The 56071-nt window shown below is 68.3% G+C and carries 49 protein-coding genes, 1 tRNA gene and 1 pseudogene (2 of these 51 cut by a window edge); 34 read left to right on the forward strand and 17 right to left on the reverse strand.

From position 1 onward, the window contains the following. The 3 genes in view from fdhF to J7U46_RS14530 are tightly spaced (at most 7 nt apart) and all read left to right on the forward strand, a layout consistent with a single transcriptional unit that may run on beyond the window. On the forward strand, positions 1–2239 hold the 3' portion of the coding sequence (gene fdhF / locus J7U46_RS14520) for a formate dehydrogenase subunit alpha (protein WP_282827024.1). 632 nt of this gene lie to the left of the window's left edge; 2239 of the gene's 2871 nt are visible here — the last part of the coding sequence; its start codon lies beyond the left edge, outside the window; the stop codon is at positions 2237–2239. Positions 2240–2246: 7 nt separating this feature from the next. After that, the gene (gene fdhD, locus J7U46_RS14525) at positions 2247–3107 is read left to right on the forward strand and encodes a formate dehydrogenase accessory sulfurtransferase FdhD (RefSeq protein WP_282827025.1); all 861 of its coding nucleotides are present in this window, start codon (positions 2247–2249) and stop codon (positions 3105–3107) included. Next, entirely contained in the window at positions 3097–3321 is a 225-nt protein-coding gene (locus tag J7U46_RS14530) for a formate dehydrogenase subunit delta (RefSeq protein ID WP_282827027.1), read from the forward strand. The genes fdhD and J7U46_RS14530 overlap by 11 nt, the downstream gene beginning before the upstream one ends. Positions 3322–3323: 2 nt before the next feature. Here J7U46_RS14530 and J7U46_RS14535 read toward each other — a convergent pair whose 3' ends face one another. The 5 genes from J7U46_RS14535 to J7U46_RS14555 all read right to left on the reverse strand — a co-directional run bounded on the left by J7U46_RS14535 (position 3324) and on the right by J7U46_RS14555 (position 10410). Continuing rightward, a complete protein-coding gene (locus J7U46_RS14535) occupies positions 3324–5156 on the reverse strand; it encodes an Ig-like domain-containing protein (protein ID WP_282827029.1) in 1833 nt (610 codons plus the stop codon). 287 nt (positions 5157–5443) lie between these two features. Beyond that, positions 5444–6454 (reverse strand): serine hydrolase, encoded by a 1011-nt coding sequence (locus J7U46_RS14540; protein WP_282827031.1) that lies wholly within the window; start codon positions 6452–6454, stop codon positions 5444–5446. Positions 6455–6479: 25 nt separating this feature from the next. Then, the gene (locus tag J7U46_RS14545; RefSeq protein ID WP_282827033.1) at positions 6480–7616 is read right to left on the reverse strand and encodes an NAD-dependent epimerase/dehydratase family protein; all 1137 of its coding nucleotides are present in this window, start codon (positions 7614–7616) and stop codon (positions 6480–6482) included. Between the two features lie 76 nt (positions 7617–7692). Beyond that, entirely contained in the window at positions 7693–9693 is a 2001-nt protein-coding gene (locus J7U46_RS14550; protein ID WP_282827034.1) for an oligopeptide transporter, OPT family, read from the reverse strand. Between the two features lie 165 nt (positions 9694–9858). Further along, positions 9859–10410, reverse strand: coding sequence for a hypothetical protein (locus J7U46_RS14555; RefSeq protein ID WP_282827035.1), 552 nt, complete (start codon positions 10408–10410; stop codon positions 9859–9861). A 125-nt stretch (positions 10411–10535) separates the two neighbouring features. Between J7U46_RS14555 and J7U46_RS14560 the strand changes: the two genes are divergently transcribed. After that, positions 10536–10832, forward strand: a complete 297-nt coding sequence (locus J7U46_RS14560; protein WP_282827037.1) for an antibiotic biosynthesis monooxygenase family protein — start codon at positions 10536–10538, stop codon at positions 10830–10832. Between the two features lie 255 nt (positions 10833–11087). Then, positions 11088–11609, forward strand: a complete 522-nt coding sequence (locus J7U46_RS14565; protein WP_282827038.1) for a hypothetical protein — start codon at positions 11088–11090, stop codon at positions 11607–11609. On the opposite strand, the gene J7U46_RS14570 is transcribed toward J7U46_RS14565, so the two are convergent. After that, positions 11606–12436 carry an AraC family transcriptional regulator gene (locus tag J7U46_RS14570; protein ID WP_282827039.1) on the reverse strand — a complete coding sequence of 277 codons (831 nt, stop codon included), beginning with the start codon at positions 12434–12436 and terminating at the stop codon, positions 11606–11608. The genes J7U46_RS14565 and J7U46_RS14570 overlap by 4 nt on opposite strands. Positions 12437–12576: 140 nt before the next feature. Between J7U46_RS14570 and J7U46_RS14575 the strand changes: the two genes are divergently transcribed. From J7U46_RS14575 to J7U46_RS14625, 11 genes are all read left to right on the forward strand, one after another. Next, positions 12577–13689, forward strand: a complete 1113-nt coding sequence (locus tag J7U46_RS14575) for a serine hydrolase (protein ID WP_282827040.1) — start codon at positions 12577–12579, stop codon at positions 13687–13689. A gap of 225 nt (positions 13690–13914) precedes the next feature. Continuing rightward, positions 13915–15189: an efflux RND transporter periplasmic adaptor subunit gene (locus tag J7U46_RS14580; RefSeq protein ID WP_282827041.1), complete on the forward strand. Its 1275-nt coding sequence runs from the start codon at positions 13915–13917 to the stop codon at positions 15187–15189. Between the two features lie 27 nt (positions 15190–15216). Beyond that, positions 15217–15939, forward strand: a complete 723-nt coding sequence (locus J7U46_RS14585) for an ABC transporter ATP-binding protein (protein WP_282827043.1) — start codon at positions 15217–15219, stop codon at positions 15937–15939. Positions 15940–15966: 27 nt separating this feature from the next. Then, on the forward strand, positions 15967–17280 hold the full coding sequence (locus tag J7U46_RS14590; protein WP_282827045.1) for a TolC family outer membrane protein: 1314 nt from the start codon (positions 15967–15969) through the stop codon (positions 17278–17280). Beyond that, a complete protein-coding gene (locus J7U46_RS14595; protein ID WP_282827047.1) occupies positions 17277–18578 on the forward strand; it encodes an ABC transporter permease in 1302 nt (433 codons plus the stop codon). The genes J7U46_RS14590 and J7U46_RS14595 overlap by 4 nt, the downstream gene beginning before the upstream one ends. Positions 18579–18599: 21 nt before the next feature. After that, positions 18600–19826, forward strand: a complete 1227-nt coding sequence (locus J7U46_RS14600; RefSeq protein WP_282827049.1) for an FtsX-like permease family protein — start codon at positions 18600–18602, stop codon at positions 19824–19826. 25 nt (positions 19827–19851) lie between these two features. Beyond that, positions 19852–21153, forward strand: a complete 1302-nt coding sequence (locus J7U46_RS14605; protein WP_282827051.1) for an ABC transporter permease — start codon at positions 19852–19854, stop codon at positions 21151–21153. Positions 21154–21165: 12 nt separating this feature from the next. Then, positions 21166–22386, forward strand: coding sequence for an FtsX-like permease family protein (locus J7U46_RS14610; protein WP_282827053.1), 1221 nt, complete (start codon positions 21166–21168; stop codon positions 22384–22386). A 15-nt stretch (positions 22387–22401) separates the two neighbouring features. Then, positions 22402–23739: a sigma-54 dependent transcriptional regulator gene (locus J7U46_RS14615; protein WP_282827055.1), complete on the forward strand. Its 1338-nt coding sequence runs from the start codon at positions 22402–22404 to the stop codon at positions 23737–23739. 8 nt (positions 23740–23747) lie between these two features. Further along, a complete protein-coding gene (locus J7U46_RS14620) occupies positions 23748–25142 on the forward strand; it encodes a sensor histidine kinase (protein ID WP_282827069.1) in 1395 nt (464 codons plus the stop codon). Positions 25143–25229: 87 nt separating this feature from the next. After that, positions 25230–26054 carry a hypothetical protein gene (locus tag J7U46_RS14625; RefSeq protein WP_282827071.1) on the forward strand — a complete coding sequence of 275 codons (825 nt, stop codon included), beginning with the start codon at positions 25230–25232 and terminating at the stop codon, positions 26052–26054. Here J7U46_RS14625 and J7U46_RS14630 read toward each other — a convergent pair. The 3 genes from J7U46_RS14630 to J7U46_RS14640 all read right to left on the reverse strand — a co-directional run bounded on the left by J7U46_RS14630 (position 26030) and on the right by J7U46_RS14640 (position 29691). Beyond that, positions 26030–27937, reverse strand: coding sequence for a diguanylate cyclase (locus J7U46_RS14630; protein ID WP_282827073.1), 1908 nt, complete (start codon positions 27935–27937; stop codon positions 26030–26032). The two genes, J7U46_RS14625 and J7U46_RS14630, sit on opposite strands and share 25 nt — an antisense overlap. A gap of 232 nt (positions 27938–28169) precedes the next feature. Further along, positions 28170–28254: transfer RNA gene (locus tag J7U46_RS14635), tRNA-Leu, on the reverse strand. A gap of 48 nt (positions 28255–28302) precedes the next feature. Next, on the reverse strand, positions 28303–29691 hold the full coding sequence (locus tag J7U46_RS14640) for a pyridoxal-dependent decarboxylase (RefSeq protein WP_282827074.1): 1389 nt from the start codon (positions 29689–29691) through the stop codon (positions 28303–28305). Positions 29692–29759: 68 nt separating this feature from the next. Between J7U46_RS14640 and J7U46_RS14645 the strand changes: the two genes are divergently transcribed. Beyond that, positions 29760–31199, forward strand: coding sequence for a PLP-dependent aminotransferase family protein (locus J7U46_RS14645; RefSeq protein WP_282827075.1), 1440 nt, complete (start codon positions 29760–29762; stop codon positions 31197–31199). Here the strand turns inward: J7U46_RS14645 and J7U46_RS14650 are convergent. From J7U46_RS14650 to J7U46_RS14665, 4 genes are read right to left on the reverse strand one after another with little or no spacing between them, the layout of a single operon-like run. Further along, the gene (locus J7U46_RS14650; RefSeq protein WP_282827076.1) at positions 31139–32563 is read right to left on the reverse strand and encodes an FAD-binding oxidoreductase; all 1425 of its coding nucleotides are present in this window, start codon (positions 32561–32563) and stop codon (positions 31139–31141) included. The two genes, J7U46_RS14645 and J7U46_RS14650, sit on opposite strands and share 61 nt — an antisense overlap. Continuing rightward, positions 32557–33570 carry a DUF1338 domain-containing protein gene (locus tag J7U46_RS14655; protein ID WP_282827077.1) on the reverse strand — a complete coding sequence of 338 codons (1014 nt, stop codon included), beginning with the start codon at positions 33568–33570 and terminating at the stop codon, positions 32557–32559. The genes J7U46_RS14650 and J7U46_RS14655 overlap by 7 nt, the downstream gene beginning before the upstream one ends. 60 nt (positions 33571–33630) lie before the next feature. Then, entirely contained in the window at positions 33631–35142 is a 1512-nt protein-coding gene (locus J7U46_RS14660; protein ID WP_282827079.1) for an aldehyde dehydrogenase family protein, read from the reverse strand. 16 nt (positions 35143–35158) lie between these two features. Then, entirely contained in the window at positions 35159–36250 is a 1092-nt protein-coding gene (locus tag J7U46_RS14665; protein WP_282827612.1) for a saccharopine dehydrogenase C-terminal domain-containing protein, read from the reverse strand. Between the two features lie 163 nt (positions 36251–36413). Between J7U46_RS14665 and J7U46_RS14670 the strand changes: the two genes are divergently transcribed. The 4 genes from J7U46_RS14670 to J7U46_RS14685 all read left to right on the forward strand — a co-directional run bounded on the left by J7U46_RS14670 (position 36414) and on the right by J7U46_RS14685 (position 39507). After that, positions 36414–36848, forward strand: coding sequence for an Lrp/AsnC family transcriptional regulator (locus tag J7U46_RS14670; protein ID WP_282827081.1), 435 nt, complete (start codon positions 36414–36416; stop codon positions 36846–36848). 98 nt (positions 36849–36946) lie between these two features. Further along, on the forward strand, positions 36947–37093 hold the full coding sequence (locus J7U46_RS14675; protein ID WP_282827083.1) for a hypothetical protein: 147 nt from the start codon (positions 36947–36949) through the stop codon (positions 37091–37093). Positions 37094–37150: 57 nt separating this feature from the next. After that, the gene (locus J7U46_RS14680) at positions 37151–37726 is read left to right on the forward strand and encodes an NnrU family protein (RefSeq protein ID WP_282827085.1); all 576 of its coding nucleotides are present in this window, start codon (positions 37151–37153) and stop codon (positions 37724–37726) included. After that, on the forward strand, positions 37723–39507 hold the full coding sequence (locus J7U46_RS14685) for an ABC transporter ATP-binding protein (protein ID WP_282827086.1): 1785 nt from the start codon (positions 37723–37725) through the stop codon (positions 39505–39507). Before J7U46_RS14680 ends, J7U46_RS14685 begins: the two co-directional genes overlap by 4 nt. On the opposite strand, the gene J7U46_RS14690 is transcribed toward J7U46_RS14685, so the two are convergent. Beyond that, entirely contained in the window at positions 39504–40484 is a 981-nt protein-coding gene (locus J7U46_RS14690; RefSeq protein ID WP_282827088.1) for a 2-dehydropantoate 2-reductase, read from the reverse strand. The genes J7U46_RS14685 and J7U46_RS14690 overlap by 4 nt on opposite strands. 128 nt (positions 40485–40612) lie before the next feature. Here J7U46_RS14690 and J7U46_RS14695 point away from each other — a divergent pair, with 128 nt between their 5' ends. Next, positions 40613–41677 (forward strand): histidine kinase, encoded by a 1065-nt coding sequence (locus J7U46_RS14695; protein WP_282827090.1) that lies wholly within the window; start codon positions 40613–40615, stop codon positions 41675–41677. Then, a complete protein-coding gene (locus J7U46_RS14700) occupies positions 41674–42426 on the forward strand; it encodes a response regulator (RefSeq protein ID WP_282827092.1) in 753 nt (250 codons plus the stop codon). The genes J7U46_RS14695 and J7U46_RS14700 overlap by 4 nt, the downstream gene beginning before the upstream one ends. Positions 42427–42481: 55 nt before the next feature. Here J7U46_RS14700 and J7U46_RS14705 read toward each other — a convergent pair whose 3' ends face one another. After that, the gene (locus tag J7U46_RS14705) at positions 42482–44437 is read right to left on the reverse strand and encodes an SPFH domain-containing protein (protein ID WP_282827094.1); all 1956 of its coding nucleotides are present in this window, start codon (positions 44435–44437) and stop codon (positions 42482–42484) included. A gap of 170 nt (positions 44438–44607) precedes the next feature. On the opposite strand from J7U46_RS14705, the gene J7U46_RS14710 reads away from it, so the two are divergent. The 7 genes and pseudogenes from J7U46_RS14710 to J7U46_RS14740 all read left to right on the forward strand — a co-directional run. Next, entirely contained in the window at positions 44608–45756 is a 1149-nt protein-coding gene (locus tag J7U46_RS14710; RefSeq protein WP_282827096.1) for an acyltransferase family protein, read from the forward strand. A gap of 83 nt (positions 45757–45839) precedes the next feature. After that, positions 45840–46274, forward strand: a complete 435-nt coding sequence (locus J7U46_RS14715) for a VOC family protein (RefSeq protein ID WP_282827098.1) — start codon at positions 45840–45842, stop codon at positions 46272–46274. 134 nt (positions 46275–46408) lie between these two features. Then, the gene (locus tag J7U46_RS14720) at positions 46409–46738 is read left to right on the forward strand and encodes a PspC domain-containing protein (protein WP_282827100.1); all 330 of its coding nucleotides are present in this window, start codon (positions 46409–46411) and stop codon (positions 46736–46738) included. A gap of 90 nt (positions 46739–46828) precedes the next feature. Then, entirely contained in the window at positions 46829–48700 is a 1872-nt protein-coding gene (locus J7U46_RS14725; protein WP_282827102.1) for a radical SAM protein, read from the forward strand. Positions 48701–48798: 98 nt separating this feature from the next. Then, positions 48799–50391, forward strand: a complete 1593-nt coding sequence (locus J7U46_RS14730; RefSeq protein ID WP_282827104.1) for a DUF1800 domain-containing protein — start codon at positions 48799–48801, stop codon at positions 50389–50391. Positions 50392–50402: 11 nt separating this feature from the next. Beyond that, on the forward strand, positions 50403–51680 hold the full coding sequence (locus J7U46_RS14735) for a DUF1501 domain-containing protein (RefSeq protein WP_282827107.1): 1278 nt from the start codon (positions 50403–50405) through the stop codon (positions 51678–51680). Between the two features lie 63 nt (positions 51681–51743). Next, a pseudogene (locus J7U46_RS14740) lies at positions 51744–51921 on the forward strand (VOC family protein); the annotation flags it as partial. A gap of 22 nt (positions 51922–51943) precedes the next feature. On the opposite strand, the gene J7U46_RS14745 reads toward J7U46_RS14740, so the two are convergent. Then, positions 51944–52486, reverse strand: coding sequence for an ankyrin repeat domain-containing protein (locus J7U46_RS14745; RefSeq protein WP_282827109.1), 543 nt, complete (start codon positions 52484–52486; stop codon positions 51944–51946). Positions 52487–52618: 132 nt separating this feature from the next. On the opposite strand from J7U46_RS14745, the gene J7U46_RS14750 reads away from it, so the two are divergent. Continuing rightward, the gene (locus tag J7U46_RS14750) at positions 52619–53578 is read left to right on the forward strand and encodes an AraC family transcriptional regulator (RefSeq protein WP_282827111.1); all 960 of its coding nucleotides are present in this window, start codon (positions 52619–52621) and stop codon (positions 53576–53578) included. A gap of 62 nt (positions 53579–53640) precedes the next feature. Further along, positions 53641–54237, forward strand: coding sequence for a DUF4124 domain-containing protein (locus tag J7U46_RS14755; protein ID WP_282827113.1), 597 nt, complete (start codon positions 53641–53643; stop codon positions 54235–54237). 30 nt (positions 54238–54267) lie between these two features. On the opposite strand, the gene J7U46_RS14760 is transcribed toward J7U46_RS14755, so the two are convergent. Continuing rightward, positions 54268–54657 carry a methylglyoxal synthase gene (locus tag J7U46_RS14760; protein WP_282827115.1) on the reverse strand — a complete coding sequence of 130 codons (390 nt, stop codon included), beginning with the start codon at positions 54655–54657 and terminating at the stop codon, positions 54268–54270. Positions 54658–54719: 62 nt separating this feature from the next. On the opposite strand from J7U46_RS14760, the gene J7U46_RS14765 reads away from it, so the two are divergent. Continuing rightward, entirely contained in the window at positions 54720–55862 is a 1143-nt protein-coding gene (locus J7U46_RS14765) for a DSD1 family PLP-dependent enzyme (RefSeq protein WP_282827117.1), read from the forward strand. A 53-nt stretch (positions 55863–55915) separates the two neighbouring features. Further along, a protein-coding gene (locus J7U46_RS14770; RefSeq protein ID WP_282827119.1) for a DUF2789 family protein crosses the window boundary here: on the forward strand, positions 55916–56071 show its 5' portion. Its footprint extends 78 nt past the window's final position; the window shows 156 of its 234 coding nt (coding positions 1–156); it begins with the start codon at positions 55916–55918; the stop codon falls past the right edge of the window.

A 56071-nucleotide genomic window follows, 5' to 3' on the forward strand; every position in this document is an offset into this window, starting at 1 on the left:
CGAGTGCGTCAGCTGCGGCGCCTGCGTGCAGGCCTGCCCCACGGCCACGCTGCAGGAAAAGTCGGTCATCTGGCTGGGCCAACCCGAGCACAGCGTCATCACCACCTGCGCCTACTGCGGCGTGGGCTGCAGTTTCAAGGCCGAGATGAAGGGCACACAGGTCGTGCGCATGGTGCCCTGGAAGGATGGCAAGGCCAACGAGGGCCACAGCTGCGTCAAGGGCCGCTTCGCCTGGGGCTATGCCACGCACGCTGACCGCATCACCAAGCCGATGATCCGCGCCGCCATCACCGACCCCTGGCAAGAGGTCAGCTGGGAGGTGGCGCTGAACCACGCAGCCAGCGAATTCAAACGCCTGCAAGCCAAGTACGGCAAGGACTCCATCGGCGGCATCACCTCCTCGCGCTGCACGAACGAAGAAACGTATCTCGTGCAGAAGCTGGTGCGCGCCGCCTTTGGCAACAACAACGTCGACACCTGCGCTCGCGTCTGCCACTCGCCGACCGGCTATGGCCTCGGCCAGACGCTCGGCACCTCGGCCGGCACGCAGACCTTCAAGTCGGTGGAGAAGGCTGACGTGATCATGGTCATCGGCGCCAACCCGACCGACGGCCACCCGGTGTTTGCCTCGCGCATGAAGAAGCGGCTGCGCGAAGGCGCCAAGCTCATCGTGGTCGACCCGCGCCGCATCGACATCGTCAAGTCGCCGCACATCCGCGCCGAGCACCACCTGCAGCTCAAGCCCGGCACCAATGTGGCCGTGATCACGGCCATGGCCCATGTGATCGTCACCGAGGGCCTGGTGGCCGAGGCCTATGTGGCCGAGCGTTGCGATCCGAAGTCCTTCGGCGAATGGCGCGAATTCGTGGCACGGCCCGAGAACTCGCCCGAGGCGCTGGAGGCCGCCTCTGGCGTGCCGGCGGCCGAACTGCGCGCTGCGGCTCGCTTGTATGCGACCGGTGGCAACGCCGCCATCTACTACGGCCTGGGCGTGACGGAGCACAGCCAGGGCTCGACCATGGTGATGGGCATCGCCAACCTGGCCATGGCCACCGGCAATGTGGGCCGCGAGGGCGTGGGCGTCAACCCGCTGCGCGGCCAGAACAACGTGCAGGGCAGCTGCGACATGGGCAGCTTCCCGCATGAGTTGCCGGGCTACCGCCACGTGTCCGACAGCACGGTGCGCGCCAGCTTCGAGGCCGCCTGGGGTGTGGAGATCAACCCCGAGCCGGGCCTGCGCATCCCGAACATGTTCGACGCGGCCCTGAGCGGCAGCTTCAAGGGCCTGTACTGCGAGGGCGAGGACATCGTGCAGTCCGACCCCAACACCCAGCATGTGGCCGCCGCCATGATGGCGATGGAATGCGTGGTGGTGCAGGACATCTTCCTGAACGAGACCGCCAAGTACGCTCACGTGTTCCTGCCGGGCTCCTCCTTCCTCGAGAAGGACGGCACCTTCACCAATGCCGAGCGCCGCATCAGCCGCGTGCGCAAGGTGATGCCGCCGCTGGCCGGCTATGCCGATTGGGAGGTCACGGTCAAGCTGGCCGAAGCGCTGGGCTACCCGATGCACTACAGCAAGCCCGAAGACATCATGGCCGAGATCGCGGCGCTGACGCCGACTTTCGCTGGCGTGACCTACGAGAAGATCGAGCGGCTGGGCAGCGTCCAATGGCCTTGCAACAACAGCACCGACGAAGCCGGCACGGCCATCATGCATGTCGACAAGTTCGTGCGCGGCAAGGGCCGTTTCATCATCACCCAGTACGTACCCACCGACGAGAAGGTGACCCGCAAGTTCCCGCTGCTGCTGACCACCGGCCGCATCCTGAGCCAGTACAACGTCGGCGCCCAGACTCGCCGCACCGAGAACAACCAGTGGCACAGCGAAGACCGGCTGGAGATCCATCCGCACGACGCCGAGGAACGCGGCATCAAGACTGACGACTGGGTCGGCATCCAGAGCCGCGCCGGCGAGACCGTGCTGCGCGCCACCATCACCGAGCGCATGCAGCCCGGCGTGGTCTACACGACCTTCCATTTCCCGGAGTCGGGCGCCAACGTCATCACCACCGAGAACTCCGACTGGGCCACCAACTGCCCGGAGTACAAGGTCACGGCGGTGCAGGTGATGCCGGTGATGCAGCCTTCCAGCTGGCAGCAGGAATACAGCCGCTTCAACAAGGTGCAGCTGGACCTGCTGGAGGCCCGTGCGGCGACCAGCGTGCAAGGGAAATGAGCTGACGATGGCCCCGCCCCTCAAGCCGCCCGAGGCGGTGGAATTCTGCGAAGGCGCCCGCTCGCTGCCAGTACGCGGCGTGCGCGCGGGCCAGAACTTCGAAGTGCAGGACTGGGTGGCCGACGAGGTGCCCGTGGCCCTCGAATACAACGGCATCTCGCATGCCGTGATGCTGGCCACGCCGCTGGACCTGGAAGACTTCGCGCTGGGCTTCTCGCTCAGTGAAGGCATCCTGCAAAGCGCTGACCAGCTCTACGCGGTGGAAGAAGAAGCCTCCGAGCTGGGCATCACGCTGCACTGCGAGGTGGCGAGCGAGGCCTTTGCGCGCCTGAAGGAAAGTCGCCGCTCGCTGGCCGGGCGCACCGGCTGCGGCCTGTGCGGCACCGAAAGCCTGGCCCATGTGGCGCGCGACCTGCCCCGGCTGCCGGCGGGCGGCATGCTGGAGCGCCAGGCCATCGCCCATGCCATGGCCCAGTTCTGCGAACGCCAGACCCTGCAGCAGGCCACCGGCGCCGTGCATGCGGCGGCCTGGTGCTCGGCCGACGGCGCGCTGCGCTGGCTGCGCGAGGACGTGGGCCGCCACAACGCCCTGGACAAGCTGATCGGCGCGCTGGCCAGCCATGGCGTGGACGCCAGCACCGGCTTCATCGCCGTCACCAGCCGCGCCAGCTTCGAGATGGTGCAGAAGACCGCCTCGGCCGGCGTGTCGCTGCTGGCCGCCGTCTCCGCCCCTACCTCATTCGCCGTGGCCACGGCCGAACGTGCAGGCATGACCCTGGTCGGCTTCGCACGCGGCGCCGACCTGGTCGTCTACTGCCACCCCGAGCGCCTGGCCCTGACTGGCAACGAGACTCATCATGAACACTGAGAAGCTGGTCACCATGGCCAACCAGATCGGCGGCTTCTTTGCCGCCATGCCCGATCACCAGGAAGCGCTGGAGGGCATCGCCCTGCACATCAAGAAGTTCTGGGCGCCGCCCATGCGCCGCGAGCTGCTGGCACACATTGACGCAAACGCGGATTCAGGCCTGGCACCGCTGGTGCTTGAAGCGATCAAGCACCAGCGTGACCTACTGAACTGAGTTCAGAAACTCAGCCCGGACTTGACGTAGACATTCCCCATCGACGAGGAAGTGCCCTCAACCCAGGCGATGGCGCCCTGACCTTTACGATTGAACTGGATGTTGATGCCGTTGATCAGGGTTCCACGCCGTCCCACATAGACCTGCCGTTCGAACACCCATCCCGAACCGGGCGTGTAACGGCTGAGCGCGAACTGTCCCAGCCCCAGAAAGGGTGATTTCCAGGGCACCAGCGCCCGGCCGTCGTCAAGCAGGAATGGCGTTAGCGGCGTGGCATCACCGAACAGCCCCAGATCCACCGGCGCCATCAGATCAATCGGACTACCCCAGCCCTTGGCGGCGTCGAACAAGGCTGCAGAAACCGAAAAGTCGAAAGAATTGGCCCAGCTCAGCACTGCGTCACCCCTGGCATTCATGCCGAGCTTGGTGATGTTCGGACCTCGCTGAAGGTCCGTTGCCACGGTTCGCCTAGCACCCCATCCGTCGCCGAGCGTGAAGTGGCGCGAGAAGATCTGCTTTGGCATCGGCTTCGGATTGCCATTCGAGTCCAGGCCCCTGGGGTCATCGATCCAGGCCACGGCGATGCTGCCGGCTTCGTTCATGGCGCCAGCGAGGCCAGAGCTCATGATCGTGTTGTCCGGGTTCGATGCCACCAACTCCGGCGTCAGCCAGCCCATACCGGGAAGCCAGCGCAAGGCATAGACACCCTGCTTCTTCTCAACCCCAGGGGCGTCATAACAGTTGAACGACAACCATACCAGGGTAGCCTGGCCGGCGGCGTTCATATAGAACTGTGGCGACGTGATTGTGCAAAGCGTCGGGTCCACGACCGGCACATTGACCGGCGTGGTCCAGCGGCCTGAGGCCGCGCTGTAGCTGCTGCTCTTGAGCACCGTACCGTGCCAGAACACCATTGCATTGCCCTGCGCGTCGATACCGACGGAGAGACGCTCGTTGGGCGAGGCAGGTGATGGAGGATTGATCAGCTGCGGCTCCTGCCAGCCTGTGCCGGGCTTGTACAAGGCTGCGTAGATGCCTTCGAGCTTGCTCCAGGCGGCCACAGCCATTCCACTCGCGTTGCCCGCCGTCGTGGGGGTCTGCCCGATGGTGAACTGGGAGACTGTTCTGATCGGCGCTACCTCAGACCACCCCGTCGATGTCGATGCGGTCGTCGCCCAGAACAGGTCGGGCTTGCCTGCGGTGGCAAAGGTACATCCCCATGTCGTCAGCGCGCGGGCCGCAGCGTCGATCGTCAGGCCACCTAGACCCGGCACACAGGGGTCGGCCTGGCTATATTCAGCCAGCGACTGGATAGCCAGGACTTCCACATTGACACTGGCACTGACCGAACCGCTGGAACTGGTCAGCTTCACCTCCCCCGGCGCCAGGGCCTTAACAAAACCCTTGCTGCCACTGGCATTGCTAGCCGCCAACACGGCGGGATTTGACGAACTCCATTCAACGGCCTCGGTCGCGTCCTTGGATGCGTCCGTGTAATGCCCAGTTGCCGCAAACTGAAGGGTGGCCCCGATACCCAGTCCAATACCCTGGGACGACGACATTTCAAGGCTCTGCAGATAGGTACCGACGCGTATGTGGGCCACCGCACGCACGCCAAGGTAGGTCACGGTGATGTCCGCCTGCCCAACGGAAATTCCCTGCACGAGCCCCGTCGAACCACCCACCGCAGCGACGGCTGGCGCCGAGGACGTCCAGCTACCCATGTGGGTAATCTCATACGAGTTGCCGTCGGACATCTTGGCGTTCGCACGCATAAAGAGCTGGCCGCCCGGCGCCACATCGAAGGTGATGGGTTGGAAAACGATGGAGGACACGGTCGGTGCGCTGCCGACACCGCCACCCGTGCTGCCCGATCCCCCGCTCGCGCCGCCACTTCCACCGCCACCGCAGGCAGCAAGCCCGCACATGACCAAGACCTGCACAAACCAGCGCCACCCACCCATCGAACCTCGAACAGCCTCAGCCACAAGCCCTCCGTTTCATATGTCGGCGCCAGGCAATTGGCGGCACGCGATTCACGAAATCGTCAGTGTACTCAGACCGTTTGCGCTGCGGACCAGTGACAAGCTGCCCTGTGCGGCACGCGGCATTGGGAAAACCCTCAGCGCAACCGCGCCCCATGCACCTGGCGGATCAGCTGAACCAGGTCACCGTCATTGAAGCGATAGCCCTCGCGCTCGGTATCGACGCGGTGCACCATCACCAGCCCATGCTTGGGATAGACGCCGAGCATGTGCACGCCAACGCCGGTGTGGAAAAACGAGGGCCGCTCGTCGCCCGGCTCGGGCACCAGCACATCCCACAGCAGGCCATAGGCCAGGCCCCAGCGCGGCTCGACGAGGGAGATCGGCTGGGTGCTGCGATCCACCCAGCTCGCCGGCACCAATGGCTTGCCCCGCCACTGCCCGCGCTGCAGCCACAGCTGGCCATAGAGCGCCAGGTCATGGGCCGAGAGGCGGAAGTGGTAGGCCGGATAGCGGGAGCGCTCGGGCTCGCGCTGGTAGAAGCCATCGGCCTGCTCGCCGAGGACGCCGCCGTAGTCCAGCATGCCCAGGGGCCGCGCGATGTCGGTCAGGAAGGCGTTGTAGATCGTGCGCCCGCTGGCCTGCTCGAACAGATGGCCGGCGAGGTTGAAATCCCAGTTGTTGTAGTAATAGCGCTCACCGGGCGCAGCGCTGTGGCGAGGTGGCCGTGCCGCCGCCATGCCGGCGGACTCGGCCGCAGCTGGCAGGTAGACGCCGGAGCGCGAGGCCAGCACATCGACGACGCGCGCCTGCTTCTCGCGCTCCGTGAGCGGCGTGTCGTCGTCAATGCCCAACTGGGCCAGCGTCGCCTCGAGCCGGATCTGGCCGCGCGCCTCGGCCTGGCCCACGAGGCTGCTCAGCAAGGCCTTGCGCATCGAGTGCACGAGGCGCTTCTGGCGGATGTCGCCCCACTCGAAGAAGACCTTGCCGTCGTGCAACAGCAGCAGGGACTCGGAACCCGCCTGCTGTAGGAAGGCGGCCAGGGCAGCGAGCTTCTCGCTCGAATAGCCGGCGGCCTCGGGCCCGATGCGCTCGAAGGCGTCGGCCGCCGCGAACGCGGGCGAGACCAGCAGCGGCCATGCGCCCAACGTCGCCTGCCGCCGGTTGATCACCTCAGCCTCCCAACTTGGCCAGCAGCTCCGCCTCGCGCTCGGGTTTGAGGCCGGCGCGCAGCGGCGCGCTGCGGCGCTTCTCGTCAAGCGTGGCCCACCAGGCGAGAAAGTCGGTCGTCGTCTGGTCCACGCTGCGGAACGTGAGGCCCGCTTTCACAGCGCGTGCATTGCTGCGCCGGTGGAAGCCGGCGGTTTCGCCGCTGCCGGGCACCCACACAGGCAGGTCCATCCAGGCACCGACCTTGTTCTCGTCGAGGAACTTCTCGCTGGCCTCGACGAACTGCGCCTTGTTGCCGGTGGCCTCGTTGATCTGCTTCAGCATCGCGCCCATCGTCAGTTCGCCGGCTGGGCCGAAGGCATTGAAGTCACCGAACGTGCGCTGTTCCGCCATGCGGATGGCCCATTCGGCGATATCGCGGCCGTCGATGAACTTGACCGGGTCCTGCAGCGGCGGCACCAGGGTCTTGCCACCGCGCTGCAGGCGCAGCGGCCAGTAGCTGAAGCGGTCGGTCTCATCACCGGGGCCGACGATCAGGCCGGGGCGTATCACCGTGGTCATTCCAGCGAAATGCTTGTGCGCTTCGTCCTCGCTCAGCGCCTTCAGGGGGCCATAGAGCGCCATGTTCTTGCGCAGGTCGGCCGTGGTTTCCTTCATCGCGTCAGCGCCCTTGTAGACGGCACGCGCGCCGGTCTCGTCTTCGCCGGGCTTGCCGTTGCTTTCGTAGACCGAGACCGTGGAGATGAAGATGTAGTGCTTGATGTTGCCCTTGAGCACCGCCGCGGCATCACGCACCCAGGAGGGCACGCTGGTCGGGTTGTCGATGCAGACATCCCACTGCCGGCCCTTCAGCGACTCATAGTCGTTGACGTCGCGGTCGCCGGTCAGCTCTTCCACCGCCGCCGGCCATTCCTTGGGACGGCGGCCGCGGTTGAACAAGGTGACTTTGTGGCCGCGTGACAGCGCATAGCGCACCTGGTGCGGGCCGGTGAAGCCGGTGCCGCCGAGGATGAGGATGTTGAGCGGGCGCGGCGCGGCCTGCACCAGGCCGGGCAGCAGGCCCGCTGCCGAGACAGCCGAGGCCGCCACGCTGCCGGCCAGGATCTGGCGGCGCCGCTTGTCATGTGGATCTGCTTGCATGCGGGGACTCCTTGCAATGGCCAACCAGCGACGCAGCCTAGCCGGAACGCCGTGGCGTCCCGTTGGTCACAGAGGGTCAGCCCTTGCTGGCCTCGCCCTGCTTCAGGATCCAGCGGTAGACCACGAAGACCACAGCCGCGAAGCCCACGCCCCCCAGCCAAACACCCTGGTGCTCGGCGAACTCGCCGCTGACCAGGCCCAGCGGGAAGTCCTTGCCCGAGAACACCACCAGGGCCGCGATGATCACGCCGAGCAGGCCTTCGCCGACGATCATGCCGGAGGCCAGCAGCACGCCCAGCTGCTTGGCATGCTCGGGCTTGGCGGCGCGCTCGGCACGGCGCTCGTACAGATGGCCGACGATGGCACCGATGCTGATCATCAGCGTCGTCGAGGTCGGCAGGTAGATGCCGAGGCCCACGGCCAGCGGCGGCATGCTGGCGCCCTTGACGTTCTTGCGCAGGAAGGCGTCGATCACGATCATCACCACGCCGATGCCGGCGCCGATACCGATCAGGTTCCAGTTCAGGTCGCCCTGGATCACGCCCTTGGCCAGGGCCGAGATCAGTGCAGCTTGCGGGGCTGCGAGGGCCTTGGCCGGGTCGGCACCCGGGGCGCCGGTGAAGCCATAGGCCTGGTTCAGGAGGTCCAGCACCGGCGGGATCACCACGGCACCAGCGACCACACCGATCACCAGGGCCACCTGCTGGCGCCAGGGCGTGGCGTCCACCAGCTGGCCGGTCTTCAGGTCCTGCATGTTGTCGTTGGCGATCACGGCCACGGCGATGACGACGGCGGTGACGAACAGCGCAAAGGCCACCAGGGCCGGATGCAGCGAGGCCGGCACCAGCGGCTTGACCACCGCGACCAGCAGCAGCGCGATGCCGATGACCACGAGGATGCCCACGCCCGACAGCGGGCTGTTCGAAGAGCCGACCAGGCCGGCCATGTAGCCGCAGACGGCCGACACGAAGAAGCTCATCAGCGCCACATAGGCAACGCCGCCGACGACCAGCAGGCCGATCTGGTCGGCCAGGCCAGCGCCTTGCGCGAACTGGGCCAGGATGAAGCCGATGGGCACCAGGGAGACGGCCGTGATGCCGGCCACCCAGCCGATGGGGATGTCCTGCTCGGTACGCGGCAGGCTGGCGCCCTGGCCCGCCTTGCGCTTGCGCGAAGCGGCCATGGCCGAGCGCAGGCCGGAGGTGACCGGCTTGACCAGCTTGATCAGGGTCCAGATCGCGGCCACGCCGATGGCGCCGGCACCGATGAAGCGCACCTGCTTGCTCCACACGGTCTTGGCCAGGGCGGTGGCGTCGGTGATGGCGCCATTCGTGGCGACGTCATGCAGTGCGCTCATGTAAGGCACGGCCACGACCCAGGCAATGGCGGCGCCCAGCAGCGAGGCAATGCCCACCCACAGGCCCACCAGATGGCCCACGGCCAGCAGGGCGAACGACAGCGCGAAGGTGTAGCCGGTGGCGCCGCCCTTGCCGCCTTCACCGAGGCGGAAGAAGCGCTGCACCTCGCCAGCGAAGACCTGGGTGGCCACCACCACGCTGAAGCCGGCCGACACGGCGGCACCCGCAAGAATGGCCATCAGGCCCTTGCGGTTCTCTTCCGCAGCCTGGCCGGCATCGGCCTCCTGGAAGCCGACCTTGAGCACCTCGGCACAGGCCACGCCTTCCGGATAGGGCAGGTCGGAGTCGGTCACAAGGGCGCGGCGCAGCGGGATCGAATACATCACGCCGAGCACGCCGCCGAGGGCGCAGATCAGCATCGTGGTCCAGTACGGGAAGCCGTTCCACCAGCCGACCATGATCAGGCCGGGCAGCACGAAGATCACCGAGGAGATCGCGCCGGCCGACGAGGCCACCGTCTGCACGATGTTGTTCTCGCCGATGGTGGTCTGCGAGAACTTGCGCAGCAGGGCCATCGAGATGACAGCGGCCGGGATGGAGGTCGCGAAGGTCAGGCCGGCCTTGAGGCCGAAATAGACGTTGGCAGCGGTGAAGACGAGGGTGATGACGATGCCCAGGATCAGACCGCGGAGGGTCAGTTCACTGGCGCGATCGGGCATGGTGTGGCTTGTGGTCACGTTCCGGCCTTGGCTGAAGGTTGGTCTTGGGAGGCCGCCGACAGGGGCAGGCGGCCGCGTCCCGCATCATCGGGATTCGGCGCGCATTGTGACTTGGTGAATGCCCGGGGCGGCCGGGCCGGATTTCAGCGGCTGGTTAGCGGCTGGTTAGCGGCTGGTCGAGATATAGCCCAGCACGCCAGTGCTGGTGCAGTTGCCGCTGCCATCGCAGTAGGTGCGTGAGCTGGAACGGGCACCGCCGCTGTCGCGGGTGAATCCCGGACATTGCGCCAGGTTGAACGAAGCCGGGCTGCCCTCGTAACCACCCATGCCATTGGCCGCCACCCAGTAGCGGGCGGGCAGCACGGGCGTCTGGCACAGCAGCTCGATGTAGGCCTTCTCGCCGACGGTCAGCTGGCGGCTGTTCAGGAAGACGCCCGAGGTGCCCTTGGAGGCATCGGCCTTCAGCGGACCGCCGAGCACCAGGCCGGCCATCATCTGGCCGGCGATGGGCTGACCCTCCAGGCCCCAGGCGCCGGAGACGGCGTCGTACCAGTAGCGGCCGGCGGCGATGGGCACGGGATAGGCCTGCTGCAGCGACCGAAAGGTTTCGGGCTTGAGCTCGCTGCCGTTGACGAAGACCCCGCTACCGGCGGCCAGGCCCGGGTCCGGCAGCAACAGGACGAGGCAGGCCAGGCTCATGCGCAGGAAGTGGCTCATGACGCGCTCCTTGGAAGCGGCGGAAGTCAGGCCAGGATGCGCCGAGCCAAGGCGAGCGTCAATCGCTGCGTCGCCGAGGTGCCAGGCGCTAGCATTCGCCCTCTCATCACCCTTTGCAGACCGCCATGATTCTCGAAGTCGCCGACATCCGCATCGCCCCCGGCCAGCAGGCTGCCTTCGAAGCCGCCATTCACCACGGCGTGGCCACGGTGATCTCGCAATGCCCCGGTTTTCTGCGCTACCAACTGCAGCGCGGCATCGAATCGCCGGAGCGCTTCATCCTCCTGATCGACTGGGCGACGCTGGAGAACCACACCGTGGACTTCCGCGGCGGCCCCTTGTTCGGGCAGTGGCGCGCCATCGTGGGGCCTTTCTTCGCCGAGCCGCCCAAGGTGGAGCACTTCCAGGCCGCCGCGCCCTGAATCGGTTCCCATATCCCCCCTAGGAACGATTCTTTACGAGGCAGCAATGGCGGGCAGCGGCGGGGCTGATCAGAATCAGGCCATCCCCTTCCGCTGCATTGCTCGCCATGCACCTCGCCCTCACCCCTTCGCTACGCCGCGCCGCCCCGCTGCTCAGCACGCTGGCGGTGGCCGTGCTGGCCGTGGGCGCCGCCTTGCTGCTGACGCTGCTGGCCTGAGCTGTAAGGTCGGACGGCTCCGGCACGACAGAGCGCCATGACCGTCTTCATCCTCCGGCCGCTGGCCGCGTTGTCTCTGCTTGCACTGGCCGCCTGCACCAGCGCTCCCACCCACGTCGGCCTGCCCTTGCAGCACGCCTGGTTCGAAGGCCAGCAGGTCGACTACATCACCACCGACATCTCCGATGCCGCCATGGCCCGCGCGCTGGGCGTCAACCATGTGCCGGCGCTGGCCCAGGCACTGGCGCCAGCCACGCCCGGCCGGCCGCGCACGCCGGTCGAGCGGGTCTACAAGTTCGCCGATGGCGAGCAGCTGAGCATCTTCCCGTCGGTGCCAAGACCGGTGGGCGGTGCCAATGCGGATGCCAGCTACAGCCCGCTGTGGGCTCTGGTGGAGGTGCGCTGGAAGCCGGGCAGCACGCCGCGCCAGCTGCGCTCTGAGGAAGCCCTGCTGGCCGCCGAGCAGGCCGGCCAGGTCGAGCTGCGCCACACGGGCATCGTGGTCAATTGCCCGGTCGTGCGTACGCCAAGCGGCGGTGCTATCAGCGGCCTGCGCTAGCGCGAGCTGCCTCCGGCGCGCAGTCGGTAGTCGCCCGGCGTCATCCCGAATCCGGCGCGGAAGCTGCGTGCCAGATGCGCCTGGTCGAAGAAGCCGCAATCCAGGGCCACATCGACCAGGCTGCGCCGGCTGCGCGACAGCAGTGCGGCCGCCCGGTGCAGGCGGCTGCTGCGCGCGAACTCGCCCGGCGAGCAGCGGAAATGGCGCCGGAACGCCCGCGCCAGGTAGACCGGATGCACGCCCAGTTCACCGGCCAGCTGGCACAGGCCGGACCGGCCGACGGTGTAGAGCGCATCGTCGCGCAGGGCATCGCGGCACTGCAGCAGCCAACGCGGAGGCCGGCCCTGCCGACGCTCGAAGTCGCCGGCCACCTCGGCCGTCAGCTCCGCCACCAAGCCGTCGAGGTCCAGCGGTGTGCAATCCGTGCTGCCCGCCAGCGCAAGCGCCTGCCCAAGCATCCGCTGCGCCACGGCGCCGCCCAGGGCCAGCGGTTCCGGCGGCAGGACCAGGGACTGGCTGAGCCGGCCCCAAAGGCCGAAGCCCAGGTCGAGCGAAACGAAGCGCGCCTCTCCGAGCGTCTGCGAGGCGGCAAAGCAATCGGCATGCACCGTGCCCGGCGGGTTGAACACCAAGAGCGGCGCGCCGTCCTCGGTCGCCCCCTGGGCGGCACTGGCGTAGCGGCCGCGCTCCACCAGCACGAACTGCGGCTCCACATGGCAGTGCTCGGGCACCTCATGGGCAGCCAGCGTGGGCACGCAGCGGCTCAGCGCCAGGTCGCTGGCGTGCTGCTCGTGCAGCCGATGGCCGATGGGGCGGGACAGAGGCATGCGGGCCAGTGTGCCACCCAGGCGCACCTGGCCCAAAAGCAAGCCCCGGAGCGTCTGGCCACGAGGTTGCTTGCGTACAAGCCAGGCCCGGGCCTCACTTGCTAGTCTGGCGTCCCGAATGATTGCCCCGGAGCCCCTGCGTGAGAAAACAAGCCCTGACCGCCCTGTCCTTGCCGTTGTTCAGCCTGTTGTTCAGCCTGGGCGCCTCCGCTCAGACACCAACCCTGCAGACCGCCGATGCAGCCGTGCGCGCTGGCCAGTTCCAGGCCATCACCAGCATCGTGATCGCCCGCAAGGACCAGCTGATCTTCGAGGCCTACTACGACAAGGAGGCAAAGGACGGGAAGGACGGCCAGGACCGCCGCGAGATCCGCCGCAACACCCGTTCGGCCACCAAGTCGGTGGCCGGCATGTTGCTCGGTCTGGCCATTGCCGACGGCCATGTGGCCAGCGTCAAGGACCCCGTGCTGGCCCACCTACCGCGCCAGGCCGAGCAGGGCCGCCGCGAGGCGCGCAAGGCCGCCATCAGCTTCGAGGACCTGATCACCATGAGCGGGCCGCTGGAGTGCAATGACTGGAACGAATGGTCGCGCGGCAACGAGGAGCGCATGTACCTGGTCGAGGACTGGGTGGGCTTCTTCTGGGAGCTGCCGATGCGCGGCTTCCCGGCCTGGGCCACGCCGCCCAAGGACTCGCCCCATGGCCGCGCCTTCAGCTACTGCACAGCCGGCGTGACCACCGTCGGCGCCGCGCTGGCCGGCGCGGTGCGCGAGCCGCTGGCGCAGTACGCGCAGCGGCGGCTGTTCGAGCCCCTGGGCATCACCGGCGCCGAATGGCAGTTCCTGCCGGCCGTGCCACAGCAAAGTGGCCCGCCGATTCCGCAGACCGGCGGCGGCCTCGGCCTGCGCAGCCTGGACCTGCTCAAGCTCGGCCAGCTCTACCGCGACGGCGGCCGCTGGCAGGGCAAGCAGGTGATGCCCGCCGCCTGGGTGGCCGCCTCGCTACGCCCGCAGGCTCGCATGGAAGACGGCACCGACTACGGCTACCTGTTCTGGGGCCAGCAGTTCCAGGTCGGCGAGCGCCGCATCAGCACCTGGGCCATGAATGGCGCGGGCGGCAACACCGTGCAGATCATTCCGGAGCTGGACCTGGTGATCGTGATCACCAGCAGCAACTTCCAGGTCCGCAACGCACCCAAGCTGACCATGGACCTGCTGGCCAAGCAGTTGCTGCCGGCCTTGCTGGCGCCTTGATTGCCCTGATCGCCCTGATCGCCCTGAGTTCCCTCGGCGCACCACCCATGCCAAACGTCAGCAGGATCGTCCGGTAGAGCGTCCGCCAAAACGTCCGAAAAGCGTCCGCGGACACTGTCCGATCGCCACCTCGAGCTGCAAGCCCTTGATTCCATTGGGCTGCAGCCGGCAAGCACCCATGGCACGGCGCTTGCAAAAGCTGCTCCGACTTCCCCACGGACAGCCATGACGATTCGAGACACCTCCGCCACCGACCAGTTGCTCCAGCAGCCGAGCTTTGCCAAGCGCCGCATCGTCTGGATAGGCGCCGGGCTTGCAGCCCTGGCCGCCCTCTTCTTCCTCGCCCCGGCCGCCAAGCGCATGCTGGCTTCCGACACCTCGGTCCAGGCCTCGCGCCTGGCACTGGCCCAGGTGCTGGTCGGGCCGCTGACCCGCGACGTGGCCGGCGAGGGCAAGGTGGTCGCCGCCAACAGCCCCACGCTCTACGCCGGCAACGCGGGCACCGTGACCTTGAAGATCCAGGCCGGCGATGCCGTCACCAAGGGTCAGGTCTTGCTCAGCCTGCAGAGCCCCGACCTGCTGGCCAAGCTGAACCAGGAACGATCGAACGGCGACGCGCTGAAGAGCGAATGGCTGCGCGCCGAAGCCGACGCCCGCCAGCAGCGCGCGCAAGCGGCCAGCGGCCTCGAGACCGCCACCATCGCCCAGAAGACCGCGCAGAACGACCTGCAGCGCCAGACCCAAGCCTATGCCGCCGGTGCCACGGCCGGCATGCAGGTCGACCTGGCCCGTGACGCCGTGGCCCGCGCCGACATCGCCCTCAAGCAAGCCCGTGAGCTGCTGACGCTGAAGGACGATGCGCTCAAGTTCGAGCTCGCCGCCAAGCGCCAGGCCTATGAACGGCAGCAGCTCGTGGTGGCCGACCTGCAGCGCCAGCAGGACGAGCTGTCGGTGCGCTCGCCGGTCGACGGCCAGGTGGGCCAGCTCTTCATCACCGACCGCATGAGCGTGGCCAAGGACGCCAAGCTCTTGACGGTGATCGACCTCAGCGCCCTCGAAGTGCAGATGCAGGTGGCCGAGAGCTTTGCCCGCGAGCTGCAGGCCGGCATGCCGGGCGAGATCTCGGGCAATGGCAAGACCTGGAAGGGCCGCGTCAGCTCGATCTCGCCCGAGGTCGTCAACAACGAAGTCTCTGCCCGCCTGCGCTTCGAGGGCGAACAGCCGGCCCAGCTGCGCCAGAACCAGCGCCTCTCGGTGCGCGTGCTGCTGGACCACCGCGAGAACGTGCTGCAGGTGGCCCGCGGCGCCTTCGTCGACGAAGGCGGCGGCCGCATCGCCTACGTGGTGCAGGACGGCCAGGCCGTGCGCCGCCCCATCCGCCTCGGCGCACAAAGCCTCTCGCAAGTCGAGGTGCTGGAAGGCCTGAAGCCCGGCGAGACCGTCGTCATCTCGGGCACCGAATTCTTCAAGGGCGCCGAGCGCGTCACCCTCAGTCGCTAAGTCAATCCATCCCGTCAAGGAAACACCATGCTGAAGATGCAATCCCTCTCCAAGGTCTACCGCACCGAGATGGTCGAGACCCACGCGCTGCGCGACTTCAACCTCGAGGTGAAGGAAGGCGAGTTCGTCGCCGTGACCGGCCCCTCGGGCTCGGGCAAGACCACCTTCCTCACCATCGCTGGCCTGCTGGAAGCCTTCACCGGCGGCAGCTACCTGCTCGATGGCGTGGACGTCAGCCGCATGAACGACGACCAGCGCAGCAAGCTGCGCAACCAGAAGATCGGCTTCATCTTCCAGGCCTTCAACCTGATCCCCGACCTGAACGTGCTGGACAACATCGAGGTGCCGCTGCGCTATCGCGGCATGAAGGGCGACGAGCGCCGCCGCCGCGCCCGCGAGGCCCTGGCCCGCGTGGGCCTGTCGGCACGCGAGAAGCATTACCCGGCCGAGCTCTCGGGCGGCCAGCAGCAGCGCGTGGCCATCGCCCGCGCGCTGGCTGGTGAGCCGCGCCTCCTGCTCGCCGACGAGCCGACCGGCAACCTCGACAGCCAGATGGCCCGCAGCGTGATGGACCTGCTGGAAGAGCTGCACCGCGACGGCGCCACCATCGTGATGGTGACCCACGACATGCAGCTCGCCGCCCGCGCCCAGCGCAATGTGCATGTGATGGACGGCCAGGTGGTCGACATGACCGCCGACCTGCAGCTCGAGCGCGCGATGCGCGACACCCACCAGCAAGCGGTGGCCTGAAGCCCGACTTTTCCATTGCCTCTGACCATGCCGTCACTGCTCCGTCCCACGCTGCTCGCCCTCGCCTGCCTGTTCGCCCTGCCGGCAAAGGCCGAAGACCTGCTGGAGGTCTATGCCCAGGCCCGCGCCGCCGACCCGCGCCTCGCGCAAGCCAGTGCCCGCCGAGGCCTCCAGCAGGAGCTGGCCGTCCAAGCCCGCGCCGGCCTGCTGCCGAGCTGGACCGCCGGCTATGGCGACAGCCACGCGCAGCCGGGCGGTGCAACGAGCCGCGGCCTCACGAGCAGCATCAGCCAGACCCTCATCGACCTGAGCCAATGGAAGCGGCTCGATGCCGCGCAGGCCGAGCTGAGCGCCGAAGACGCACGCTGGCGCGCCGCCGAGCAGCAGCTCTGCGCGCGCGTGGCGCAGGCCTATTTCGGCGTGCTCTCGGCCCAGGCCTCCTTGGCCACGGCTGCGGCGAATGAAGGCGCCTTCGCCACCCAGGTCGCGCAAGCCAAGATCCGCTTCGAGACCGGCCTGTCGGCCCAGATCGACGTGGAGCAGGCGCGCACCTTCCATGAGCTGTCACGCGGCACCACGGTCCAGGCCCGGCAGAACCTGCTCGATGCCAAGGAAGCGCTGGCCGAGATCACCGGCCGCATGCCCGGCGAGCTGCGCCCCTTGATCGTCCAGCTCGACGTGATGCCGCCCGAGCCCGCCGATCCGGCCGCCTGGGTCGCACGCGCACTGGCGGGCAATCCCGAACTGATCGCCGGCAAGTCGCAGCTGCAGGGCAGCGAGTACCGCGTCGATGCGGCGCGCAATGCCCACCTGCCGACGCTGAGCGTGGGCGTGGACAGCGACCGCCGCAGCGGCGGCAGCGCCGTGGCGCCGCAGGACATCGGCCGCACCCAGCACCAGGTTGCCGTACGCCTCACGATCCCGTTGTTCGCTGGCGGCGCCACCGAGTCCAGCAAGCGCCAGGCCATGTACCAGCGCGACAACCAGCGCGAGCAGCTCGAGATCGACCGCCGGGCCCTGGTGCGCGAAACACAGGCCCAGTACCAGGCCGTGCTGGCCGGGCTGGAGCTGGTGCGCTCAAGCACGGCCGCCGTAGCGGCCGCCGACCGCTCGCTCGACTCCACGCGCGCCGGCCAGCAACTCGGCACACGCACGATGACCGACCTGCTGCTCGCCATCCAGGTCCAGGCCCAGGCGCAGATGGCGCAGGCCCAGGCCCGCCATCGCTATGTGCTGGCCACGCTGTTCCTGCGCCAGGCCGCCGGCGCCTTGGGCGAAGCCGAGCTCGCTGCCGTCAATGCCTTGCTGCAACCCGCCGCCACGGAAGGGTCCAAACCATGATGCTGGGCTACTACTTCGACCTGGCCCTGCGCGCCTTCAAACGCAGCCGGGCCTTGAGCGCGCTGATGGTGCTGGGCCTCGGCCTCGGCATCGGCGCCTGCATGACGACGCTGTCGGTCTATCACGTGCTGTCGGGCGATCCGATCCCGGGCAAGAGCGACCGGCTCTTCAATGTGCAGCTCGATGCGCGCGGCATGGTCGGCTACCAGCCGGGCGGCGAGCCCAATCTGCAGCTCTCGCGCTTCGACGCCGAGGCCCTGCTGCGCGACAAGCGGGGCCTGCGCCAGGTGATGATGAGTGGTGGCCGGGTCTCGCTGCGCCCGGAGACCGGCAAGGCCTTCTTCCCTTCATCGCGCTACACCTCGGCCGATTTCTTTGCGATGTTCGAAGCGCCGTTCGCCTTCGGCAGCGGCTGGGACGCCGCCGCCGATGCGGCCGCCGGCCGCGTGGTCGTGATCTCGCACGAGCTCAACGAGCGGCTCTTCGGCGGCGCCAACAGCGTGGGCAAGACGCTCAAGGTCGGCAACATCGCCATGCAGATCCAGGGCGTGCTCAAGCCCTGGCGGCCCGCCCCGCATTTCTTCGACCTGCACGTGGGCAACTACGCCAAGGCCGCCGACCTCTACCTGCCCTTCTCCACCGCCGCGCAGCAACGCTTCTCGCGCTCGGGGAACATGTCTTGCTGGGCCGAGGCGCCGGGCGGCGATCCGCTCGCGCTCAATGCGCCCTGCGACTGGATTCAGTACTGGGTCGAACTGGCCAGCCCGTCTGACGCGAGCAGCTACCGTGACTACCTGATGCAGTACTCCGAGGCGCAGCGCAAGGCCGGTCGCTTCGCGCGGCCCGCCAATGTGCGCCTGCGCTCGGTGATGGAATGGCTGGCCCACCGCAAGGTGCTGCCGGGTGACATCCGCCTGCAGGTCTGGCTGGCCTTCGGCTTCCTGCTCGTATGCCTGACCAATGCCGTGGGCCTCTTGCTCGCCAAGTGCCTGCGCCGCAGCGGCGAGATCGGCGTGCGCCGCGCCCTCGGTGCCTCGCGCCGCGCGATCTTCTCGCAGTTCCTGGTCGAGGCCGGCGTGCTGGGCACGGCCGGCGGCCTGCTCGGCCTCTTGCTCGCCTGGGGCGGGCTGTGGCTGGTGCGCCTGGGGCCGAGCGACTACGCCAGCCTCGCCCGCATGGACTGGGAAATGCTGGGCCTCACGCTGCTGCTGGCCTTCATCGCCAGCTTAGCTGCAGGCCTGCTGCCCGCCTGGCGTGCCGCCAGCGTGACGCCGGCCCTGCAACTGAAGACCCAATAAGCCCAATAAAAAGGAGCGGCCATGGACCTGATGCCCATCCTCTCGACGCTGCGCCGCCACAAGACCGCTGCTGCGCTGATCGTGCTCGAGATCGCGCTGACCTGCACCATCGTCTGCAATGCCCTGCACCTGATTTCGCAGCGCATGGCGGTGCTCAACAACGACATCGGCATCCCGGAATCCGAGCTGCTGGTGGTGGACTTCCGCGGCCTCACCAAGGTGGAGAACGCCGATGCCGGCACGCAGCGCGACCTGGCCACCCTGCGCGCCCTGCCCGGCGTGCGCGCCGCGATGGTCACGAACCAGGTGCCCTACGGCGGCAACAACAACAGCAGCAGCGTCAGCCTCTCCAAGGACGAGCAGGCCACGCGCATCGAAGCCTCGCAGTACGAGAGCAGCGAGGGCATGATCAAGGGCCTCGATCTGAAGCTGGTCGAGGGCCGTGACTTCGAGCCGCAGGAGATGCTGAACGACAGCGCCTTCAACAGCGGCACCGATGCACCCAATCTCACGGCCGTCATCATCACCCGCACGCTGGCACAGCGCCTGTTCCCTGGCCAGTCGGCGGTGGGCAAGCAGGTCTATGTCTTTGGCGACAAACCGCAGACCGTGGTCGGCGTGCTGGAGCGCCTCAGCCCGCCCAGCCCCGCCCGCTTTACCGGCGACGACGGCAATGTCTCCATGCTGCTGCCGCTGCGCCCCTCCTATGCCGGCGGCAGCTATGTGGTTCGGGTGGATCCGGATCAGCGCGAGGAGATGCTGAAAAAGGTCGTCACCGCGCTGGAGAAGCTGGACAGCGAGCGCGTCGTCATCCGCCAGCGCCTGCTCAGCGACATGCGCGAGGACTACTACAAGCAGGACCGCATGATGGTCTGGCTGCTGGGCGGTGTCTGCCTGGCCCTGCTCGTGGTCACGGCCCTCGGCATCGTGGGCCTGGCCAGCTTCTGGGTGCAGCAACGCACCCGCATGATCGGCACGCGCCGCGCCCTCGGGGCCACACGCGGCCAGATCCTGCGCTACTTCCAGGCCGAGAACTTCCTGCTCTCCAGCGCCGGCATAGCTCTGGGCGTGATCGGCGCGTTGGCCCTCAGTGCCGTGCTGATGCGCAATGCCGAGATCGCCGGCCTGCCCTGGAGCTACCTGCTAGCTGGCGCGCTGACGCTCTACCTGCTGGGACAGCTCGCCGTGCTCGCACCGGCGCGCCGCGCCGCCGCCCTGCCGCCGGTCGCCGCGCTGCGCGGCAACTGACAGAGCCATTCAAAGGACTGACGAGATGATGATCAAGTACTACTTCGAACTGGCCCTGCGCAGCTTCCGACGCAGCCCCGGCCTCACGGCCCTGATGCTGCTCACCATCGCCATCGGCGTGGGCGCCTGCATGACCACGCTGACGGTCTTCCATGTGCTCTCGGGCGACCCGATCCCGGGCAAGAGCGACAAGCTGTTCAACATTCAGCTGGATGCCTTCGCCTTGCGGGGTTACAAGCCCGGCGATGAGCCGCCGCTGCAACTGACCCGCTACGACGCCCAGACACTGCTGAGCGAAGCTCGTGCCGACCGTCAGGTGATGATGACAGCCGGCGGCGTGGCGGTGGAGCTCGATGGCCAGAAGCCGGTCTTCACCACGGCCCGCTACACCAGCGCCGACTTCTTCCCCATGTTCGAGGTGCCGGTCAAGCTGGGCCGCGCCTGGAACGCGGCCGACGACAAGGCCGCCGCCCGCGTGGCCGTGATCTCGGAGAAGCTCAACGAGCAGCTGTTCGGCGGCGGCAACCCGCAAGGCAAGATCATCCGCATCCGCGAGAAGGACCTGACCGTCATCGGCGTGCTGGGCAAATGGCGCCCGGTGCCCACCTTCTACGACATGACGATTGGCGCGTATCGCAATGCCGAAGACGTCTACTTGCCTTTCAGCACGGCCATGGACCTGAAGTTCGGCTCCATGGGCAACTTTAACTGCTGGGGCGAGCATGCGCCCAGCACCAGCCGCGACGTGGGTGCCCCTTGCGCCTGGATCCAGTACTGGGCCGAGCTCGGCACGCCCGAGAGGGCCAAGGCCTATCACCAATACCTGAAGGACTATTCGGAGCTGCAGCGCAAGGCCGGCCGCTTCGAGCGGCCTGTCAACGTCGGCTTCTACAAGGTGATGGACTGGCTGGCCCATCGGGAGGTCGTGCCGAGCGACATCAAGCTGCAACTGTGGCTGGCCTTCGGCTTCCTCAGCGTCTGCCTGGTCAACACCGTGGGCCTCCTGCTGGCCAAATGCCTGCGCCGCTCGGGCGAGATCGGCGTGCGGCGCGCGCTCGGTGCACCGCGCCGGCAGATCTTCCTGCAGTTCCTGGTCGAAGCCGGCAGCCTCGGCCTGGCCGGCGGCCTGCTCGGCCTCGTGCTGACAGGCCTCGGCCTCTGGGCCGTGCGCAGCGGCTCGGCCGACTACGCCGGCATGATCGAACTCGACACCGTGATGCTGATCACCACGCTCGCCCTGGCCCTGCTGGCCAGCCTGGCTGCCGGCCTGCTGCCCGCCTGGCGCGCCACGCAAGTGACGCCAGCCCTGCAACTGAAGACTCAATAAGAGAGGCCCGCCATGGACCTGATGCCCATCCTCGCCACGCTGAAGCGCCACAAGACGGCTGCCGGCCTGATCGTGCTGCAGGTGGCGCTGACCTGCGCCATCGTCTGCAATGCGCTGTTCCTGATCTTCCAGCGCATCGAGCGCATGGAGGCGCCCAGCGGCATCGTCGAGAACGAGCTGCTGACGCTCAGCGTCTCCAGCCTGACACGCACCCAAGACCCAGATGCGATCACCCGGATGGACCTGCAGGCGCTGCGTGCCCTGCCCGGCGTCAAGTCGGTGAGCCTGGTGAACCAGATTCCCTACAAGGACAACTTCTGGGCCACCGGCATTCGCCTCAAGCCCGACAGCCAGGAAGAGGGCCTCGGCGTGGCCAACTACATGGTGGCCGAGGGCTGGCTGCAGACCCTGGGGCTGAAGTTGGTGGCCGGCCGCGACTTCGCCGGCGAGGAGTACCGCAACCAGAGCGAGATGGAGAACGATGCCAAGGCCGGCGTGTCGGCTGTGCTGATCAATCAGGCGCTGGCCGACAAGCTTTTCCCGGGCAAGTCGGCGGTGGGCGAGTCACTCTATGGCGGCGGCGGCGACCAGCCCTCGCGCATCGTCGGCGTGGTCGAGCGCCTGGTATCGCCGCAACCCGGCGGCACCGACAGCGCGCAGCTGTACACCCTGATCCAGCCGATCCGGCAGACCTTTCGTGGGGGTGTTTTCCTGATGCGGGTCGAGCCCGGGCAGCGCCAGGCCATCCTGAACCGCGCGGCGAGCGAGCTGGAAAAGATGCAGACCCGCCGCGTCGTGCGGGAGAAAAACCTGTTCACCGACCTGCGCGAGAAGTACTACCGCCAGGACATGAACATGGCCTGGCTGATGGGCGCGGTCTGCATCGCCTTGCTGCTGGTGACGGCCTTCGGCATCGTCGGCCTGGCCAGCTTCTGGGTGCAGCAGCGCACGCGCATGATTGGCACGCGCCGCGCCCTCGGCGCCACGCGCGGCCAGATCCTGCGCTACTTCCAGGCCGAGAACTTCCTGCTCACCAGCCTCGGCCTTGTGCTCGGCATGGCAGCAGCCTATGGCATCAGCGTGCTCTTGATGAAGAACTACGAGCTGCCCCGGCTGCCGCTGTTCTATCTGCCGGTGGGCGCCGTGACGCTGTTCCTGCTCGGCCAACTGGCCGTGCTGTCGCCGGCGCGGCGGGCGGCGGCACTGCCGCCGGTGGCGGCCTTGCGCAGTTGATATGCTGCGCAGCCGATGCGCACCGTCCTGATCATTGATGACAACCCCGGCGTTGGCGAAGCACTGAGCCTGCTGCTGTCGCTGCACGACATCGCGGCCCACTACGCCGCCACGCCGGAGCAGGGCCTCGCCCTGCTCGCCAGCAAGCCCGTGGACCTGGTGATCCAGGACATGAACTTCAGCGCCGACACCACCTCGGGCGAAGAGGGCCGGTCGCTGTTCCAGCAGATCCGGGCGCTCTCGCCCGACCTGCCGGTCATCCTGCTCACGGCCTGGACCCAGCTCGAACAGGCCGTGGCCCTGGTGAAGGCGGGCGCCGCCGACTACCTGTCCAAGCCCTGGGATGACGCCAAGCTGCTGGCCACGGTGGAGAACCTGCTGGAGCTGGCCGAATCGACGGCCGAGCTGCAGCGTGGCCGCCAGGCCCGCCGCGCCCGCATCGAAAGCCTGCGCCAGCGCTACCAGCTCGACGACCTGGTGTTTGCGTCAGACGCGATGCTGAACACGCTGGAGCTCGCCTGCCAGGTCGCGCGAGCACCGCTGCCGGTCCTGATCACCGGCCCCAATGGCAGCGGCAAGGAACGCGTGGCCGCCCTCGTGCACGCCAACTCGGCTGTGGCCGGCGGCCCCTTCATCGCCCTCAACTGCGGCGCGCTACCGGCCGATCTGATCGAGGCCGAGCTGTTCGGCGCCGAGAGCGGCGCCTACACCGGCGCCAACCGCATGCGCGAGGGCCGCTTCGAAGCGGCCAACGGCGGCACGCTGTTCCTGGACGAAATCGGCAACCTGCCACTGGCTGGTCAGGTCAAGCTGCTGCGCGTGCTCGAGACCGGCCGATTCGAGCGCCTCGGTTCCAGCAAGACACGCGAGACCCGCGTGCGCGTGATCAGCGCCACCAACGCCGACCTGAAGGCCATGGTGGCGCAAGGCGCCTTCCGCGAAGACCTGTACTACCGCCTCAATGTGGTGGAGCTGCGTCTGCCGGCGCTGGCCGAGCGGCGCGACGACGTGCTGCCGCTGGCCGAGCACTTCCTGGCCGGCACGGCGCGGCTGTCGGACGCGGCCCGCGAACTGCTGCTGCAGCACGGCTGGAGCGGCAATGTGCGCGAGCTGAAGAATGTGATGGCCCGGGCGGCGCTCTTGTGCCGCGATGGCCTGATCCAGCCGGCCGACCTGGGCCTGGAGCTGAACACGGCCGCTGCCGCGCGCAGCCTTGACGAGCCGGGCCGCGAGGCCATCCTCGCGGCGCTGCGCAGCGCCGGCGGTGTGGTGGCCCGTGCGGCCCAGCAGCTCGGGCTGTCGCGCCAGGCGCTGTACCGGCGCATGGAGCGCTACGGCCTGGGCAGCGAGTGAGCGAGCCCATGACGCGCGGCAGCCTGCACACCCGCCTGCTGCTCCTGCTGCTGGCCAGCGGCATTGCCTTCCTGCTGGTCCATGCGGCCCTGGTGCATTGGCCGCTGCCGCAGTTGCTGGAATGGCTGGAATGGGGCGAGCCACTCGAGCCCTGGGGCTGGTTCAGCCTGGCACTCAGCACCCTCCTCATGCTGCCCCTGCTGCTCTGGCTGGCGGCCTGGCAGCTGGCACCGCTGGAGCGGCTGCTGCGCGCGCTCGAAGGCGCAACGCTGAGCTACCGCGATGGCGACTACAGCAGCTCGATCGCCGCCATCAGCGGCGGCGGCCGCGAGATCGAGGCCCTGGTACGCGCCCATGCCGAGCTGGGCGCGGCACTGCGCGAACAACGAACCCAGCTCGCCCAGCGCGAGCTGCTGCTCGACACCCTGGTGCAGAACACGCCGGTGGCCCTGCTGCTCTGTGCGATGGAGCATGACCAGCAGGACGGCCCCATCGTCTACGCCAACCTGTCGGCCCGCCAGCTGCTGAACGAAGGCCGCAGCCTGACGCGGCGCCAGCTCGGCGACGTGCTGATCAACGCTCCCGAGGCGCTGCGCGAGGCCTTGCAAACGCGCGAAGACCGGCTGTTCAGCGTTGACGATCCGACGCAAGGCACGGAGGAGCGCTTCCACCTGTCGCAGCGCCGCCTGCTGATGCAAGGCCGGCCGCATCGGCTCATCCTCTTGCGCCGCATGACGCGCGAGCTCTCGCGCCAGGAGGTGGCCAGCTGGAAGCGCGTGATCCGCGTGATCAGCCATGAGCTGAACAACTCGCTGGCGCCGATCTCCTCGCTGGCCCACAGCGGCGCCGAACTGGTGCGGCGCGGCGATGCCGAGCGCGCCGGCCAGGTCTTTGCCAGCATTGGCGCCCGCGCCGGCCATCTGCACAGTTTTCTGGCCGGCTATGCCAGCGTGGCCAAGCTGCCAACGCCGCAATTGCAGACCGTAACCTGGTCAGGCTTCGTGGCCGACCTGTTGGCCCAGGGCCACGCCAGCCTGGAAGGCCCGCTGCCCGAGGTCCCCGCCCGCTTCGACCCGGCCCAGGTCGAGCAGGCCCTGATCAACCTGATCAAGAACGCCCACGAGGCGGGCGGTGAAGCAGCGGCCGTGACACTCGCCGTCCAGGCCCAGCGCGAGCAATGGCGTTTGATCGTCAGCGACCGCGGCCCCGGCATGAGCGAAACCGTGCTGGCCCAGGCCCTGCTGCCCTTCTATTCGACCAAGCGCAGCGGCACCGGCCTCGGCCTCGCCCTGGCGCGCGAGATTGCCGAGGCCCATGGCGGTGGCATCGCCCTGGCCAACCGCGACGGGGGCGGTCTGCAAGTCAGCTTGTGGCTGCCGCGCACCAGCGATCGCCGCCTTTGAAAGGGCAGCCACAGCGGGCCACTAGACTGTGGCCCGCTCCGGCACGACAAGCCTGCCGGGGCGCCCATCAATCAAGGAGGTTAGAAGATGTTGAAACAGACGAGCGTCTCGCTGGCCCTGCTGCTGGCCCTCGCCGGCCAGGCCCATGCCGCGCCCATCAGCAATGCCGATGTGATCAAGCTGCTCGATGCCGGCATGCCCGAAGAGGTGGTACTGAAGGCCATTGCCAGCGGCGAGCCCAAGTTCAACACCTCTGTTGACGCCCTGATCCTACTGAAGAAGAAGGGCGCAACGGCCGCCATCCTGAGCGCTGTGCAAGGTGCGTCGGCCCAGGCCGGCACGCCAGCCCGCCCCGCTGCTGCTGCGGCTCCCGCCGTTGCCGCCAAGCCGGCTGCTGCGGCCGGTGGCATCAATCCAGAAGAGGTGCTGGTCGCCGTCGGCGGCCAGGAATCGACGATGCAGTACATCATCCCGACCGTGCGCACCGCCGCGCGGGCCCTGGGCTTCGGCGGCGTGGCCACCTATGCCACGCTGCAGGGGCGCCAGGCCGGTCGCAAGCTGCCGAGCGCCGGACTCGAGTTCATCGTCAGCGTACCCAAGAACGCCCAGGCCGCCGGCTACCTGACACTGGCCAACTTCGCCGTGCGCAGCAACGGCACGCGCGAGGTGCAGATGGGTGGTGGCTACATGAGCTACTCGACCGGCATCAACAAGGACCGCGTCGTCGCCATCAAGAGCGAGCCACTCGCCGACCAGTCGCGCGCTCGCGAGGGCTTCGTGCTGCACAAGATCTCGCCGGAACGCGACCTGCCGGCCGGCGAGTACGCCCTGGTGCTCTACACGGCCGAGGTGCGCACGGCCGGCTTCTTCGCCCAAGCGGCGAACAGCTATTTCGACTTCAGCGTCGAGTAAGCCCCAGTCCCGTCTGCAGAGGCCGGGTACAGCGCATAGCGCTGGCGCCCGGCCCGCTTGGCCTCGTAGAGCGCTGCATCGGCCTGGGCCAGCAGTTGCGCGGCATCGAGGCCGGCGCGGCCCTCGTGCAGCGCAATCCCAATGCTGGTGCCAACCTGCAGAGCCAGGCCATCCAGCAGCATCGGTTCGTCCATCGCCTGCAGGACCTTCTCGGCCACCGCAATGGCGTCTGCGGCCTCGTTCAGGCCCTCGACCAAGACGACGAACTCATCGCCTGCCAGGCGGGCCACGCTGTCGGTGGCGCGGACGCTGGCCTGCAAGCGCTGTGCGAAAGCCTGCAGCACGGCGTCACCCACCGCATGGCCTTGCTCGTCATTGATGGCCTTGAAGCGATCCAGATCCAGGAACAGCAAGGCCAGCTTCCAGCCCTCGCGCTGCGCCCGCACCAGGGCGAGCGCCAGGCGCTGGTCGAGCTCGCGGCGGTTGGGCAGGCCGGTCAGCGCATCGGTGCGGGCCATTTCGGCGAGCTGGGCCTGGGCCTGCTTCAGCGTGGTGACGTCGGTGCTCAAGACGAAGATGCCGACGACCTGGCCGTCCGCTCGCTGATCGGGGATGTAGTCGTTCTGCAAATGCAGCAGCCGCCCCTGCATGTCCGAGCTGAGCTCGACCTGCACGCGCTCTCCGGCCAGCGCCGCCCGCAGGCAGGGCTCGCGCTGCCCGTAGAGCGCGGGGCCCAGCACCTCGGCCAGCGGCAGGCCGAGCATGGCGCTGGCTTCCATGCCCAGCCAGCGATGGAAGGTCTCATTGGCATAGTGCAGGCGCAGGTCCTGGTCCAGGTAGGCGATCAGCACCGGCAGCGCATCGGCAATCACGGCCAGGCGGCGCTCGCTGGCGCTGGCGCGGGCCGCAGCCTCCTTGCGCTCGGTGATGTCCAAGGTGACCGAGAAGAAGCCGCGCGGCCGGCCCTCGGCATCCAGGTCGGGCACGTAGTGCTGCTCGAAATGGTGCTGCCGGCCCTGGATCACGCTGCTGCTCTCGAAGCGCACGGCCTCACCGGTCATCACCTGGTCGATGAAGGGCTGCAGATGCTGGCCGGCGTCGGCGCCACGCACATCGGCCACGGTCTTGCCCAGCACCTCGCTGGGGTCGATGCCATAGAGCCGGCGCACCTGCTCGTTGGCAAAGATGATGCGCTGCTGACGATCGAACTGCGTGATCAGCAAGGGCACGTGATTGGCGATGCGGCGCAGCCTGCCCTCGGCCTCGCGCAGCCGAGCGCCACCACGCAAAACTTGCCACAGGGCCAGTGTCGAGAAGATGGCCAGCAGGCTGAGGGCCAGCAGCAGCATCAGGCGCGTGGTGCCGGTTTCGGAACCCAGCGCCGTGGCGAGCCCGGCGCGCTCCGCCCGCAAATCGGCGACAAGGCTGCCGAGCTCCTGGCGCAGGCTGTCCATCTCACGCTTGCCCTGGTCGCTGAGCACCAGAGCCAGTGCTTGCTCATGCCGGCCCGCGCGGACCAGGTCGATGCTGCGCTGCAGCTCCTCACGCTTGTCGCGCACTAGGCCCAGCACGCGCACCAGGCGCTGCTGCTGCGAGGCAGTGCTTAGCATGCGGGCAAGCTCGTCGAGCCGCAGGTCCAGCTCGCCCATGGCCTCGGCATGGGGTTCCAGGTAGGCATCGCGCTGGGTCAGCAGATAGCCGCGCTGGCCGGTCTCGGCATTCAGCAGGGCGATCATCAGTTGGTTGAGACCGCGCAGTTGCTCGCTGACCAACCCCTGGCGCTCGACCATCGCCACCGCATGCTGGGCCCGCCAGGCCAGCAGGGCCGTGACCAGGGCCATGGCCAGCAAGGCGCACAGCAGCAGGGTGACACCAGCCCCCATGGAGTCCGTTGCCCGCGCTCCTGGCCGCATGCCGCCTCCTGCACGCCGCTGATCCGCCCTGATGCTTGTTGTGGCTCTTTGCGGATGAGTCTAGGACGGCGCCATCAACGCAGGAATGGCTTGTTTGCGGGGGCGGTCCCAGAAACGCAAAAGGCCGACGCTCTCGCATCGGCCTTTCTTGATTTTGGCGAAATGAAAAAGGCCAGCACTCGCGTGCTGGCCTTCTGCAATTTGGTGCCCAGAAGAGGACTCGAACCTCCACGGAGTTACCCGCTAGTACCTGAAACTAGTGCGTCTACCAATTCCGCCATCTGGGCTAGTTTCTCTTTGCTTTCCGGGTTGCCCCGTGCAGCGAAGAGGCGCGACTATAGCATGGATTTTTTCAGTGCCGAATGAACTCGTTCGGCATCTTCAACGGTGGTGCGCCAATTGCTGAACGCCGCGCGCAAGCCCCAGCGGCCGTCAAACCGGGTGGGCGTCAGGAACGCCTCGCCACCATCGCGCAAGCACTCGAGCAAGGACTGCACCCCGGCCGCATCATCCAGGCCCCGCACCGCGAAGCAGACGATGTTCAATCGCACCGGCGCGAGCAACTCCAGGGTCGGGTCTTGCTCGACGAGTTCGCCCAGGCGGCGCGCACCATCGATATTGCGCGCCACGATCTCGGCATGGCCCTCGCGGCCATAGGCTTGCAGCGCGAACCAGGCCACCAGCGCGCGCCAGCGGCGCGAGTTCTCCGGCGTCAGGTGGACGAAGTCCGGCCGGGCCTCATCGATTTCACCCAGGTAGGCCGCGGCATTGCTGAACACGCGCAGTTGCAGCGCACGGTGGCGCGTGAACTGCAAGGCGCTGTCGTAGGGCAGGTTCATCCATTTGTGCAGGTCGATGCAGACCGAATCGGCCGCATCGAGCCCGGCCACGCGCCCGGCCACGCGGGGGTCCAGCGCCGCGAAGGCGCCGAAGGCCGCGTCCACATGCAGCCAGAACGGGTAGCGCTCGCGCAGGGCCAGCAAGGCCGGCAGATCGTCGAAATCGCCGCTGTTGACCGTGCCGGCGCTGGCCGTGACGATGAGCGCCTCGCCCGCCCGCGCCTGCAGTTCGCGCTCCAGCGCCGCCGGGTCCACCGCTTCGCGCCCCGGCAGGCGCGCCACGGGCCGCACGGCCGCGCGGCCTAAGCCCAGCATGCTGGCTGCCTTGTGGATGCTGGAATGCGGCGCCGCGCCCAGCACCGTGACCGGCCCCAGTGCCGCCAGGCCCTGCTCAGACACCTTCACGCCACGCTGCTCACCCAGCCATTCGCGCGCAAGCGCCAGGCCGACGAAATTGGACAAGGTCGCTCCGCTGACAAAGGCCCCCTGCTGCGCCGCGCCGAGGCCGAACCAGCGCCCCAGCTCTGCAACGGTCTGACGCTCCAGCTCGGGCGCATCACCATCCCAGCCGGCCGTCGGGTTCTGGTCCAGTGCCGAGACCAGCCAGTCGCCGACAACGGCGGCCGGCGTCGCGCCGCCGGTGACGAAGCCCAGGTAGCGCGGCCCGGTGCTGTTGGACAAACAGGGCAGCCATTCATCGGCAAACAGCCGCAGCGCGGCGGCCGCGCCGGCTTCTTCCGCTAGGCGCAGCGTCCGCCCCGGCGGGCGCGGGGCGCGGGCCGGCGGCAAAGCGTCGATCTGCTGCAGGTGCTGCAGGGCCAGGTCGCGGGTCAGCGACAACAGCGACGGCAGCTGCTGCCAGTCCTTGTTCAAAGCATCGTGCATCTCATCTCCAGGTGCTGAAGCGATGCTAGAGTCAATTGGACTGCTCGCAGCAATCCAATTCAACACTCATGGACTGGTCCCGCCACCCCGCTCTCCAGCGCGCGCTGCAGCAAACCGAGACGCCGCGCTATGCGGCCCTGGCCACCGCCCTGCAGGGGTTGATCCTCACCGGCGAGCTGTTGCCCGGTGACCGCCTGCCGCCGGAACGGGTGCTGGCCGAAGCCCTGGGCCTCAGCCGCAGCACCATCGTCGCGACCTATGGCCGCCTGGCCGAGGCCGGCTGGGTGACAGCGCGCCAGGGCCAGGGCACGACGGTGGCGGCCGGTGCGCCCGGCCATGTGGCGGCGCGCAAGCGGCGCGTGCCGATTGGCAACCCGGCGCTGCGTGGTCCGGTTGGCGAGGGCGCCTGGATCGACTTCGGCCTCGCCACCGCCGTGCCCGAGCTGGCCTGGCTGCAGCCCAGCGAGGCCGCGACCGCGTTGGTCTTGAGAGAAAGCGCTTACCAGCCGCAGGGCCTGCTGGCCTTGCGCGAGCGCCTGGCCGCCCGCTACACGGCGTGCGGCTTGAGCACCACGCCGGAGCAGATCCTGGTCTGCGCCGGCGCCCAGCAGGCCCTGGCCCTGGTGGCTCAGCACTACCTGGCGCCGGGCGACCGGGTGTTGATCGAGGACCCCAACTACTTCGGCGCGCTCGACCTGTTCCGCGCCGCCGGCGCGCACCTGCTGGGCGAAGCGGTGCGACCCCACGGCGCCCATGTGGCTCACCTGGCCCAGCGCCTGCAGGCGGAGGAACCCCAGCTGGTCTTCGTCTGCCCCACCCTGCACAACCCGACCGGCTGGGGCTGGACGCCCTCGGCCGCCGAGCGCTTTGCCCGCGCCGCGCGTCGCGCCAGCAGCAGCCTGGTGCTGATCGACGACTCGCTGGCGGACTTGCGCTTCGACGCCGCGCCACCGCCGCTGCTGGCGCGTGGCCACAACATCGTTCATGTGGGCAGCCTGTCCAAAAGCCTGTGGGCCGGCCTGCGCATAGGCTGGCTGCGCGCCGAGGCCCCGGTGATCGAGACGCTGCGGCGTGCCAAGGCCAATGCCGACATCGCCTGCAGTGCGCTGTCCAGCGCCATCGCCTGCGACCTGCTGGACCGCTTCGAGGCCCTGGTTGAGCCCCGCCGTGCGCAGCTGAAACTGCAGGGCCGATTGCTGCGCGAGGCGCTGGCGGCCGCGCTGCCGGACTGGACTTGCGCAGCGCCCGAGGGCGGGCTCTTCCTCTGGCCGGCCCTGCCCACGGAGCAGGCCGAGCCGCTGGTGCAAGCGGCCGAAGCCTTGCGCTTGCGCCTGACTGCCGGCTCTGCCCTGGCGGCGGAACCCGGCGCGGCGGCCAACCGCCTGCGCCTGGCCTTCACCCAGCCACCGGCCTTGCTGCAAGCCGGCGTGGCGCGCCTCGCCGAGGCCTACGCGTCGCTGGAGGTGGCGGCAGCAGCGCCCCAGTCGACCAGGCCGAGCCGGCGCTGAGGATCGAACAGCGACTGCAGCCGCCCCGAGAGCTCGAGCAGGGCCGGATCACTGAAGGCCTGGTAGTAGGCCTGGATCTGCGGGCCCACGCCATGCTCGGCGCTGAGACTGCCGCCCAGCGCGGTGACCAGACCATAGATGCCGCGCCGCAGACGCGCCATTTCAGCGTCAGGCAATGCTCGCTCGGAGGAGGGCCACACGAGATTGAAATGCAGGCCACCGTCGCCCAGATGGCCGAAGTCGGCCACGCGCGCCGGCGGGAACTCCCGGGCCAGCCAGGCCGTGGCCTGCTCGCGGAAACCCATGAAGTGGCGGCGCCGCAAGGCGATGTCAAAGCCGATCACCGACCCTTGGGCGCGCAGGCCCTCGCTGATGCGATGGCGCAGCGCCCAGCAAGCCTCGTCGGCGCCCAACACCGCATCCACGACGGCGCCGCTTTCAAACTCCGACTCCAGCCATTGCTGCAAGAGCGCCTGCAGGTCCAGCGTCGTGGCCGGCAACTCGCTGGCCAGCTCGATCAGCAACGCGTAGTCGGGCAACTGGCCCTCGAACCAGCGGCCAGGGCCCTCGCCATGGAGGCCAGCCTCGAAGGCAGCGCGTGACAGCCCCTCGAAGGCGCTGACCAGGCCGGCCAGCTCGCCGCCCATCACACGCTGGTACAGCGGCATCACCGCCGCCAGCGTGGCCGGCGCGACCAGGGCCACGGCACGCTGGCGGGCCAGCGGTTGCAGCCGCAGCGTGGCCGCGCCGATCAGGCCCAGTGAGCCCGAGCTGCCAACGAAGAGCTGCTGCAGCGGCAGGGCCGCGTTGTCTTTCTGCAGGCCACGGCCGAGGCGGAGCAGCGTGCCATCGGCCAGCGCCACTTCGACCCCGAGCACATTGGCGCGCACATCGCCATGGCGCAACATGCGCGTGCCGCCGGTGTTGTGGGCCAGCATGCCGCCGATGCTGGGATCGGCGCTGAGGTCGATGGCGAACTGCAGGCCGTGCTCGGCCAGGCGCTCGTTGACCTCGGACAGCTTGTAGCCGGCCGAGACGCGCAGCGTGCGGTCCAGCGGATCGAATTCGAAATGCTCGCGCAGCCGCTCGGTGGACAGGAGCAGGTGCCGCTCGCCATCGCTGGGCGTGGCCGCCCGCACCAGGCCGGTGTGGGCGCCCTGCGGCACGACCGCGAGGCCGGCCTCGGCGGCCAGCTTCAGCAGGAGAGACAGCTCATCCTGCGTGGCCGGACGCAGCAGGGCCACAGCCTCGCCCGGCGCATAGCGGGCCGGCTGCAGGTAGCGCGGCTCGATGGCCGCGCCGGCGACGACGAAGTCCGCACCGCAGACCTCGCCCGCGGCGCGCAGGAAATCGTCCATCAGCATGCCGAAGATTCGGCCGCCGTCATCTTGAAGATGCCCGTCGCATTGCCAGCGTCGAAGCGCAGGTCGAGCCGACCTTCTTCTTCGTTGGCGCGCTGGATGAGCTCATGGAAGGAGCCTGGCACCGTGCGCGTCACGATCTGGCTGCCATGCAGGAACTGGCGCTGCACCTGCGCGGCGCGGAAGGCGGTCTGGCGCACGCGGCCCGAGGTGGAGGTTTCGATGGTCGGCTTGATCGGCCGGTCCAGCGAGCGCTGCAGCGCGGCCACGGCCTCGATGTCGACGACGCGGTCGGTCGCGTGGTTGAAGGCATTGCCCTCGGTCGCAATCCAGGCCATCTCGGCCGATTCACCGAGCAGGATTTCGTAGTCGCGCCAGGTGAAGAGAGGATGCTGGCGGGCGAAGCAGCCGATCAAGGCCGGCAACAAGGCCTGCGCCTGCTCGATGGGCAAGGAACCGTCCCGGTCCAGTTGCTCCAGCAGCGCCAGATGGGCCGGGGTCAGGGGGTCACGCGAGTCGCCGATCACGCGACTGACCGCATCCTGGAACTCCAGCGTGAACTGCTCGGGGTGCAACTCCGAGACAAAGAACTGCGCGATGTCTTCCGGGAAATCGGCATGGCGCCAGCTGCGGCCGGTCATCTTCAGCTTGGGCAGCGGATAGTTTTCGGCCCGCACGAAGCCGAGCGGACGCAGTACGCGGGTGATGGCCGCCTCGCCGGGAGGCAGTGCGCCGCTCGGCCAGGCCACGGTGCGCAGCGCGCCGTGGTCGAACACCACGCGCTCGCCAGCGCGCTGGCAGTCGGCCACATAGGCCGCGCCGACCGGCACGCGCTGCAGCACGTCGCGGAACAAGGCCAGGTTCAGCGCCTGCGCCAGTTCGGCGCGGCTGATCGTCTCCGTCGCCGGCTTCAAGAGCGCGGGCGTGACATGGACCTGGGCAAAGAGTTCTTTGGCCGCCGCGTCGCCCAGGGTGGCGACGAGCAGGCGGCCAAGGCCTGTTTCAAGCATGGGGGGTACTCCGTGGGGCGGGCCCGCACGGAGCCCGCCGTGTCAGTCAATCAATCGCGATCAGACGTCGAATTTGACGCCTTGAGCCAAGGGCAGCTCGCGCGAGTAGTTCACCGTGTTGGTGGTGCGGCGCATGTAGGCCTTCCACGCATCCGAACCGCTCTCGCGGCCACCACCGGTTTCCTTCTCGCCACCGAAGGCGCCACCGATCTCGGCGCCCGAGGTGCCGATGTTGACGTTGGCAATGCCGCAGTCCGAACCGCTGGCGGCCATGAAGGCTTCGGCTTCACGCACATCATTGGTGAAGATCGCCGACGACAGGCCTTGCGGCACGTCGTTCTGGATGGCGATGGCCTCGTCCAGCGTCTTGTACTTCAGCGTGTACAGGATGGGCGCGAAGGTCTCGTGCTTCACGATGGCGGTCTGCGAAGGCATGCGCACCAGGGCAGGCTGGGCGTACCAGGCGTCCGGGTACTTGTCAGCCAAGGCGCGGTCACCGCCGCTCACTTCGCCGCCTTGTTCGCGGGCAGCCACCAGGGCGGCTTGCATGCCGTCGAACGAGGCCTTGTCGATCAGCGGGCCGATCAGGTTGCCGGGCTCGATGGGCGAGCCGATCTTCAGCTGCGCGCGGGCGCGGTCCAGGCGGGCGACCAGCTCGTCATGGATGCTCTCGTGAGCGATCACACGGCGCGTGGTGGTGCAGCGTTGGCCGGCCGTGCCGTAGGCGCCGAACAGGATGCCGCGCACGGCCAGGTCCAGGTCGGCGCTGGGGGTCACGATGATGGCGTTGTTGCCGCCGAGTTCCAGCAGGCAACGGCCGAAGCGTGCAGCGACGCGCGGGCCGACAGCACGGCCCATGCGGGTGGAACCAGTGGCCGAGACGAGGGCCACCTTCGGGTGATCCACCATCGCCTCGCCGACGGCGGCGCCGCCATTCAGCGTCTGCGACAGATGGGCCGGGGCGGCGTAGCCGGCGGCGATGTAGCGCTGCAAGGCCTTGTCGAACAGGGCTTGCGTGGCCAGGGCCGTCAGCGGCGTCTTCTCGCTCGGTTTCCAGACGCAGGTGTCACCGGCAATCAGGGCCAGGGCCGAGTTCCAGGCCCACACGGCGACCGGGAAGTTGAAGGCCGAGATGATGCCGACCACGCCCAGCGGCAGGTACTGCTCCATCATGCGGTGACCCGGGCGCTCGCTGGCGATGGTCAGGCCATGCAACTGGCGCGAGAGGCCGACGGCGAAGTCGCAGATGTCGATCATCTCCTGCACCTCGCCCTCGCCTTCGCTGGTGACCTTGCCGGCTTCTAGCGACACGAGACGCGCCAGGTGGGCCTTGTTGGCACGCAGCTCTTCGCCGTACAAGCGCACCAGCTCCCCGCGCTTGGGAGCGGGCACGTTGCGCCATTGCAGGAAGGAGGCTTGCGCGCGCTCGACAGCGGCCGTCATCTCGGCGGCCGTGGCTTCGTGCACGGCGCCCAGCACCGCGCCATCAATGGGCGAGCGCACGGTCAGCGAACCGCCGGTGAAGGCGGAAGAAGGAACGCCCAGGGCGTTCAGCAATTCAGTGGTGTTCATGTGCCGGATTCTCCGCTCAGCCGATGGACTCGACCTGGCGCGACTGCTGGTAGGCCTTGCCGAATTCGTTGGCCAGGAATTCCGGCAGCGAGACTTCCTCTTGAGAGACGAAGCCCGATTGCGGCAACTTGCCCTGGCGGAACAGGTCGACGGCGGCGCACATGCCAGCGGCCGTGGTGATCTGGATGGCGGACAGCGGGCGGGCGCCATCGCGCTCGGCGAAGATCTTGCGGGCAAACACTTCCTGCACCAGGCGGCCGTTCTTCATGCCCGAGACGGTCACGAACACAAGGACCACGTCCTGCATCGTGGCCGGCATGCTCTTGCGCATGATGTCCTTCAGCAGCTCCTGGTCGTTCTTCAGGGCCAGGTCGCCCAGCAGGAACTGCATCAGGTCGCGGTGGCCGGGGTAGCGCACCGTCTTGTAGTCCAGGTTCTTGACCTTGCCGGACAGGGTCTCGCACAGCGTGCCCAGGCCACCCGAGGTGTTGAAGGCCTCGTACTCGGTGCCGTCCAGCGAGAAATGCTCCAGGCCTTCCAGCGGCAGGGCGTCGATCTTCTCGCCGTCGTGGATGCACTCGCAGGGGTGGCAGTACTCGTTGATCAGGCCGTCGACCGACCAGGTCAAGTTGTACTTCAGGGCATTGGTCGGGAAGGCCGGCAGCGCGCCGACGCGCATCTTCACGTCATGCAGGCTGTCAAAGCTCTTGGCCAGGTGTGCAGCGACGATGCCGATGAAGCCCGGGGCCAGGCCGCATTGCGGCATGAAGGCGGTCTTGGCGCCGGTGGCGATGCGCTGGATTTCCTTGGTGGCGGCCACGTCTTCGGTCAGGTCGAAGTAGTGGCAGCCGGCTTCCAGCGCCATGTGGGCGGCGGGGATGGCCAGTTGGTAGGGCAGCGCATTGACGATGGCGGAGAAGCCGCGCACCTGGGCGGCGGCGCCGGGGCCGATCTCCTGCACGACCTGGGTCTTGATGCCTTCACCGCCCAGCACGGCCAGGGCGGCGGCGTTCTTGTCGAACACGGTCACGTCGTAATGGCCGGAACCATGCAGCAAACGGGCAATGGTTTCGCCGATGTGGCCGGCGCCGAGCAGGGCAATCTTCATCATGGTGGGTCTCCTGGAAATCTTGGGGGAACGCGAATCCGCGAATGGCCCGAAGTCTAGGAAGGAGCGCGGACGAAAGAAAGCGACCTATCGTCGATAAACTAGGTATCCAGGCCATTTCGTCAGCGCATCTCGACGAATTGCATCAAACAAGGGTAAACCCGTGACCGACGCCACTGACCGCCAACTGATCACCCTGCTGCAGGCCAATGCCCGCGAGAGCACGGCCAATCTCGCACGCAAGTTGGGCATTGCGCGCACCACGGTGGTGGCCCGGCTGGCCCGGCTGGAGGCCAGCGGCGCCATCGTGGGCTACACGGCGCGGCTCGGCACCGAGGCCGGCGAGCGTGCGGTGCAGGCCTATGTGGGCATCACGGTGCAGCCCAAGGCCGGGCGCGAGGTGGTGCTGCGGATCTCCAAGATCCCTGAGCTGCGCCAGCTCGCCTCGGTCAGCGGCGAGTTCGATTACATGGCCCTGCTCACAGCAGAAACCACGGCCCGGCTGGACCAGTTGCTGGACGAAATCGGCGAGATCGAGGGCGTGATCAAGACCACCAGCTCGGTGGTGCTGGCGTTGCGGGTGGACCGCACGGCCTGACACGGCTTGTGACAGATGCCCCGAATGCGGGGGTTGCGAGCGTAGGCCGGGCACATCTCTTGCTCGTTATCAGCTACACACCACTCAAGGAGTGCGAGATGACGACATTGAAGCCCGTTCTGAACACCCCCCGTGCCCACCAGGCCCTGACCGCCGTGAAGGCCGTGATCCTGGTGGCTGCCATCTGGGGCCTGGCCTATCCGCTGCTGCTCTGGGGCATGAAGCTGCTGGTGCCCGCGGCCTGAAGCGGCGGCTTCACGCCGCTATAGTCGGCCGCGCCACTGCTGGCGAGGAGCCGACCCATGCTTGAACTGATTGCCGGACTGCTGATCTTCCTGGGCCTGCATTCTGTCCGCGTCTTCGCAGACGGCTGGCGCAGCCGCCAGATCGCCCGGCTGGGCGACAAGGGCTGGAAGCTCTCCTACACCGTCCTGTCCCTGCTGGGCTTTGCCCTGATCATCCACGGCTACGGCCAGGCCCGCCTGGCGCAAGTCGTCCTGTGGCAGCCCCTCCCGGGCATGAACCACCTGGCCGCCCTGCTCACCTTGGTGGCCTTCATCCTGCTCGCGGCCGCCTACGTGCCGGGCAACCAGATCAAGGCCCGGCTCGGCCATCCGATGCTGCTCGGCACCAAGACCTGGGCCCTCGCCCACCTGCTCGCGAACAACACGCTGGCCGACGTCTTGCTGTTCGGCGGTTTCCTCCTTTGGGCCGTGCTGTGCTTCCGCAGCTCCCGCCAGCGCGATCGTGCCGCCGGTCTGGTCCGCCCGGCCGGCACGCGCGGCCGCACCTTGGTGGCCATTGAAGTCGGCGGCGTGGCTTGGGCCCTCTTCGCGTTCTGGGGCCATCAGGCCTTGATAGGCATCCGACCGCTGTGAGTTCTGCAACACATCCGCTGCGCCAGCTGCTGGCTTATGCGCAGGCGCAGCGCGGCCCCGTCCGTCTGGCCGTTCTCTACTCGGTCCTCAACAAGTTCTTCGACATCCTGCCCGAGGTGCTGATAGGCACGGCGGTGGACGTGGTGGTGCGCGGCGAGCAGAGCTTCCTCGCCAAGAACATCCTCGTGGGCGTCGGCATCACCGACACCTGGCACCAGCTGCTCTTTCTCGGCGCGCTGAACGTCGTGATCTGGGGCGGCGAGTCGTTGTTCCAGTACCTGTACGAGGTGCAATGGCGCGGCCTGGCCCAGGACATCCAGCACCGGCTGCGCCTCGACACCTACACCCACGTGCAGAAGCTGGAGCTGGCCTTCTTCGAGAACCAGCGCACCGGCGCCTTGATGTCAGTGCTGAACGACGACATCAACCAGCTGGAGCGCTTCGTCAACAGCGGCGCCAACCAGATCATCCAGGTGGTCTGCTCGTCCCTCATGGTCAGCGCCGTGTTCTTCGCGCTGCAGCCGGGCCTGGCCCTGATCTCGCTGCTGCCGGTGCCGCTGATCCTGTTTGGCGCCTTCTGGTTCCAGGGCCGCCTCGCGCCGCGCTACCGCGAGGTGCGCGAGGCGGCGGGCGACGTGTCCGCACGGCTCAATATGAACCTGCTGGGCCTGCCCACCATCAAGGCCTACACGACCGAGGACTTCGAGGCCGAGCACATCCGCCAGGCCAGCGACGCCTACCGTCAGGCCAATGCCCGCGCGATCCGCATTTCCTCGGCGATCACGCCGGTGATCCGCATGGCCATCCTGGCGGGCTTCACCGCCACGCTGATCTATGGCGGCTGGCTGACCTTGCAGGGCCAGCTGGCCGTGGGCGCCTACTCGGTGCTGGTCTTCCTGACCCAGCGCCTGCTGTGGCCGCTGACCGGCCTGGCCGAAGTGGCCGACATGTACCAGCGCTCGATGGCCGCCACGCAGCGCGCCCTCGGTCTGCTGGCCACGCCGATCAACATCGCCTACGAGGGCAAGCACCTGCCCCAGGGCCGCAGCCAGGGCGCCCTGCGCTTCGAGCAGCTGGGCTTCTCCTATGGCGAACAGCCGACGCTGCAGGACATTTCCCTCACCATCAAAGCCGGCGAGACGGTGGCCTTTGTCGGCAGCACCGGCTCGGGCAAGTCCACCCTGGTCAAGCTGCTCCTGCGCTTCTACGAGCCGCAGCAGGGCCGCATCCTGCTCGACGATGAGCCCATCGCCGCGCTGAACCTGCAAGACCTGCGCCGCCAGCTCGGCTACGTGGCGCAGGACAGCTTCCTGACCGATGGCACCATCGCCGACAACATCGCCTACGGCACCGAAGGCGCCAGCGAAGCCCAGATCCACGAAGCCGCGCGCCAGGCCGAATGCCTGGAGTTCACCGCCAAGCTGCCGCTGGGTTTTGCCACCCGCGTCGGCGAGCGCGGCCAGAAGCTCTCCGGCGGCCAGCGCCAGCGCCTGGCCCTGGCCCGCGCGATCCTGAAGAACCCGGCCGTGCTGATACTCGACGAGGCCACCAGCGCGGTGGACAACGAGACCGAGGCCGCCATCCAGCGCTCGCTGGCCGTGGTCAGCCAGGGCCGCACGACCCTGGTGATCGCGCACCGCTTGTCCACGGTGCGGCAAGCCCATTGCATCCACCTGATGGAGAACGGCCGCATCGTCGAGAGCGGCACGCATGAGCAACTGCTCGCTCGCGCTGGCGCCTATGCGGCGCTGTGGCGGCTGCAGACGGGCGAGGCGGCCTAAACCAGCCCGCGCGTACGCGCCATCAGCCGCGTCAGGCCCAGCAGCGCATCGGTATTGGGCGTGGCCATAGCAAGCCGCTGACCGATCTCGCGCACCGCGCCGACCAGGGCATCGAGCTCCAGCGGCCGGCCGGCTTCGGCATCCTGCAGCATCGAGGTCTTGAAGGCGCCGAGCTTGCGCGTGACTTCATGCCTTTGCTCGGGCGTCTGCTCGATGGCGCAGCCGATGCGTGCGCCTATGGCCTGCGCCTCCAGCATCACGCGGGTGACGAAGCCGCGCACCAGCTCGTCGTCGAGGATCTTGTCGCCGGTGGCGCCGGTGAGGGCCGAGATCGGGTTGAAGGTCATATTGCCCCAGAGCTTGAACCAGATGTCGCGCTGGATGTGCTCGGACAAGGTGGCCTCGAAACCGGCGCGCTGCAAGAGTGCCACCCAGTCCTGCAACCACGCGGGCTGACCACCGGCAGGGGAGCCGAGGATCAGGCCGGCGCCCATCTTGTGCTGCACCAGGCCCGGCTCGGTGACGCTGCAGCTGGCATGGACCACGCAGCCGATCACGCGATCGGCAGGGATCAAGGCAGCGATGCGGCCGCCGGGATCGACCGACTCCAGCTGCCAGCCCTGGCCTTCCCCCGCCAGCCCCTGGAAGAACCACCAGGGCACGCCATTCATCGCCACCAGCACACGGGTCTGCGGCCCCAGCAACTGGGCCACGGCCGGCGCCACGGCGGCAAGCGCCGGGCCCTTGACGGCCACGACCACGAGATCCTGCGGGCCGAGCTCGGCCGCATCGCTGCTGGCCTTGAGTGGCAGCGTGAGGCGCTGACCGCCAATGTCCAGGCGCAGGCCCTGCTCACGCAGCGCGGCCAGCGTCGCGCCGCGTGCCAGCGCGCTCAGTTCCACCTCGCCGGCACGGCCCAGCAGCGCGCCTATCCAGCCGCCCACGGCGCCGGCACCAACGATGCAAACCCGTTTCATCTTCCCGTCCATCCAAGCACCTCGCGTCAATGCAGGCGGCAGTCTCCCACAGGCGACTTCGGGGCCAAGTGGCCGCTGGCCGGGGCCAGTCGCACGGCCGTGCCACGGCCGCCCCTTATGCTGGGCCCATGTCAGAAAGAGAACAGAAAAAGCAGCGCCCGTTGTGGCCCTGGGCCTATGCCGCCTTCGTACTGACGGTGGCCCTGCTGCAGGGCCTGGCGGAGCTTCAGCACTACCTGCAGCGCGGCGGCCAGCATGGCTGGGAGCCGTTTCTGTGGGAGCTCAGTTCGGCCGCGATGACCGGGCCGCTGTCGGTCCTCGTCTATGCCTGGCATGTGGCCGGTGTCGGCGCGCCGCTGAAGCGGCAGCTGCTGCGCCATGCGGGTGGTGCCCTGCTCTACATGCTGACCCATGTGGCCGGCATGTTCGGCATCCGCTTTGCGGTCTATGCGCTGACCCAGGTCAGCTACGAGCCCGGCACGGTGCTGAGCGTGCTCGCCTATGAGGCCGGCAAGGACTTCGTGGGCTACACGCTGATGGTGGCGGTCTGCCATGGCCTGTTCCACATGCAACAAGGGGAACGCCTGCGCGCCGAACTGGCCGAGGCACGCCTCGCGCGGCTGACCGAACAGATCCAGCCGCATTTCCTGTTCAACACCTTGAATCTGATCTCCTCGGTGATGTACGAGGACGTGAAGAAGGCCGACCGATTGCTGTGCCGCCTCGCGGACCTGCTGCGCTCGGCGCTGACGGCCCAGCAGCAGGGCTGGCACACGCTGAAAGCCGAGCTGGCCCTGATCGAGCCCTACCTCGAACTGATGCAGGCCCGCTTCGGCGAACGCCTGCAGGTGCAATGGCAGATCGAACCAGCCGCCGAGGCCTGCTCGGTGCCGGCGCTGCTGCTGCTCAATCCGGTGGAGAACGCGATCAAGCATGACGTGGCGTTGAGCCGGGGCGTGGTCTCGCTGAGTTTGCAAGCATCCCTGGTGGACACGGGCCGGCAGCTGCGCATCCGCGTGCACAACAGCGGCGTCGCCACCGAGCGGCTGGAGCGCGAAGGGGGCCTCGGCCTCGCCAATCTGCGCCAGCGTCTGCTGGCCGCCTACGGTGCCGGCGCGGCCCTGCAGTTCGGCCCGGCGCCGGATGGCGGCACGGCGCTGGAGCTCGTGCTGCCTGCGCGAGGTGCGGCATGAAGCTCTTGATCGTTGACGACGAAGCCCCGGCCCGCGCCAAGCTGCGTCGCCTGCTGGGCGAAGAGCCGGACGTGAGCTGGCTGGGTGAAGCGGCCGATGCCGACGAAGCGCTGCAAGCCCTGCAGGACCAACCCGGCATCGACGCACTGATCCTCGACATCCAGATGCCCGGCCAGACCGGCCTCGACCTCGCGATGCAGCTCTTGCAGGAGCGCCCCGAGCTGGCCTGCCTGTTCTGCACCGCCTACGACGAGCATGCACTGCAGGCCTTCGATCTGCATGCGGTGGACTACCTGCTCAAGCCCTACACGCCCGAGCGCCTGGCCACCGCCCTGCAACGCCTGCGCGGCCGCCTGCAGCAGCGCGCCGCGACGGCACCGGCGACGGCACGTGGCGGCCTGGTCAGCGCCTTGCAGCAGCTGCAACCAGCCGCCGGCCACTGGCTGGTGGAGAAGCGCGGCGCGCTGCGCAAGCTCGCGCTCGCCGAGATCGAATGGGTGGCTACGGCCGACAACTACATCGAGCTGCATGCGCCGCCCGAGACCTATCTCGAGCGACGCACGCTGGCCGACTTCCTGGCCCATCCGGCCACGGCCGGCCTGTTCATCCGCGTTCACCGGGGCCATGCGGTGAACGCGAGCCACGTGAAGCAGATCGCTTCCCAGCCACATGGTGAAGCGCTGTTGACGCTCACCAGCGGCCAGCTACTGCGCGTCTCGCGCAGCTACCGCGATCAGCTGCGAGGCTGAAGAATGTCGACCCCCAAGGCGGCAAACGCCCGCCGCCCCCCCGAGGGGGAGCAAGTCACCTTGGGAGCGGCCCTGCGGTGACTTCCAGCTCCTTCGCTTTCAGCGCACTCATCAGCCCCAGCAGCGTGGAGAAGGCATTGCCGCCTTCCGCCGAGCCGCCCATCTGGATCTGTGGCACCAGCGGCACGCGCGCCGTCTCGAAGGCTTCAGCGAGGCGCAGCATCACCGTCTGCATCAGCTGCTTGTCCGCGCCCTCGCCTTCCAGCGCTTCTGACTTCGCCCGGATCGCCGAACCCTCAGCCTCACCGACGCTGCGAATGGCAGCGGCGCGGCCCTGGCCCTCGGCCTCCTGCTTGTAGCGCTCGGCCTGGGCCAGCGCTTCCACTTCCTGGCGGCGCTTCTCGGCGGCCTTCACATTGGCGGCGCCCTGGTTCTCCTTGATCGAGATGTCGACCAGCGAAGCGGTCAGTTCGGCCTGCTTCTCGGCGCGCTTCTCGGCCTCGTTCAGCTCGCGCTGCTTGTTGGCCGCGATCTCCTTCTGCGCAAAGGTCTCGACCTGCTCGCGGGCGATCTGGCGGTCGCGCAGCTGGGCCATGATCGATTCGATCTTGTGGTCGCCCTGCTGCGGGCGCGGCGTGCCGATCAGGACCTCCTGGAACTCCAGCGAATAGGCCAGGAAGCGCTCGCGCATGTCGGTCGAGGCGTTCAGCTGCAGCTCGCTGCGCGACTGGATCAGCTCGATGAAGGTGCGCGTCTGCGACACATTCTTGAAGTAGCTCGACACCATCGGGTCCAGCGTCTGCTCCACCAGCTGCTTCACATTGCCGAAGCGCTGCACCACCAGCGGTGCCTTGCGGTAGTCGATGTGCACGACCACCGACAGCGGCAGCTGCGGCTCGAACGCGTCCTTGGTGATCAAGGTGATCTCGCGCAGATTGGAGTCGAAGCTGGAGCCGCTCTCGCCGCTCTTCCACATCAGGACGAAGTTGGTCGTGGGCACCAGCTCGATCTTGCCGGCATAGGTGTTGAAGGCGTACTTGCCCGGCATCAGCGGCTCGCGCCAGACGCCACGGCAGCCCGACTTGACCAGCTCGCCATGGCTGTATTCGCTGCCCGACACGTCCTCACCCCGCGCGCCGGTGTAGGACACGACCACGCCGACGAAGCCCACCGGGATGATGGTCTTGCTGATGAACTCGACCGTGGCAAAGAGGCGGTTGACGTAGAAAGTGCCTTCCACCAGCACGCGCTCCTGGCGGCCACGGCGGCCCCCGGCGGCCAGGAAGCTCTCGGGCTCCTGGAAGCTGTTGTGCGCATCGCCCACGTCGGGGGCCAGCAGTTCGTCGCGGGCCAGGGCCGGGCCGTCCTGGACGGTCACGATGGCCAGCTGGTCGGACTCATGGCTGCCGGTGCGCTCCTTGATCACCACAGGCGTGAAGGCCTGGCGCTCGTCCAGCAGCTCACGCATGCGCTCGTAGTAGCTGCGCTCGGTGGCATCCATGTTGAGCGCATAAGTGGCGCCCTCGGTCATCACGACGAACAGGGCCGGGTTGATCACATGCGTGCCTTCGCGCAGCAGCTTGCGCTGCGGGCCCTTCTGGCCGCCTGCGGCCAGGAAGGCGCGCACGTCGAGGAAGTCGCTGGCCGTGGCATTGCTGGCCAGGGTCTGGCCGACCGGCAGGTCCTGGCCGTCGCGGGCAAAGACGTAGCCGATCTTGCCCTGGGTCACCGAGACCATGGAGCGGATGTGCACGCGGTACTGGAAGGGCGTGAAGAAGTGGAAGCCACCGCGCCGCAGCTCGGGCTGGAAGCCGGCCTCGCCGTTGAGAGCGAGCAGGCCGTGCTGCACCGAGCCCGAGAGGCTCCACAGCTTCTCGACCACGGCGATGCGGTCGTTCGGGATGTAGCGGACGACGCCGGCCACATAGGCCAGCAAGAGCAGGCCGAAGGCGCTGGCACCGCCGATCAGCCAGGGCAGCAAGGAGCCGCCCGTGATTTCGTTCATAGCCATTTTGAGAACCCTCCGTTCTTGTTGTTGAGGGCTCCGTTGTCGCTCAAGTCACATCAGGAAATCATCAGGAAGCGGCAAGCGGCGGCGTCCGGCGTGCGACTGGCCCCAAGGCTGGTGCGACTGGCCCCAGAACGCTCGCGTGCCGAAGCTCGCCCCGCGATGCTGCGTCCATGAACACCGCAAACACCTCCCGCCAATACTTCCTCGACTGGCTGCGCATCCTGGCCTTCGGCCTCTTGGTGCCCTACCACGTCGGCATGTACTACGTGACCTGGGACTGGCATGTGAAGAGTGCCGCCGCCAGCTCCTTGATCGAGCCACTGATGCTGCTCACGGCGCCCTGGCGCCTCGGCCTTTTGTTCTTGATCGGCGGCGCCGCTGCGCGCTACCTGCTCAGCAAGCAGCCGCAGGGCTTCGTCGGCTCACGCACCAAGCGCCTCCTGATCCCGCTGATCTTCGGCATGTACTTCATCGTGCCGCCGCAGGCCTTCTTCGAGGTGCAGACCAAGCTGGCCTACGAGGGCAGCTACCTGGACTTCATGCAGCTCTATCTGAAGGCCTTCCACGGCTTCTGCGGGAAGGACGGCAAATGCCTGGACCTGCCGACCTGGAACCACCTCTGGTTCGTCGCCTACCTGTGGGTCTACAGCCTGATCGGCTGGGCGCTGTGGCGTGCCTGGCCGAGCCTGGCCGCCCGCTTTGAGTGCTGGATCGCCAAGCCGCGCGGCGCGCTGTTCACCCTGCTGGTGCTCGCCCTGCCGCTGATGGCCGCCCGCCAGATCAATGTGCTGTTCCCCTCCACCCACAACCTGACCTGGGACTGGTACAACCACGCGCAATACGGCTACCTCTTCCTGCTGGGCCTGCTCGGTGCGCACAGCGGGCTGTGGACGCTGATGCAGCAATGGCGCCGCTGGGCCCTGGCCCTCGCCGTGCTGGCCTGGGCCCTGATCCTCGTCTACTTCAAGGCCTACGACCAGGTCGAGCCGCCGCAGGCCCTGCGCCTCGCGATGCGCTGCGTCTGGGGTGGCCTGGAATGGTGGGCGATCACCGCCGCCTGCGGCTATGCCAAGCAGTGGCTGAACTTCGATCACGCCTGGCGCCGCTGGCTGACTCCGGCCATCTTCTGTGTCTACATCCTGCACCAGAGCGTCATCGTCATCCTGACCCGCGTGCTGCTGCCGCTGGCCCTGCCGGCCGCCGTCGAAGGCCTGCTGCTGATCGTCCTGACCTTCACCCTGTGCCTGCTCGGCTATGTGGTGGTGCGCCGGGTGCCGGTGTTGCGCGCCGCCCTCGGGATCTCCTCGGGGTCTCGGTAAATCCCCGGTAAATCCCAGACAAAGGCCGGCTCCGGGTCGGTCGTCACCACGACAATGCAGGACTTCTCCTTCTGAGGTTCTGCATGAAGTACTTGCACACCATGGTCCGGGTCACCGATCTCGAGGCCTCGCTGAAGTTCTACCGCGACGCCCTGGGTCTTGAAGAAGTGCGGCGCAGCGAGCACGCCCAAGGCCGCTTCACCCTGCTCTACCTCGCCGCCCCCGGCGACCACGACGCGCAGATCGAGCTGACCTACAACTGGCCCGATGCCGACGGCAAGTCCGAGGTCTACACCGGCGGCCGCAACTTCGGCCACGTGGCCTTCGCGGTGCAGGACATCTACGCCACCTGCCAGCGCCTGCAGGACCATGGCGTGACGATTCTTCGCCCGCCGCGCGATGGCCGCATGGCCTTCGTGCGCTCGCCCGACGAGATCTCGGTCGAGCTGCTGCAAGCCGGCAGCGCCTTGGCACCGGCCGAGCCCTGGGCCTCGATGCCCAATACCGGCAGTTGGTGAGGCACGCCGCGCGACGCTGATACCGCCTTGTTGCGGGCCTGTTCCCGCACTTTGGCAGTCCGTCGCGCCGCGCTGGTTTGCGAGCCTCACACGCGTAGTCTTGCCTCATCGAAACACCAACGAGGAGAAGCAAGATGGACTTCAGCCAAGAACTCGAACGCCTCGCCGACCTGCATCAACGCGGGGTGCTGAACGACGAGGAATTCGCCCGAGCCAAGGCCCGCCTGCTGAACGGAGATCCGGCGCCGCAGCCGCAGCCCGCTTATGCCCACGGCGCCGCCGCGATCAACACCTTGCGCCGCAGCCGCGATGACCGCTGGATAGGCGGCGTCTGCGGGGGCATCGCCCGCATCACCGGCCTGGCCTCCTGGGTCTGGCGCCTGGCCTTCACGCTGGGCACGGTGTGCGCTGGTGGCGGCGTGCTGGTCTACCTGCTGCTGTGGATCTTCCTGCCGGAAGAATGAGCGGCCGCGCGACAATGGGCGGTCCGAGCGCCGCCCATGTTGTCGAATCCCGCCCCCTCCTCCCTCCGCATCCTCAGCGTCATCCCACCGATGACGCAGCTGAACACACCGTACCCGTCCACCGCCTACCTGACCGGCTTTCTGCGCTCGCGCGGCTTCGAGCAGGCGGCGCAGGAGGACCTGGCCCTGACCCTGGTGCTGCGGCTGTTCTCACGGGCCGGGCTGGCGAGGCTGCTGGCGATTTGCGAAGCGCAGCAGCGCCCTTCCGCCAAGCTGCGCAGCTTTATCGCCCAAGGCACGCGCTACATCGCCACCATTGAGGCTGTATTGGCCTTTCTGCAAGGCCGCGACGCAACGCTGGCCCATCGCATCAACACCCGCAGCTTCCTGCCCGAAGGCCCTCGCTTCGACACGCTGGAAGCCTATGCCGACGACGGCAGCGGCGACCCGCTCGCCTGGGCCTTCGGCGCGCTCGGCCTGCAGGACCGCGCCCGCCACCTCGCCACGCTCTACCTGAACGACCTGGCCGACGTGCTGCGCGAGGCCGTGGACCCGCGTTTCGAGTTCGTCCGCTACGCCGAGCAGCTGGCCACCAGCCAGCCGAGCTTCGACCCGCTGCATGAGGCCCTGATGGCGCCGCCGAACTGGGTGGACGAAACACTGCGCGAGCTGACCGTCGAGGCGGTGGCGCGGCACCGGCCCGAGCTGATCCTGCTGTCCGTGCCCTTCCCGGGCGCCGTCTATGCGGCGCTGCGCATCGCCCAGACGGTCAAGGCCCTGAACCCCGGCATCAAGATCGTGCTGGGCGGCGGCTTCGTCAACACCGAGCTGCGCGAGCTGGCCGAGCCCAGGCTCTTCGACTTCGTCGACTACGTGACGCTCGATGCCGGCGAGCGGCCGCTGCTCGCCTTGATCGAGCACCTGGGCGGCAAGCGCTCGCAGCAGCGCCTGGTGCGCACCTTCCTGCGCGACGAGTCCGGCGAGGTCAAGTACGTCAACTTCGTCGAGCCCGACGTGCCCTTCGCCGAGGTCGGCACGCCGACCTGGGATGGCCTGCCGCTGGACCGCTACCTGTCGCTGCTGGACATGCTGAACCCGATGAACCGGCTGTGGAGCGACGGGCGCTGGAACAAGCTGACCGTGGCCCATGGCTGTTACTGGAAGAAGTGCAGCTTCTGCGACGTGACGCTGGACTACATCTCGCGCTACGACGCCGCCTCGGCCGAGCTGCTGGTGGACCGCATCGAGACCATCGTGGCCGAGACCGGCCAGACGGGTTTCCATTTCGTCGACGAGGCCGCGCCACCCAAGTCGCTCAAGGCCTTGGCCGCCGAGCTGCAGAAGCGCGGCACGGCCGTCAGCTGGTGGGGCAATGTGCGCTTTGAAAAGACCTTCACGCCCGAGCTGTGCCAGCAACTGGCCGACAGCGGCTGCATCGCCATCTCCGGCGGGCTGGAAGTCGCGTCAGACCGGCTCCTGAACCTGATGCAGAAAGGCGTGTCGGTCGAACAGGTGGCGCGGGTGACCAAGGCCTTCAGCGATGCCGGCATCCTGGTCCACGCCTACCTGATGTATGGTTTCCCCACGCAGACCGTACAGGACACGGTGGACGCGCTCGAGTACGTGCGCCAGCTGTTCGAGCAGGGCTGCATCCAGAGCGGCTTCTTCCACCGTTTCGCCTGCACCGTGCATTCGCCGGTGGGCCAGAAGCCGGCCGATTTCGGTGTCACCCTGCTGCCGCTGCCGGACAGCCCGTTTGCCAAGAACGACGTGGGCTTCATTGACCCCACGGGCGTGGACCATGACGCGCTCGGCCTCGTGCTGAAGAAGGCCATCTACAACTTCATGCACGGCATCGGCCTGGAAGACGACGTGCGCCGCTGGTTCCCGTTCAAGGTGCCGCGTCCCACAGTGGCCCGCCACAAGATCGCCAAGGCCCTGGACGCCCGGGTCAACCACTAGCGCGTATCCGCCCGCCGGCAACAAAGCTTTGCATGGAGGCAATGCCGGCTTGATCGACACTGGCGAACCTGCAGGCCTTGGCTGTATGGAGTCGCAAGATGATCACAAGACGACAGGCCCTGCGGGGCATTTCGCTGGGAACCGCCCTGCCCTTGGCAGGATTCAGCCCCGCGCTCAGCTGGGCCCAGGCCGCGACGGCGCCGCTGAGCGCTGAAGAAAAGGCCCTGCATGCGCTGAACCGCCTGGCCTATGGGCCCCGGCCGGCCGACATGGCGGCCATCAAGCAGCAGGGCGCCGAGCGCTGGCTGCAGGCCTTCCTCGCCGCTCAGCTGGAACCGGCACGGCTCAGCCCGCCCGAGGCGCTGAAGACCCGGCTGGCCGCTCTCAATACCCAGACGCTCAGCCAGGGCGAGCTGATCGGCCGCTACCGCGAGGCCACGCAAGCCAACCGCGTGGCCAAGCGTGAAGCCGCCGCCATGGACGGCAAGGCCGACGACGCCAAGGTCCAGCAGGCCCAGGCCAATGCCCGCCGCGAGCTGGTGCGGCCGGTGGTGGCCGAGGCCGGCCAGGCGCGGCTCTTGCGCGCCATCGACAGCCCGGCCCAGCTCGAGGAAGTGCTGGTCGAGTTCTGGTTCAACCACTTCAATGTCTTCGCCGGCAAGGGGCCGGTGTCGGTGCTGGTCGGCTCTTACGAGCGTGAAGCGATCCGCCCCTTCGTGTTCGGCCGCTTCCGCGACATGCTGGCCGCCACGGCCAAGCATCCGGCAATGCTGATCTACCTGGACAACGTGCAGAGCGTGAAGGCCGGCTACCAGCCACCCGGCCGCCAGGCCCGCATCAATCCGAACGCCCAGCGCCTCTCTGGCCTCAACGAGAACTACGCCCGCGAGCTGATGGAGCTGCACACGCTGGGCGTGGACGGCGGCTACAGCCAGCGCGATGTGACCGAGCTGGCGCGCATGCTGACCGGCTGGACCGTCAACTACCGCGCCGCGCAGAGCGGTGCCAAGGGCCCGCTGTTCGAGTTCGACCCGCGCCGCCACGACAGCGGCAGCAAGCAATGGCTGGGCCGCTCGGTCAGCGGCGGCGGGCAGTCTGAAGGCGAGATGGCCCTCGATGTGCTGGCCGCCCATCCAGCCACGGCCAGGCACCTGGCCTTCAAGCTGGCCCAGGCCTTCGTGGCCGACCAGCCGCCGCCAAGCCTGGTGCAGCGCATGGCCGAGCGCTTCACCGCCACGCAGGGCAACCTGAAGGCCGTGACCCAGACCCTGATCACCTCGGACGAGTTCTGGAGCCGCGAGGCCTATGGCGCCAAGTTCAAGACGCCCTACCAATACGTGCTGAGCAGCCTGCGCGCGCTGGACGTGAGCACACCGGCCGACACCGGCCCGTTGATCCAGCTGCTGGCCCAGGCCGGCATGCCGCTGTATGGCTCGCAGACGCCCGACGGCTACAAGAACACGGCCGCCGCCTGGATGAACCCCGAGGCCCTGGCGCAGCGCGTGCAGTTCGCCAGCCAGCTGTCGGAGCGGCGCATGCGCCGGGGCACGAATGCCAATCTCGACAGCCAGGCCCTGATCGCCACGCTGGGGCCGCAGCTCAGCGAAACCACCCGCAAGAACATCGCGGCAGAGCCCGCCAACATACAGCTGACCCTTGCCCTGGGCAGCCCCGATTTCATGCGCCGTTGAGGAGGTCGCAAATGCAACGACGACACTTTCTGATGCAGACCGGCGCGCTGGCCGGCTGGACCCTGTGGTCGCGCGGCGCCCATGCCGCGGCCGATGCCGATCTGGCCAAGCGCAAGCTGGTCGTGATCATGCTGCGCGGCGCGGTGGACGGCCTCTCGGTCGTCACGCCCTATGGCGAGCGCGAGTACTACCAGGCACGCAGCAGCACGGCCCTGGCCGCGCCCGGCAGCGATGAAGGCACGCTCCTGAAGCTGGACAGCCGCTTCGGTCTCAACCCCGCCCTGGCCCGCCTCAAGCCTTTCTGGGACCAGGGCGCGCTCGGCTTCGTCCACGCCAGCGGCTCGCCGGACAGCACCCGTTCGCACTTCGATGCGCAGGACTACATGGAAAGCGGCACGCCCGGCCGCAAGAGCACGCCCGACGGCTGGATGAACCGACTGCTCGCCGGCCTGCCCGGCCCCTCGGCCCCGACGCGCGCGGTCAGCATGGGAGCCACGCCGCCGCGCATCTTTGCCGGCACGGCCAGCGTGGCCTCGCTGGGCGTGGGCCCGCGTGCGCTCGAGGCCAAGGCCATCGACGATCCCAAGATGCAGGCGGCGCTCGACAAGCTCTACGGCCAGGACGCCGCCATGGCGCGCACCTACAAGGACACGACTGAAGGCCGGGGCGAGATGAAGCGCAGCATGGAGGCCGGCGAGGCCCGCCGCGCCCAGGGTGGCGGTGGCATGGGCGGCCGCAGCATGGACCCCAGCGCCGACAACGGCGCGCCCTCGGCCCGCAGCTTCGCCGCCGATGCACGGCGCCTCGGCCAGCTGATCCAGGCCGATGCCCACACGCAGCTGGCCTTCACCTCGGTGGGCGGCTGGGACACCCACGTCAACCAGGGCGGCGCCAAAGGCCAGCTAGCCAACCGCCTTGCGAGCCTGGGCGAAGGCCTGGAGGCTCTGGCGCAAGGCCTGGGCGATAGCCTGAAGGACACGGTCATCGTCGTCATGAGCGAGTTCGGCCGCACCGTGCGCCAGAACGGCACCGGCGGCACCGACCACGGACGCGCCAACGTGATGTGGCTGCTCGGCGGCCCGGTGGCCGGCGGCCAGGTGATGGGCGACTGGCCCGGCCTCGAAACCTCGGCCCTGGCCGATGGCCGCGACCTGGCCGTGACCACCGACTTCCGCGCCGTCTTGAGCCCCATCCTGCAGCGCCACCTGGGTGTTGGCGATGCCGCATTGGCCCAGGTGTTCCCGGGCTATGGCGGCGGGACGCTGAAGGGTCGGGTCTTGCGCGCCTGAACGGCGAAGAGGGCCTCAGCGCCTTCGGCCGCATCTTTCGCGACATCACCGGTGCCAGCCCCGTTCCAGCGGGGCCTCTTTCGCCCCGGCCCGCCGGCGCACGATGCGGCCACTGGTGCTGCAGATGGTCGACTGCCGCGCAAGCCATGAGCGCATGTTGGCCCGCGGCGTGGAGTTCACGCAGGAGCCGGTGGAGCGCCACGACTCGGTGGACGCCGGCTTCCGCGACCCTTCGGGCAATCTGGCTGAAAGAGGATCCAGATTCAGGGGCCGGCGAGATAGCGCGCCAGCAAGGCGTCCACGGCAGGATCGCCGCTGGGATAGGCCGCCTCACCGACATCCGCCCCCGCCTGCAGCAAGGCCTCGATGACGGCCAGTTGCCCGGCGCGCGGTTCATGGACGGCCGACCACACGGTGCCGCCCAGCACGGTGCCGCCATACATATTGCGGACCTCGAGCGGCAGGCCCCGGGCGATCAGCATCTGCACCGTCTTGAGCTGCCCCCGGTTGGCCGCCCAGTGCAGGCCGTTGAGGCCTGTGCCCTGGCCGGCGAGCAGGTCCGCGCCCTGATCGAGCAGCAACTCCGCCAGCGCGGTCTCGCCGAGGAAGCAGGCACAGGCCAGGGCCTCGTTCAGGGCAGCCGGGCGGTCGTTGAAGCGGCCCTCCAGCAACCACTGAGCCACGCACGACGGCTCGTGCGGCTCGGCTTCAAACACGGGTGCCAACCAAGAGAAATCGCCCCGCTGCAGGGCAGCCGCAGCATCCTCGAAGCTGAGCCCTCGGTCGGCCGGTTCGGTGGGAGGCATGGTGGGCATTCCTTGTCTGCTGTCACGGCCATCTGGCCCGAGCATGATGCGGGTCGCCACCGGCAAGATCAAGCAAGCAAGTCCGCACAAGCGGACACGCACCCGCCATGGACGGCCACCCACAATGGCGCCATGTCTCGCAACCCACCCCATCTCGACACCGGCGGCAGCCGCCAGGCCCAGCTGATACAGCGGGCGCTGGACCATGTGGAAGCCCGGCTCGAGCAGGCACTCAGTGGCGCTGAACTGGCCGACCGGGCGGCCATGTCGCGCCACCATTTCCATCGGATGTTCCAGGCCCATGTGGGCTGCAGCGTGGCCAGCTATGTGGGCTGGCGGCGGCTGCAGCGGGCCTGCGCCCTGCTGGTCAGCGGCAAGGAGCCGGTGCAGGAAGTGGCCTGGCTGGTCGGCTTCGAATCGGCCCAGGCCCTGGCCAAGGCCATGCGCCGCGACCTCGACTGCACGCCCACGGCCGTGCGCAGTGGCAAGGCCCGACCCAGCCCACTGCCGCCCTGGCGGCGCCCCGATCTCGCCCACCTCATCAACCCTTCACAACCCGACGAAGACACCATGCAACCCAGCCGCCACGCCCATCTGCCCCCGGGGCTTTGCGCCCTCACCGCCACCGGTCGTGGCATGGTGGGCAACACCATGACACGTGCCGCCCAGCAGGCCTTCGGCGAGCTGCAGGCCGTCGTCGACACGGCCGGGCTGCGCGCCCATGTCGGCAGCTGGATGAGCCTGGTGCCGGACGATCCCAAGGGCCCCGATGATCCGCACTGCCGCTACGTGGCCGGCCTGATCTTCGGCTACCAGATGGCCGATGGCGAAGGCAGTGGCCACCAGCCGAGCGTCCCGCTGTCGGGCTCGCTCGCCTGGCAGGCGGTGCCGGCGGGCCGCTATGCGGTGTTCAGCCACATCGGCCCCTACTCGGGCCTGCACAAGACCTGGGCGGCGATCTACCGCGACTGGCTGCCGGCCTCGGGCGAGAAGCTGCGCGACGAGCCGCCGCTCGAACTGATGCTCAACAGCCCCGAGAACACGCCCCAGCACCTGCTGCACACGGAGATCTGGCTGCCGCTGCAGGCCTGATCCCCCAAGGGAGGGCGGCCGCCAGTCAACTCGCTGCGCCGGGCTGGCGTTAGGCTGCGACCATGCGCATGCCCTCCCTGCCCCTGATCGCCCTGCTGCTGCTCGCCAGCGTTTCGTTGCCCGCCACCGCCCAGTACCGCTGCCGGGCGCCGGACGGCAGCATCAGCTTCCAGCAAAACCCCTGCCCCGAGGGCGCCGGCCAGCAGAAGCTGGAGGTGCGCGTGAATGCGCCTGCGGCGCCCGGCGCAACGCCGGACTACGCCGGGTCGCTCAGCGAACTGGAACGCCAGCGCAAGATCCGTGAAGCCATCAGCGCCGGCCGGCCGATGGTGAGCATGACCCGCGCCGAGCTCGACGTGGCCATGGGTGCACCGCAACGCAGCAGCAGCGGCCAGGCCGGCCCCGACCAGAACGACCAGCTGCTCTACCTGCGCAATGGCCGCAGCATCTATGTCTCGCTGAAGAACGGCGTGGTCGTGGCCTTCGACGACGTCGATCCGCCGACGAACTCACGCGCCGCCTCGACCGCCAAGCCCTGCCCCTCGGCCCGCGAGATCCGTGACATCGAGATCGAGATCAGCAAGCTGGCCAACCGCGACAACAAGCCGCTGCAGCTGGAACTGAACAAACGCCTGCTGGACGCCCGGGCCTGCCGCTGAAAGACAGCAGCCGCCAGGCGGGCCGACGCCTCAGCCGCGAGCCTGCACCGCGCGCAGCAGCAGGCGCGCCCCCGACAGATTGGTGGCGCAAGGCACGTCATGCACGTCGCAGGCGCGCACCAGGGCGTTGATGTCGGGTTCGTGCGGCTGCGGCGTCATCGGATCGCGCAGGAAGATCACGGCATCGACCTCGCCGACGGCCAGGCGCGCACCGATCTGCAGGTCGCCCCCCATGGGGCCGCTGAGCAGGCATTCCACGTCCAGGCCGAGCTCCTTGCGCAGCCGGCCGCCGGTGGTGCCGGTCGCCATCAGGCGGCAGCCCTGCAGCAGCGGCAGGAACTCGGCGGCCAGGGCCAGCATGCTGTCCTTCTTGTGGTCGTGGGCGATCAGGGCCAGGCGCGGAACGGTGGGCAGGTTCATGGCACCATGCTAGCCCGCCGCCGGTTACGGCGCCGCCTCAATCTGCTCAGCCTCGTGATCGCATGACACTTCCCCTGCAACTGCCGCCCGCCGCCCGACCGGGCGATGCGCTCTCGGCCATCGACACCCCCGCCCTGCTGCTGGAGCTCGACGCCTTCGAGCGCAACCTGGACCGCATGCAGGCCGCCGCCCAGGCCGCCGGCGTGGCGTTGCGCCCCCATGCCAAGGCGCACAAATGCCCAGCCATCGCGCTGGCGCAGCTGCAGCGCGGCGCGGTGGGCATCTGCGTGCAGAAGGCCAGCGAGGCGATTCCCTTCGTCAACGCCGGCGTGCCGGACATCCTGATCAGCAACGAGACCGTGGGCCCGGCCAAGGCCGCCCTGGTGGCCGAGCTGGCGCGGCATGTCCGCCTCAGCGTCTGTGTGGACCATGCGAGCCAGATCGCCGACCTTGCTGCCGCCACTGCCGCCGCCGGCAGCCAGCTCTCGCTGCTGGTCGAGATCAACATCGGCCAGAACCGCTGCGGCGTGGCCGATGCGCCGGCCGTGGGGGCCCTGGTCTCCGAGATCCAGGCCCATCCGCAGCTGCGCTTCAAGGGCCTGCAGGCCTATCTCGGCAGCATCCAGCATCTGCGCAGTTACGAGGAGCGCCGCGCTGCAGCAGGGGGCGCTGCCGAGCGCACTGGCGCCGTGGTGAAGGCGCTGGCAGCGGCCGGCCTGCATTGCGAGGTGGTCACCGGCGGCGGTAGCGGCACGGTGGAGTTCGATCTGGCCAGCGGCGTCTACACCGAGGTGCAGCCCGGCTCCTACATCGGCATGGACGCCGACTACGGCCGCAATGATTTCGCTGGCAGCCTGCGCTTCGAGCACGCCTTGTTCCTGGCCAGCAGCGTGATGAGCGTGGGCAATGGCGAGCGCACCGTGCTGGATGCCGGCCTCAAGTCGCTGGCCGTCGATTCGGGCCTGCCCCTGATCTGGGAGCAAGGCCACGAGAGTGCCAAGCTCATCTACACCTCGGCCAACGACGAACACGGCATCGTCCAGCTGCGCGAGCCCGGGGCGGCGCGGCCGGCTCTTGGCCAGCAGCTCTGGCTGGTGCCTGGCCATTGCGATCCGACCTTCAATCTGCACGACGACTTGATCGCCGTGCGCGCCGGCCGGGTCGAGGCCGTCTGGCCGATCAGCGCACGCGGCCTGAGCCGTTGAGCCCATCCCTCGGGGGCGGCCGCTAGACTGAGCCATCGCTTCTGGAGTCGAACATGGAATCCCCGTTTCACAGCCTCGTCGATCTGTTCAAGCAACTGGGCCTGCCGCATGAGCCGGCCGCCATCCAGGTCTTCATAGAAAGCAATCGCAGCGCCTGCCTGGGATGCTCGGTGCAGGACGCGCCGGTCTGGTCCGAAAGCCAGGCCGCC

Origin of the sequence: Pelomonas sp. V22, assembly GCF_030014915.1 — a bacterium.
Lineage (GTDB): Bacteria > Pseudomonadota > Gammaproteobacteria > Burkholderiales > Burkholderiaceae_C > JAUASW01.

What these genes read in the sequence shown, in the direction of transcription:
- J7U46_RS14705 (WP_282827094.1), bottom strand. Translation starts at nt 44,437, where the DNA reads ATGGCTATGAACGAAATCACGGGCGGCTCCTTGCTGCCCTGGCTGATC.
- J7U46_RS14765 (WP_282827117.1), top strand. Translation starts at nt 54,720, where the DNA reads ATGACACTTCCCCTGCAACTGCCGCCCGCCGCCCGACCGGGCGATGCG.
- J7U46_RS14595 (WP_282827047.1), top strand. Translation starts at nt 17,277, where the DNA reads ATGATGCTGGGCTACTACTTCGACCTGGCCCTGCGCGCCTTCAAACGC.
- J7U46_RS14665 (WP_282827612.1), bottom strand. Translation starts at nt 36,250, where the DNA reads ATGAAGATTGCCCTGCTCGGCGCCGGCCACATCGGCGAAACCATTGCC.
- J7U46_RS14565 (WP_282827038.1), top strand. Translation starts at nt 11,088, where the DNA reads ATGACCGTCTTCATCCTCCGGCCGCTGGCCGCGTTGTCTCTGCTTGCA.
- J7U46_RS14660 (WP_282827079.1), bottom strand. Translation starts at nt 35,142, where the DNA reads ATGAACACCACTGAATTGCTGAACGCCCTGGGCGTTCCTTCTTCCGCC.
- J7U46_RS14675 (WP_282827083.1), top strand. Translation starts at nt 36,947, where the DNA reads ATGACGACATTGAAGCCCGTTCTGAACACCCCCCGTGCCCACCAGGCC.
- J7U46_RS14625 (WP_282827071.1), top strand. Translation starts at nt 25,230, where the DNA reads ATGTTGAAACAGACGAGCGTCTCGCTGGCCCTGCTGCTGGCCCTCGCC.
- J7U46_RS14585 (WP_282827043.1), top strand. Translation starts at nt 15,217, where the DNA reads ATGCTGAAGATGCAATCCCTCTCCAAGGTCTACCGCACCGAGATGGTC.
- J7U46_RS14680 (WP_282827085.1), top strand. Translation starts at nt 37,151, where the DNA reads ATGCTTGAACTGATTGCCGGACTGCTGATCTTCCTGGGCCTGCATTCT.
- J7U46_RS14710 (WP_282827096.1), top strand. Translation starts at nt 44,608, where the DNA reads ATGAACACCGCAAACACCTCCCGCCAATACTTCCTCGACTGGCTGCGC.
- J7U46_RS14715 (WP_282827098.1), top strand. Translation starts at nt 45,840, where the DNA reads ATGAAGTACTTGCACACCATGGTCCGGGTCACCGATCTCGAGGCCTCG.
- fdhD (WP_282827025.1), top strand. Translation starts at nt 2,247, where the DNA reads ATGGCCCCGCCCCTCAAGCCGCCCGAGGCGGTGGAATTCTGCGAAGGC.
- J7U46_RS14550 (WP_282827034.1), bottom strand. Translation starts at nt 9,693, where the DNA reads ATGCCCGATCGCGCCAGTGAACTGACCCTCCGCGGTCTGATCCTGGGC.
- J7U46_RS14640 (WP_282827074.1), bottom strand. Translation starts at nt 29,691, where the DNA reads ATGCACGATGCTTTGAACAAGGACTGGCAGCAGCTGCCGTCGCTGTTG.
- J7U46_RS14725 (WP_282827102.1), top strand. Translation starts at nt 46,829, where the DNA reads ATGACGCAGCTGAACACACCGTACCCGTCCACCGCCTACCTGACCGGC.
- J7U46_RS14755 (WP_282827113.1), top strand. Translation starts at nt 53,641, where the DNA reads ATGCGCATGCCCTCCCTGCCCCTGATCGCCCTGCTGCTGCTCGCCAGC.
- J7U46_RS14570 (WP_282827039.1), bottom strand. Translation starts at nt 12,436, where the DNA reads ATGCCTCTGTCCCGCCCCATCGGCCATCGGCTGCACGAGCAGCACGCC.
- J7U46_RS14590 (WP_282827045.1), top strand. Translation starts at nt 15,967, where the DNA reads ATGCCGTCACTGCTCCGTCCCACGCTGCTCGCCCTCGCCTGCCTGTTC.
- J7U46_RS14745 (WP_282827109.1), bottom strand. Translation starts at nt 52,486, where the DNA reads ATGCCTCCCACCGAACCGGCCGACCGAGGGCTCAGCTTCGAGGATGCT.
- J7U46_RS14545 (WP_282827033.1), bottom strand. Translation starts at nt 7,616, where the DNA reads ATGCAAGCAGATCCACATGACAAGCGGCGCCGCCAGATCCTGGCCGGC.
- J7U46_RS14735 (WP_282827107.1), top strand. Translation starts at nt 50,403, where the DNA reads ATGCAACGACGACACTTTCTGATGCAGACCGGCGCGCTGGCCGGCTGG.
- J7U46_RS14730 (WP_282827104.1), top strand. Translation starts at nt 48,799, where the DNA reads ATGATCACAAGACGACAGGCCCTGCGGGGCATTTCGCTGGGAACCGCC.
- J7U46_RS14600 (WP_282827049.1), top strand. Translation starts at nt 18,600, where the DNA reads ATGGACCTGATGCCCATCCTCTCGACGCTGCGCCGCCACAAGACCGCT.
- J7U46_RS14760 (WP_282827115.1), bottom strand. Translation starts at nt 54,657, where the DNA reads ATGAACCTGCCCACCGTTCCGCGCCTGGCCCTGATCGCCCACGACCAC.
- J7U46_RS14530 (WP_282827027.1), top strand. Translation starts at nt 3,097, where the DNA reads ATGAACACTGAGAAGCTGGTCACCATGGCCAACCAGATCGGCGGCTTC.
- J7U46_RS14700 (WP_282827092.1), top strand. Translation starts at nt 41,674, where the DNA reads ATGAAGCTCTTGATCGTTGACGACGAAGCCCCGGCCCGCGCCAAGCTG.
- J7U46_RS14620 (WP_282827069.1), top strand. Translation starts at nt 23,748, where the DNA reads ATGACGCGCGGCAGCCTGCACACCCGCCTGCTGCTCCTGCTGCTGGCC.
- J7U46_RS14560 (WP_282827037.1), top strand. Translation starts at nt 10,536, where the DNA reads ATGATTCTCGAAGTCGCCGACATCCGCATCGCCCCCGGCCAGCAGGCT.
- J7U46_RS14695 (WP_282827090.1), top strand. Translation starts at nt 40,613, where the DNA reads ATGTCAGAAAGAGAACAGAAAAAGCAGCGCCCGTTGTGGCCCTGGGCC.
- J7U46_RS14610 (WP_282827053.1), top strand. Translation starts at nt 21,166, where the DNA reads ATGGACCTGATGCCCATCCTCGCCACGCTGAAGCGCCACAAGACGGCT.
- J7U46_RS14580 (WP_282827041.1), top strand. Translation starts at nt 13,915, where the DNA reads ATGACGATTCGAGACACCTCCGCCACCGACCAGTTGCTCCAGCAGCCG.
- J7U46_RS14720 (WP_282827100.1), top strand. Translation starts at nt 46,409, where the DNA reads ATGGACTTCAGCCAAGAACTCGAACGCCTCGCCGACCTGCATCAACGC.
- J7U46_RS14605 (WP_282827051.1), top strand. Translation starts at nt 19,852, where the DNA reads ATGATGATCAAGTACTACTTCGAACTGGCCCTGCGCAGCTTCCGACGC.
- J7U46_RS14655 (WP_282827077.1), bottom strand. Translation starts at nt 33,570, where the DNA reads ATGCTTGAAACAGGCCTTGGCCGCCTGCTCGTCGCCACCCTGGGCGAC.
- J7U46_RS14645 (WP_282827075.1), top strand. Translation starts at nt 29,760, where the DNA reads ATGGACTGGTCCCGCCACCCCGCTCTCCAGCGCGCGCTGCAGCAAACC.
- J7U46_RS14750 (WP_282827111.1), top strand. Translation starts at nt 52,619, where the DNA reads ATGTCTCGCAACCCACCCCATCTCGACACCGGCGGCAGCCGCCAGGCC.
- J7U46_RS14615 (WP_282827055.1), top strand. Translation starts at nt 22,402, where the DNA reads ATGCGCACCGTCCTGATCATTGATGACAACCCCGGCGTTGGCGAAGCA.
- J7U46_RS14650 (WP_282827076.1), bottom strand. Translation starts at nt 32,563, where the DNA reads ATGCTGATGGACGATTTCCTGCGCGCCGCGGGCGAGGTCTGCGGTGCG.
- J7U46_RS14555 (WP_282827035.1), bottom strand. Translation starts at nt 10,410, where the DNA reads ATGAGCCACTTCCTGCGCATGAGCCTGGCCTGCCTCGTCCTGTTGCTG.
- J7U46_RS14630 (WP_282827073.1), bottom strand. Translation starts at nt 27,937, where the DNA reads ATGGGGGCTGGTGTCACCCTGCTGCTGTGCGCCTTGCTGGCCATGGCC.
- J7U46_RS14690 (WP_282827088.1), bottom strand. Translation starts at nt 40,484, where the DNA reads ATGAAACGGGTTTGCATCGTTGGTGCCGGCGCCGTGGGCGGCTGGATA.